Origin of the sequence: Anaerotignum propionicum (assembly GCF_024461735.1) — a bacterium.
Taxonomy (GTDB): Bacteria; Bacillota; Clostridia; order Lachnospirales; family Anaerotignaceae; genus Chakrabartyella.
The window spans coordinates 173,015-230,685 of record NZ_JANGAD010000005.1; the positions used below are offsets into that span (position 1 = coordinate 173,015).

Annotated in this window: 53 protein-coding genes (1 of these 53 cut by a window edge); 36 read left to right on the forward strand and 17 right to left on the reverse strand. The window is 36.2% G+C overall.

The genetic code is table 11. The features are described 5' to 3' along the window. The first annotated feature begins 71 nt into the window (after nt 1-71). From NE558_RS08580 to NE558_RS08615, 8 genes are all read left to right on the forward strand, one after another. The gene (locus tag NE558_RS08580) at nt 72-749 is read left to right on the forward strand and encodes a CPBP family intramembrane glutamic endopeptidase (protein ID WP_256149606.1); all 678 of its coding nucleotides are present in this window, start codon (nt 72-74) and stop codon (nt 747-749) included. Nucleotides 750-1,188: 439 nt separating this feature from the next. Continuing rightward, nucleotides 1,189-1,920 carry a LytR/AlgR family response regulator transcription factor gene (locus tag NE558_RS08585; protein WP_256149607.1) on the forward strand — a complete coding sequence of 244 codons (732 nt, stop codon included), beginning with the start codon at nt 1,189-1,191 and terminating at the stop codon, nt 1,918-1,920. A 357-nt stretch (nt 1,921-2,277) separates the two neighbouring features. Then, complete coding sequence (locus NE558_RS14610) at nt 2,278-3,333, forward strand: GHKL domain-containing protein (protein WP_256149608.1); 1,056 nt, start codon at nt 2,278-2,280, stop codon at nt 3,331-3,333. 438 nt (nt 3,334-3,771) lie between these two features. After that, nucleotides 3,772-6,591 (forward strand): MFS transporter, encoded by a 2,820-nt coding sequence (locus NE558_RS08595; protein WP_256149609.1) that lies wholly within the window; start codon nt 3,772-3,774, stop codon nt 6,589-6,591. Nucleotides 6,592-6,615: 24 nt separating this feature from the next. Next, a complete protein-coding gene (locus NE558_RS08600; protein ID WP_256149610.1) occupies nt 6,616-7,719 on the forward strand; it encodes a hypothetical protein in 1,104 nt (367 codons plus the stop codon). A gap of 26 nt (nt 7,720-7,745) precedes the next feature. Beyond that, complete coding sequence (locus NE558_RS08605) at nt 7,746-8,990, forward strand: condensation domain-containing protein (RefSeq protein ID WP_256149611.1); 1,245 nt, start codon at nt 7,746-7,748, stop codon at nt 8,988-8,990. Nucleotides 8,991-9,040: 50 nt separating this feature from the next. Further along, complete coding sequence (locus NE558_RS08610; RefSeq protein ID WP_256149612.1) at nt 9,041-10,534, forward strand: AMP-binding protein; 1,494 nt, start codon at nt 9,041-9,043, stop codon at nt 10,532-10,534. Nucleotide 10,535: 1 nt separating this feature from the next. Next, complete coding sequence (locus NE558_RS08615; RefSeq protein ID WP_256149613.1) at nt 10,536-10,775, forward strand: acyl carrier protein; 240 nt, start codon at nt 10,536-10,538, stop codon at nt 10,773-10,775. 689 nt (nt 10,776-11,464) lie between these two features. On the opposite strand, the gene NE558_RS14680 is transcribed toward NE558_RS08615, so the two are convergent. Continuing rightward, nucleotides 11,465-12,052: a methyltransferase family protein gene (locus NE558_RS14680; protein ID WP_334303604.1), complete on the reverse strand. Its 588-nt coding sequence runs from the start codon at nt 12,050-12,052 to the stop codon at nt 11,465-11,467. 133 nt (nt 12,053-12,185) lie between these two features. On the opposite strand from NE558_RS14680, the gene NE558_RS08625 reads away from it, so the two are divergent. Continuing rightward, nucleotides 12,186-13,007 (forward strand): hypothetical protein, encoded by an 822-nt coding sequence (locus NE558_RS08625; protein ID WP_256149615.1) that lies wholly within the window; start codon nt 12,186-12,188, stop codon nt 13,005-13,007. A gap of 70 nt (nt 13,008-13,077) precedes the next feature. Continuing rightward, complete coding sequence (locus NE558_RS08630) at nt 13,078-13,440, forward strand: VOC family protein (protein ID WP_256149616.1); 363 nt, start codon at nt 13,078-13,080, stop codon at nt 13,438-13,440. 258 nt (nt 13,441-13,698) lie between these two features. Here the strand turns inward: NE558_RS08630 and NE558_RS08635 are convergent, their stop codons facing one another. Next, a complete protein-coding gene (locus NE558_RS08635; RefSeq protein WP_256149617.1) occupies nt 13,699-15,474 on the reverse strand; it encodes an oleate hydratase in 1,776 nt (591 codons plus the stop codon). Between the two features lie 130 nt (nt 15,475-15,604). Next, a complete protein-coding gene (locus tag NE558_RS08640) occupies nt 15,605-16,189 on the reverse strand; it encodes a TetR/AcrR family transcriptional regulator (protein WP_256149618.1) in 585 nt (194 codons plus the stop codon). Nucleotides 16,190-16,629: 440 nt separating this feature from the next. Between NE558_RS08640 and dctP (NE558_RS08645) the strand changes: the two genes are divergently transcribed. The 13 genes from dctP (NE558_RS08645) to NE558_RS08705 all read left to right on the forward strand — a co-directional run bounded on the left by dctP (NE558_RS08645) (nt 16,630) and on the right by NE558_RS08705 (nt 27,893). After that, nucleotides 16,630-17,205 (forward strand): TRAP transporter substrate-binding protein DctP, encoded by a 576-nt coding sequence (dctP, locus tag NE558_RS08645; RefSeq protein ID WP_256149619.1) that lies wholly within the window; start codon nt 16,630-16,632, stop codon nt 17,203-17,205. A 35-nt stretch (nt 17,206-17,240) separates the two neighbouring features. After that, the gene (gene dctP, locus NE558_RS08650) at nt 17,241-17,654 is read left to right on the forward strand and encodes a TRAP transporter substrate-binding protein DctP (RefSeq protein WP_256149620.1); all 414 of its coding nucleotides are present in this window, start codon (nt 17,241-17,243) and stop codon (nt 17,652-17,654) included. Between the two features lie 55 nt (nt 17,655-17,709). Then, nucleotides 17,710-18,198 carry a TRAP transporter small permease gene (locus tag NE558_RS08655; RefSeq protein ID WP_256149621.1) on the forward strand — a complete coding sequence of 163 codons (489 nt, stop codon included), beginning with the start codon at nt 17,710-17,712 and terminating at the stop codon, nt 18,196-18,198. Beyond that, the gene (locus NE558_RS08660; protein WP_256149622.1) at nt 18,198-19,481 is read left to right on the forward strand and encodes a TRAP transporter large permease; all 1,284 of its coding nucleotides are present in this window, start codon (nt 18,198-18,200) and stop codon (nt 19,479-19,481) included. Before NE558_RS08655 ends, NE558_RS08660 begins: the two co-directional genes overlap by 1 nt. Before the next feature lie 42 nt (nt 19,482-19,523). Beyond that, nucleotides 19,524-20,357: a transketolase gene (locus NE558_RS08665; protein ID WP_256149623.1), complete on the forward strand. Its 834-nt coding sequence runs from the start codon at nt 19,524-19,526 to the stop codon at nt 20,355-20,357. Between the two features lie 25 nt (nt 20,358-20,382). Further along, nucleotides 20,383-21,318, forward strand: a complete 936-nt coding sequence (locus NE558_RS08670) for a transketolase family protein (RefSeq protein WP_256149624.1) — start codon at nt 20,383-20,385, stop codon at nt 21,316-21,318. Nucleotides 21,319-21,389: 71 nt separating this feature from the next. Then, nucleotides 21,390-22,148, forward strand: coding sequence for an SDR family NAD(P)-dependent oxidoreductase (locus tag NE558_RS08675; protein ID WP_256149625.1), 759 nt, complete (start codon nt 21,390-21,392; stop codon nt 22,146-22,148). A 72-nt stretch (nt 22,149-22,220) separates the two neighbouring features. After that, on the forward strand, nt 22,221-23,186 hold the full coding sequence (gene pfkA / locus NE558_RS08680; protein ID WP_256149626.1) for a 6-phosphofructokinase: 966 nt from the start codon (nt 22,221-22,223) through the stop codon (nt 23,184-23,186). Between the two features lie 114 nt (nt 23,187-23,300). Continuing rightward, nucleotides 23,301-24,014 (forward strand): FadR/GntR family transcriptional regulator, encoded by a 714-nt coding sequence (locus NE558_RS08685; RefSeq protein ID WP_256149627.1) that lies wholly within the window; start codon nt 23,301-23,303, stop codon nt 24,012-24,014. Nucleotides 24,015-24,035: 21 nt separating this feature from the next. Further along, a complete protein-coding gene (fba, locus tag NE558_RS08690; protein ID WP_256149628.1) occupies nt 24,036-24,974 on the forward strand; it encodes a class II fructose-1,6-bisphosphate aldolase in 939 nt (312 codons plus the stop codon). Between the two features lie 330 nt (nt 24,975-25,304). Then, nucleotides 25,305-25,862, forward strand: a complete 558-nt coding sequence (locus NE558_RS08695; RefSeq protein WP_256149629.1) for a class I SAM-dependent methyltransferase — start codon at nt 25,305-25,307, stop codon at nt 25,860-25,862. 259 nt (nt 25,863-26,121) lie between these two features. After that, on the forward strand, nt 26,122-26,805 hold the full coding sequence (locus tag NE558_RS08700) for a response regulator transcription factor (RefSeq protein WP_256149630.1): 684 nt from the start codon (nt 26,122-26,124) through the stop codon (nt 26,803-26,805). Continuing rightward, nucleotides 26,802-27,893, forward strand: a complete 1,092-nt coding sequence (locus tag NE558_RS08705) for a sensor histidine kinase (RefSeq protein ID WP_256149631.1) — start codon at nt 26,802-26,804, stop codon at nt 27,891-27,893. Before NE558_RS08700 ends, NE558_RS08705 begins: the two co-directional genes overlap by 4 nt. Nucleotides 27,894-28,077: 184 nt before the next feature. On the opposite strand, the gene NE558_RS14765 is transcribed toward NE558_RS08705, so the two are convergent. Together NE558_RS14765 and NE558_RS08710 are read right to left on the reverse strand one after the other, a co-directional pair. After that, nucleotides 28,078-28,371 carry a helix-turn-helix domain-containing protein gene (locus NE558_RS14765; RefSeq protein ID WP_420314589.1) on the reverse strand — a complete coding sequence of 98 codons (294 nt, stop codon included), beginning with the start codon at nt 28,369-28,371 and terminating at the stop codon, nt 28,078-28,080. A 116-nt stretch (nt 28,372-28,487) separates the two neighbouring features. Beyond that, on the reverse strand, nt 28,488-28,739 hold the full coding sequence (locus tag NE558_RS08710; protein ID WP_312060244.1) for a helix-turn-helix domain-containing protein: 252 nt from the start codon (nt 28,737-28,739) through the stop codon (nt 28,488-28,490). Nucleotides 28,740-28,868: 129 nt separating this feature from the next. On the opposite strand from NE558_RS08710, the gene NE558_RS08715 reads away from it, so the two are divergent. The 3 genes from NE558_RS08715 (at nt 28,869) to NE558_RS08725 (ending at nt 32,349) form a co-directional block, all read left to right on the forward strand. After that, on the forward strand, nt 28,869-29,372 hold the full coding sequence (locus NE558_RS08715; RefSeq protein ID WP_256149633.1) for an SLOG family protein: 504 nt from the start codon (nt 28,869-28,871) through the stop codon (nt 29,370-29,372). A gap of 442 nt (nt 29,373-29,814) precedes the next feature. Beyond that, complete coding sequence (locus NE558_RS08720) at nt 29,815-31,104, forward strand: aminotransferase class V-fold PLP-dependent enzyme (protein ID WP_256149634.1); 1,290 nt, start codon at nt 29,815-29,817, stop codon at nt 31,102-31,104. A 21-nt stretch (nt 31,105-31,125) separates the two neighbouring features. Further along, the gene (locus tag NE558_RS08725) at nt 31,126-32,349 is read left to right on the forward strand and encodes a dicarboxylate/amino acid:cation symporter (RefSeq protein ID WP_256149635.1); all 1,224 of its coding nucleotides are present in this window, start codon (nt 31,126-31,128) and stop codon (nt 32,347-32,349) included. A gap of 102 nt (nt 32,350-32,451) precedes the next feature. Here the strand turns inward: NE558_RS08725 and NE558_RS08730 are convergent, their stop codons facing one another. Beyond that, entirely contained in the window at nt 32,452-33,315 is an 864-nt protein-coding gene (locus NE558_RS08730) for a MurR/RpiR family transcriptional regulator (protein ID WP_256149636.1), read from the reverse strand. A 388-nt stretch (nt 33,316-33,703) separates the two neighbouring features. Between NE558_RS08730 and NE558_RS08735 the strand changes: the two genes are divergently transcribed. Then, a complete protein-coding gene (locus NE558_RS08735) occupies nt 33,704-35,053 on the forward strand; it encodes an FAD-binding oxidoreductase (protein WP_256149638.1) in 1,350 nt (449 codons plus the stop codon). A gap of 557 nt (nt 35,054-35,610) precedes the next feature. Here NE558_RS08735 and NE558_RS08740 read toward each other — a convergent pair. After that, the gene (locus NE558_RS08740) at nt 35,611-36,147 is read right to left on the reverse strand and encodes a PadR family transcriptional regulator (protein ID WP_256149639.1); all 537 of its coding nucleotides are present in this window, start codon (nt 36,145-36,147) and stop codon (nt 35,611-35,613) included. Nucleotides 36,148-36,338: 191 nt separating this feature from the next. Here NE558_RS08740 and NE558_RS08745 point away from each other — a divergent pair, with 191 nt between their 5' ends. After that, a complete protein-coding gene (locus tag NE558_RS08745) occupies nt 36,339-37,574 on the forward strand; it encodes an OFA family MFS transporter (protein ID WP_256149641.1) in 1,236 nt (411 codons plus the stop codon). 27 nt (nt 37,575-37,601) lie between these two features. After that, the gene (locus NE558_RS08750; protein WP_256149642.1) at nt 37,602-39,545 is read left to right on the forward strand and encodes an NAD(P)/FAD-dependent oxidoreductase; all 1,944 of its coding nucleotides are present in this window, start codon (nt 37,602-37,604) and stop codon (nt 39,543-39,545) included. A 347-nt stretch (nt 39,546-39,892) separates the two neighbouring features. Here the strand turns inward: NE558_RS08750 and NE558_RS08755 are convergent, their stop codons facing one another. The 9 genes from NE558_RS08755 to NE558_RS08795 form a co-directional block, all read right to left on the reverse strand. Further along, nucleotides 39,893-40,486, reverse strand: coding sequence for a hypothetical protein (locus NE558_RS08755; protein WP_256149643.1), 594 nt, complete (start codon nt 40,484-40,486; stop codon nt 39,893-39,895). Next, a complete protein-coding gene (locus NE558_RS08760; protein WP_256149644.1) occupies nt 40,476-40,958 on the reverse strand; it encodes an RNA polymerase sigma factor in 483 nt (160 codons plus the stop codon). Before NE558_RS08760 ends, NE558_RS08755 begins: the two co-directional genes overlap by 11 nt. A gap of 388 nt (nt 40,959-41,346) precedes the next feature. Continuing rightward, nucleotides 41,347-42,093 carry a GNAT family N-acetyltransferase gene (locus tag NE558_RS08765; protein WP_256149645.1) on the reverse strand — a complete coding sequence of 249 codons (747 nt, stop codon included), beginning with the start codon at nt 42,091-42,093 and terminating at the stop codon, nt 41,347-41,349. A gap of 301 nt (nt 42,094-42,394) precedes the next feature. Further along, on the reverse strand, nt 42,395-42,808 hold the full coding sequence (locus NE558_RS08770; protein ID WP_256149646.1) for a DUF3788 domain-containing protein: 414 nt from the start codon (nt 42,806-42,808) through the stop codon (nt 42,395-42,397). Nucleotides 42,809-42,861: 53 nt separating this feature from the next. Beyond that, nucleotides 42,862-43,122, reverse strand: coding sequence for a zinc ribbon domain-containing protein (locus NE558_RS08775; RefSeq protein WP_305145031.1), 261 nt, complete (start codon nt 43,120-43,122; stop codon nt 42,862-42,864). 62 nt (nt 43,123-43,184) lie between these two features. Next, entirely contained in the window at nt 43,185-44,090 is a 906-nt protein-coding gene (locus NE558_RS08780; protein WP_256149647.1) for a helix-turn-helix transcriptional regulator, read from the reverse strand. Between the two features lie 192 nt (nt 44,091-44,282). Continuing rightward, nucleotides 44,283-44,714 carry a hypothetical protein gene (locus NE558_RS08785; RefSeq protein ID WP_256149648.1) on the reverse strand — a complete coding sequence of 144 codons (432 nt, stop codon included), beginning with the start codon at nt 44,712-44,714 and terminating at the stop codon, nt 44,283-44,285. A 360-nt stretch (nt 44,715-45,074) separates the two neighbouring features. Further along, nucleotides 45,075-45,548, reverse strand: coding sequence for a YggL family protein (locus NE558_RS08790; RefSeq protein WP_256149649.1), 474 nt, complete (start codon nt 45,546-45,548; stop codon nt 45,075-45,077). Nucleotides 45,549-45,702: 154 nt separating this feature from the next. Further along, complete coding sequence (locus NE558_RS08795; RefSeq protein ID WP_330643426.1) at nt 45,703-46,152, reverse strand: GNAT family N-acetyltransferase; 450 nt, start codon at nt 46,150-46,152, stop codon at nt 45,703-45,705. A gap of 434 nt (nt 46,153-46,586) precedes the next feature. Between NE558_RS08795 and NE558_RS08800 the strand changes: the two genes are divergently transcribed. From NE558_RS08800 to NE558_RS08830, 7 genes are all read left to right on the forward strand, one after another. After that, nucleotides 46,587-47,387 carry an IclR family transcriptional regulator gene (locus tag NE558_RS08800; RefSeq protein ID WP_256149650.1) on the forward strand — a complete coding sequence of 267 codons (801 nt, stop codon included), beginning with the start codon at nt 46,587-46,589 and terminating at the stop codon, nt 47,385-47,387. Nucleotides 47,388-47,555: 168 nt separating this feature from the next. Continuing rightward, nucleotides 47,556-48,386 (forward strand): 3-methyl-2-oxobutanoate hydroxymethyltransferase, encoded by an 831-nt coding sequence (gene panB / locus NE558_RS08805; protein ID WP_256149651.1) that lies wholly within the window; start codon nt 47,556-47,558, stop codon nt 48,384-48,386. A 55-nt stretch (nt 48,387-48,441) separates the two neighbouring features. Continuing rightward, nucleotides 48,442-49,362: a ketopantoate reductase family protein gene (locus NE558_RS08810; protein ID WP_256149652.1), complete on the forward strand. Its 921-nt coding sequence runs from the start codon at nt 48,442-48,444 to the stop codon at nt 49,360-49,362. A 78-nt stretch (nt 49,363-49,440) separates the two neighbouring features. Beyond that, nucleotides 49,441-49,737: a YhdT family protein gene (locus NE558_RS08815; RefSeq protein ID WP_256149653.1), complete on the forward strand. Its 297-nt coding sequence runs from the start codon at nt 49,441-49,443 to the stop codon at nt 49,735-49,737. Then, a complete protein-coding gene (gene panF / locus NE558_RS08820) occupies nt 49,734-51,239 on the forward strand; it encodes a sodium/pantothenate symporter (RefSeq protein WP_256149654.1) in 1,506 nt (501 codons plus the stop codon). The genes NE558_RS08815 and panF overlap by 4 nt, the downstream gene beginning before the upstream one ends. 173 nt (nt 51,240-51,412) lie before the next feature. Then, nucleotides 51,413-53,059 (forward strand): amidohydrolase, encoded by a 1,647-nt coding sequence (locus NE558_RS08825; protein ID WP_256149655.1) that lies wholly within the window; start codon nt 51,413-51,415, stop codon nt 53,057-53,059. Between the two features lie 77 nt (nt 53,060-53,136). Further along, nucleotides 53,137-54,795, forward strand: coding sequence for an OPT/YSL family transporter (locus NE558_RS08830; RefSeq protein WP_256149656.1), 1,659 nt, complete (start codon nt 53,137-53,139; stop codon nt 54,793-54,795). 432 nt (nt 54,796-55,227) lie between these two features. On the opposite strand, the gene NE558_RS08835 is transcribed toward NE558_RS08830, so the two are convergent. Then, nucleotides 55,228-57,671: the 3' portion of a cation-translocating P-type ATPase gene (locus NE558_RS08835; RefSeq protein WP_256149658.1), read on the reverse strand. The gene runs 76 nt beyond the window's last position; 2,444 of the gene's 2,520 nt are visible here — the last part of the coding sequence; its start codon lies beyond the right edge, outside the window; the stop codon is at nt 55,228-55,230.

Consider the following 57,671-nt stretch of genomic DNA (forward strand, 5'->3'; position numbering starts at 1 on the left):
AAGTTAATTATTTAAGTAATGCGTTACTAAAGAATATTTATAATCTGAAGGAAGATACGGAGGAAAGGAAATTGAATGTATTGTCGTCTAAAAAACCGAGGCTATTGATTGAAATGATTGCTTGTTTCTTTCTTATGGCAATAGTGGGTGGTGTTTTTAATAAGATAGCAGATATTTTCAACGCAGATGGACTTTGGGTTGGTATTTTGACATATTTTAGTTCTTATGCAGTCATAATTCTGTATGTAGTGAAAATAGAAAAAAAGCCGATTGCTTATGTTGGGTTAAAGAAACTGGCTATCTCTGAAATTCCAAAAGGATTATTGTTAGGAGTTTGCATGTTTGCAGTACAGCAAATCCCTTTGCTTTTGATGAGGGTAGACTATTCTGTCTTTGCGACGGAGCCTGATTGGGGCAGCATTATGATCAGGTCACTATATTGTTTTTTTTGCGTGGGACTTACGGAAGAACTGATATTCAGAGGATTTATATTGCAAAAAAGCCATGAACTATCAAATCAAAAAGTAATCATAGTCGCGATGAACTGTCTGTTATTCTATGCATTCCACTGGCCACCTGTACGGTTTGTTTTCGGTGAATTTTTTAATATTACTGTAAATACACTTTTCCTGTGCATCTATTTTTACAAGTCTAAAAATAAAAGTATTGTTCCCCTTATGATTGCTCATGGATTTTATGACATCTTGACGGCGTATTTACTTCCTGCCTTTCTCTACATAGTAAGATGAGCATATGCCAGTAGTAAATATTTCAAACAAATTTTCAGTCTATCTGTTTAAATATGTTTTGTATTGGATTATTATTTTTTGAAACGTCAAAGTTTTGTTTTTTCAAAAGATAATCAGGTACAAGGAGTATTTGCAGAAAAAAAATAAATATCTCTTGTTACGACTATAATCACAAAACCATAAAAAATATTTAAGTCCGGTACTAGTTGAAACAAATATTGCAACTTTTGTTTTAACGATAAATCTGGAAAATGGTCATTTTCACTCTATATATTTTATTGTGATAGGGAAGTCGTAGTTTCATTTACTATAAGGTCAAACCAACGTTGTATTTAGTTAGAAAAGCTTGATAAAAATCTCTGATGATTTATACTATATTTATAATGCTTATAGTGATATTGTAGCTTTGCTTATGATTAAGATGAAAGGAGATATGTGAATGATTCATGTCGCAATCTGTGACGATGATCCACAAGAAATTGACCGTACCCATAGCTGCCTTGTAGCATACATGCAAAAGCACCCGCAATATGAAATAAATGTTCATTCCTTTTCTGCCCCATTAGAATTATTATCTTTTGTGGCTGAGCATGGAGGATTTGATATAATGCTTCTAGATATTTTTATGGCTGGTATGCTTGGTACTGATGCAGCAAGAGAATTACGCCAGCTAGGAGATAATAGTGAAATTATATTTATTACAACATCTCGAGACCATGCCATCGAAGCTTTTGAAGTAGAAGCTGCACAATATTTGGTTAAACCCTATGCTGAATCCGGTATTTTTGCCGCTTTGGATAAGATTATCCAACGTATTGATAAAGAAAGGCGAATGATTGTTACACTTAAGACATCAGAGGGTATTACCAGGCTTGCACTGAGGGATGTGGTATTTACAGAAACGGGACGAAATAATTATCAGATTGTACATACCATTCAAGGAAGTAAGCTGGAGGTACGCATGACCGCCTCGGAACTTTTTGAGTTGCTCTCCCAGAACAAATTTTTTGTTAGGTGTGGGGTTTCCTTAAACTTGAACCTTAAATATATCCGACAGATTTCTAAGAATACCATAACTTTTGATACTGGTGAATCTGTAACTTACCCTTACCGCTCCTATCAGAAACTCAAAGAGGAATTTTTACGTTTTCAAATGTTCACAGAGGAATAAAATGTGACAATTGCCCCTAAAATAATAGCAATTACCCCAAAAATATTTTTTGGGGTTAATTTATGTTAGGATAAATGAAGAAGGGAGGCGGTAAATCTGTTATACAACCTTTTACTATTTTTTTCTTTTTTGCAATCTGTCATTGTCTTTACGCTAATGTCATCAGCGGCAATGCGATTTCGAGAGCCTGCTAAAAAACGAATATTGATAGGATTATTTGTGATGCTTTGTGGAATAAGCATACTGTCTTATCACTTGTTTACACATGGCGTCTATTCGGTAAATGGATTTGCAATACTTATTATTTTAGTAATAGAACTTTCTTGGTTTTTGATTTGTTCAGAAGACTATTTTTTTGTGTCACTTTTTAGCTTTATAACCTTTGTTAATATTTATTTGGCTATTAACTATTTTGGTGATATCTTAGCAATACATGGTGGGGGTTCTGCTTTCGTCATTGAATTCATGATAATTCGTCTGGTCATATATGCAGGAATTCTTCCGCTACTTTATAAATTTGTGCGCCCACGTTTTCGACGACTGGTGGGTGCGTTGGACAAGGAATGGCGTGCAGCTGGGTTGGTACCGCTGATGTTTTTATTCATTCAAATAATGGTATTGTATTACCCATCCCCCTATTGGTCTTGGAATAATGAAAGTTGGAATAAAGTCATTATTATTACTGTGTATCTGTTGTTTCTGGCGGTATATTACCTGTTGTATATTCAAGCCAATGCCATTGTTGAAAAATATGCATTGGAAAAACGTCAGCTGCTTATGGCACAGCAAGAGAAGTTGTGGGAATCAGAGCTTGCCCGCCAAAAGGCAGCAGTGGCTTTGGCATTTCAGCAAAGGCACGATATGCGCCACCACAATGCGGTTATCATAGACATGCTGAAAAATGGCAACGTGAACGAGATTGAAGGCTATATGCTAAGTTATAACGCTGCTCTGGACATGAGCAAAAGTACAGCTTATTGTAGAAATCCAATTGTAAACAGTATCTGTAATGCCTATGCAGAAAAGGCGGAGAAAGCCAAAATCAAGATATATTTTCATATGACTGTACCTGAGCAAGCAGGGATTGATAATGTTGATTTAACTTGTATTTTTGGCAATGCACTGGAGAATTCCATTGAAGGTTGTCTGAGGTTGCCCAAGGATTATGAAAAGGAAATCATTGTGACTGCCAAATATATGGATGGAAGGCTGCGCATACAGGTGGAGAATAGCTGTAACGAAGAAATTGTTTTTGATGGGGAACTGCCTAAAACCCAAAAGCAAGGCGGTGGCACGGGTATACATAGCATAATCTATACTACCGAGAAATATGACGGTACATACCGATTTTCTGCCGGCAATGGTAAATTTACCACTCAAATCGTTCTCAATGCCCATAAAGCAATTCCATAAGGTAAGACAAAATAAGCGACTATCAGCCGATAGTCGCTTATTTTTAACAAAAAAATGCAATTACCCCTAAAATGATGGCAATTACCCCAGAAACGGTTTTTTCCCCTTAGATATGCTAAAATAAAAAACCAAAAAAGAGTATTTTTTATTTACTTTGACTGCTTTGATTGCTATTTTTTGTAAGAAGTTTAGAGCGGATTTTAATTATGAATAGATGATAAGAGGAAATATATGAAGATTAATTTATCTAAAAAAAAGTTTAATTTTTTAATATTCACTACAGTCTTATTGGCTTTCGTTTCTTTCGTCTACGTTTATTTTAATTGGTACTGTTTTATTTATAAACCATTTGAGACTAGCCCCCAAATATCTTCTCCTACTTTTTATAAAGTTTCAGATAATGGTGATCAGTACTATATCGACCAGGGAAATTATCGTTTGCTTGGAATAAACAAAGATGGAAAATGTAAGTGGACATATATTAATACCGATGCTTGTTATAAAGAACTTGCGCAAGCGCCAGATGGGAAAATATATGTAACAAACTATCAATATTTGAATGATGCAGCCATTTCAAGCATTTCAATTGATGAGTTTTCTGCAACGGGGAAATTTATAGGAAGTGTTTATTCTGCTTCCTACACCGCAGAACATCTTTTTGATAGAACAAGCCAGATAATGGATTTACAGTTTTCTGGCGATGAGCTTACTTTTGTGACGAGAACAGATGACGAACTTCTTCTATATTCTATCAATTTGAAAGAAAACAATAAACCACAGATCAAGGCAGTTGTTCCTTGGGACGATAAGAAAGAGCATGCCATAAAATATTGTTATGATCATGAAATAGGGATTTTCTATGTGATTACTGCGTTGGGCAATATTTATGAAATCAATTCAAATGGAAATGACACAAAATTACTATCCTATCAAAAAGAGGAAGGCTTTAATATACCGTATTCCATGGCTCTGGTGGATGGTGTTCTTGTCGTTTCTGATATTGGTTCACGTACTGTAAAATATTATAATGGTCAAAGCTTTCAGACGATGGCATCGATGAAGGAGAATGATGATTTTTTCACCGATCCTGCCCTTTACTATTCTATAGCCCGTGCTAGTCAAAATGATGTTACGGTTGTATCCAGTTATGCTACCTATCGTTTGAATGTTAATACAAAAGCCATATCACAGGTAAATACAGAGATTGCATTTTCAACAGGGGAATATGTGCGTATTATGTTCACTTGGTTATGCGGTTTATATTTGGTTCTTTTGGGACTTAGCGCGGTGATTTTCTTTGCTATATATTACTACAAAAAAGTGGGATTTACTGATTTTACATATAACTTTATAGTTATCATAATTGTTGTATCGATATCATCGCTGGTCATCGTCAAATATACTGATATTCTTTACAATGCTTATCAAGACAGCTCCATTGATAAAATTTCTTCCATTGGAAAATTGATCGCCAATAATATTTCTTATGAGGATGTAAAAAGCATTGATAATTTGGAGGATTTTAACTCACAAAATTATAGAAACATAATTAATTTCCTAAATAATAATGCAAGCAATTCCGAAGATGTTTTTTATATTGATGATACAGGACTCAATAAAAAAGATAACCTTTGGAATGCAGATATATATTTGGGAATTAATAGGTTTTTTGAAAATAGGATTTATTTTATTTTATCTATGCCAGAAGAAGCAGGAGCAATCTATCCTTTAGAGGTAGCGGAAAAGGATGCAATAAACCTAATATGTCAGAACAACACACTTATTTACCCGGATTATGTGGGCTACTTTGGTTCTTATTGTCTGGTTCAAGTGCCAATCGTATCAGACAACAATGAAGTAGTTGGTGCTGTTGAGGTCGGGTTCAATAAAAACAGTTTTATGAAAGAAATGAGAGCAAAGCAAATTGAAATCATTATTTCAACTGCTGTAGTTTTGCTGCTTTCATTACTGCTATTAAAAGAAATTTTCTTTGGAATAAAAATGTTTTTTGTTAAAAAGTCATCGGAAGCCGGTCAGCTTATAGACTCAAGATCGGTTAGAACTCCAATATTTTTAGGTCAAACTGCCTACCACTTGTCGGTTGTATGTGGTCCGTTGTTTGCGATGCAGTTATACAATGAAACCTTTGGCGTATCGAAGGAGATTGCAGTGGCGGTTGCCTATTCCGTGACGCTATTATTTGTTGGAATTTCTGCTTTTATATCGGGCGTGCTTATAAAAAAAATTCACCTTCATAAGCTGCTTGTGATAGGCACCATTCTTTCCATTGTTGGAGAGTTGATTGCAGCGACCTCTGGCGGTCTTACGCAATTTATTGTGGGTAGAAGTATGTTTGGAAGTGGTGCAGGTATGATACTCAACATTCTAGATACCATGGTGGCCATGCAACCGGATGAAGAGCGTGTCACACAAGGGTTTACAATGAGCAGTGCTGGCACCAATGCAGGTACCATTGTTGGAGTTGCCTTGGGAGCAACTGTCATTACTAGCTTGGGTTATCGCTGGGTATATGTTGTTTCTGCTTTCATTCTTTTGATTCTCTTAATTACAGCGATTCTTTTTTACAATAAAGACAACGTCCCTGATGCCATGAATTATGTGGAAGTGAATTCTGATATGAGTTTTTTACATTTTGTGGGGAATAAACGAGTAATTGGTTATATTTTCTTTTTAACGGTTCCATATTTTATCTGCATGGGATTTATTGATTTCTTTCTTCCCCTAGAAGGGAAAAATCAAGGTTTAAATGAGGAGACAATTTCCTATATTATCATTATTTTTGGACTGATTTCCATATATCTTGGTCCAGTCTTAACAAAGAAGCTTCTTTCCATATTGGATTCCTATATTGTACTGATTATATCAGCTGTTGTTATGTCTACTGCAATTATATACTATGGACTGATGCAATCAGTTTTTGCACTGGTTTTTGCCTGTGTCGCCATTGCTTTTGCGGATAGCTTTTTTCAATCAGTTCAGAATATTTATTTTACCCAGTTGCCTGAATCAATTCAATATGGGCAGAGCAGTACCCTTGCCCTCAGCAATGTTGTGATTGGTATGGCCCAGATGGGGCAGGCTTACTTATTTGCTTTTGCCATGTTCTTTGGGATCAAGAGGTCTTTTTTAATCATTGGCATTAGTTTTCTAGTTTTAACAGCAATATTCCTAATCCTTAATTTCGAGGATAAGAATCACAATAAAATTCAAAAAAATACAAATTATATGAATCATTAAAAATTAAAAGGAGCTTTGAAAGTTATGAATATTTTACTTGCAGGTTATGGGAACATAGGAAAGGCGTTTATGAAGCTTGTTGAGAAACATGGTTGCAACCACAATATTACGATTTGTGACCTTGAATATAATAATATGGACGCCATTCAATACATAAACGAACACCATTCAGAAATAGATCTCTTTATTAACCTTACAGGTCTACGGACGAAACTTTTTCTTGAACTTGTTTATAAGTATAATTTGGCGTATGTGGATGCAGGTATTGAAAATGACGATGCTGAGATGACAAGTTATGACTATTATAAAAATCTTCTTGAAACAAAAGCCAATAGTAAAATATTATTAGGTTTTGGTATGAATCCCGGACTGGTTGAACATATCTATTTTAAAAATTTACCAAGTAAAAGACACTATGCGATTGTTTTTGAAACAGACAAAGCAACAAAAGGCAATGAGATATTTAATACATGGTCTTGTGAATCCTATTATTTGGAGGCCTGCGTGAATGATAAGTTTATTTCTACACCACAAAATCCTTATATAGTTGTGGATTGTCCTCCAATTTCGTTTACTGTTGAAAACCAAAAGAGACAATACCTTCTCATACCCCATGAAGAGGTGTTTTCAATACAAAGATTAAGCCCCTTGTGCGATGGGAGTATGTTTATATATCAGGCACCTGTTAGTATTCAGGAATACTTATTGCATCATAAAATTAGCGAAAAGGAAGCAAAGCAGTTAAATAATCAAATGGACGTATCAGGAACTGAAAATGTCGGTATATTAATTTATGATGATAGTGATAACCTTGTTTATTATCATAACACGGTATCCCATGAGGAAATATTCAAGGAGTTTAATACAAATGCAACCTGCTGGCAAACCGCATGTGGTGTTTATCTTGGTATGGAAATGATTGAGATCGTTGAAGACGGAACAATCGCAACCGTAAGTGATTTGTCAATAAAATATAGTGATGAAATAGATAGGGTTTTGAAGAAAATTAATTTTAATATTGATACTACTGAACATTATGTTTTAAAAGATGAATTCAAACAATTTATTGCAATATTACAGGACAAACTTGAAAAGTCCGGACAGGGTAATTGCTTGGTTAGATATTAAGGCACGGTTTGAATAAGGAGAATTTTATGAATATTTTGCCAATTTGTGATGAGCAACAATATATTTTTGATGTAAATGAAGCAATTGATAGTATTCCTATGAAAATTTCGTATTCAATGGAATTTTCGAGAAGCTTTTCCCCAGAGGAGCTTTCCTTTGCCATTGATAAATGTATCCAAGGGGCTGATGTTTTTGGAGCACGATGTCTTGTTATGGATGGACGTCAGTATATGGAATTTCTACCTTATCAGAAACAAGATATTCTTACCTTCCATTTTTCAACGGAAGAAGAATATCATTTATTTTGTAAAAAGGTTTGGGCAACAAAGATAAATAATAGGGAGAAGCTTTATTACATATTTATTTATTCTATTGCAGGTTCTTATTATGGCATTCACTTTAGTTTTAATCACCTAATTTTTGATGGGATATCCGTATTATTGCTAACAGATAAAATTCAAAAGGTTCTGCTTTTGAAGGATGAAGAAGTGAAATGGCACCCATTTTCAAAATATCTGGATAACTTAAAAGAATATAATGAAAGCGAAAAATATTTTGTAGATAAAGAGTTCTGGGAAAATAAGTTTTTAGAAATTTTTAATAGTGATTATCTTTTTGATGATGTAATTGATACGGATGAATCAGTAATTAAGGAATTAACTTTCCAGACAAGCAAAGAGTTTAAGGATAATTTATTTGAGTATTGTTCCAAAAACAATATTTCAGTTCATATTTTGATTGCTTCTATTCTTGCACAGATTATAAATACAAGAACACGGTGCAAGCGTTTTTACTTCGAAATTCCTATTGGAAATCGCTTGGGAACCGATGAAAAAAACAGCTTAGGTGTTTACGAAATTGGGCCTCCTTTCATTTTTGACTTTACGAAATATAACAATATTTTTGAGCTATATCAGTCGGTTCAGAAACAGTCCATAGATTATTATAAGCATAGAAATTTTGACTGGAATACAAAAATACTTTCTAAGGAATACGAAGAAAAATATGGTAGGTATATTCCCCAGTTCTCCTTTTCGTATTTTTGTACCAATAAAAAGCCTTCTGTTTCTTTTGCGACTTTGAAGCATCACAATTGTGAAACTGACTTTCTGCCTATGACGTTACATATTACTGACTACATCGATTGGAAAACGATTGGATTTTCTTATATATATTGGGAAAATTACTTTACCGATGAGGAAGTTATTGAAATTCATAAGGAAATTGAAACCACAATAGCAAATATTCTTAAGATAAAAGGCTTTTCGTAAAGAAAAACAGAAAAACACAACGATTTTATTTGCCTAGGGGGAGTATATACATGTTTGAAAACATTTCAACAATCAGTGATCTACTTTTTTTAACTACAAATCATTATGGTGAAAGGGATGCATTTTCCTATTTAAAAGGTGGAAATATGTATTCCGTGACTTATTCTGAATTTTCACAACAGGTTACGGCAGCAGCAAAGTCTCTTATTCTAAGGGGTATTACAAATAGTAAAATAGCACTTGTTTCTGAAAATTCTTTTGACTGCTTAAAGTGGTGTTTTGCCGTGCCTCTCTCTGGAAATGTGCTCGTTATTTTGGATAATATGGCAACAATACAGGAAAAAGCCTATATGGTTGAGCACAGCGATACCTCTTGTTTAATTTATTCCCACCTCAATCAGCCGTTTTGTGATGATACAACAAAAAATAATAAAAGCGTTCAACATACAATCTGCATAGAGGAGGATGCTGAGAACCATCTTAATTGTGAATCAGCTGTGGAATTAGAAAAAACTGACGGTTCAGAATTATCATACATATTTTATACTTCGGGAACTACGGGTAAGCCAAAGGGTGTAATGCAGTCTCAAATTAATTTACTGCGGTCTAGTCTATATCTTTCTTATAGTCTTAAAGTCAAAGATTCTATCTTTTTAATATTACCGCTAAATCATATTCTACCTTTTGCGAATGTGGTATTTAGTTCTATGTATAGCGGTGGAAATTTATTTATTTCAACAGGATTGAAGAATCTTTTCATGGAAATGCAGGAAGTTAGACCATACTGTACTTTTTTGGTACCAGCATTGCTAACATATTTTGATAAAATGATTCATGTGACAGCACAAGAGCTTATGAAAATAAGCAGTTTAGACCAACTTACTGCAAGGAAACAGGCATGCGACCAATTGCTTGGGGGAAATTTAAGAATCATTGTCATTGGTGGTGCACCTCTTGATTTAGAAATTGCTAAACGTATGCAAGAGCTGGGCATTTTGGTACTTAATGGATATGGGCTGACGGAAACTTGCGGTTCCATCACCGTAAATCCAAATGATGATAATCGACTTGGAAGTATTGGTCGTATCAATTTTAATTCTGGAGCAAAAACGAAAGATGGAGAACTTTTGTTTAAAAATCCATACCTTTTTAAAGGATATTATAAGGATTCAAAGGCAACGGAAGAAGCATTCCTTGATGAATGGTTTTTAAGCGGAGACTTAGGTTATATTGAAGACAATTATGCATATATTGTGGGCAGAAAAAAGAATTTAATTGTATTGCCCAATGGAAAAAATATAAGCCCAGAAGAGCTTGAGCTTGAACTAATGAAGATTGAAGAGATTGGAGAGGTTGTAGTTTGCCAAGAAAATGGGAAACTTACAGCCAAAGTTTATTCGGAGCATGATAGACTGATAATCCGTAAAAAAATAAACGCAATGAATAAAATGCTAGCTTCTTATAAGCAAATTGAAAGTGTTGTTTTTTGCGAAGAAGAGTTTCCCAAAACAGGCAGCAAAAAAATTAGAAGAGGAGAAATTTAATATGCTTACCGAAATGATAAATATGATTAAAGATATCTTTTCACCAGCGATAGAGGTTACAGGGGATACAGCTTTAAAAACTGATTTGCAGCTGGATTCCTTTGAAATAATAAATCTCATTGGCATTTTGGAAGATAAATATAACGTTGATATTAATGTAAATGATATAGTTTCTTTAATTACAATTGAAGATATTTGTAATTATATTGCTAATAAAAAAAGCCCTGACCAGATTATATAAATATTCAAATTCTACTAATTTAAATGCGACTGCAGAAGATGAAAAGTTTAAAATGTATTGTCAAGAAGTGCCCTCTATTTAAGGGCATGCTGAATAAAAGGGATACTATATTTTTCTGCTCGTTTCATGCCGATTACAAACAGTGCAGGCTTGAGGGGATTTGCAGCGTATGAGGAAACCTACAAAAGCATCATTGAGAAAAATAAAATATAATAGTGAGCTTAATTGGAAATATTATTTTTCAAACTTTAAATCTATAGGCTTTGGTTCAGTGGGAATTCCTGCTTAAACCAAAGCCTATTCTTATGCTATAAAATATAAGAAAAGTAGGAAAATATTATGATTTCTATTTAATAAAGACAGGGAATGGAGATTGAAGTGCTTGTTTTTGAATATCAGACAAGACGAATTGATTTATGGGAAAACAAAAGAAATTTATAAGTTTCTTATAAATCTAAGTCATAACTGTTATTGAATGAATACTCCTAAAAATGAAAATATTTTTGGATATGATATAAAATCTACTTTGAGGAAAACAGAATATAAATGTAAATTGTGAACTCAAGCAGAAAACAGTATGATAAATCAATAAATGGTACACATTGTTGCTTGATTTTTTTGGGGCTGTCATTTGTTTTTACCATATTTCTCTAATTCGTTGATTTGAAGAATCAGATAAGCGACTTTACTTAAAAATAGCGTCTTACTTTTTGCATATAATTAAGATACGTGTCTCCGAATTTGGATATACACCATCTTTCTTCCGACAAAATAATCCAATGTGCTGATATTTGAAAAACAATTAATATGGCAAGCAATACCAACGACTTTGTAAGCAATACACAGCCTAAAAAATAAATAAAATATGCCACATACATAGGATTTCGAGATAATCCGTAGAGTCCCTTATCAGTGATACCATATTGGTTAGGTTCTGCGAAATTTAAAATGGACCCAATACACAATAAGATCCCTAATCCATATATCATCAAGCCGGCATAAAGAAAATATGTATTAGTGGTAATCTTGAGGAAACATAGATATACAAAAATCAGAATGTTTGAAATCTGATAAAGAGAGTAAGCTAACTTTTCTTTTCCTATCATGGGAGTGAAGAAAGCAGCTCGTTTTAACCCTTCCCTATTTAAAATACTTAAGAGCCCATATCTTATTAGTAATAGGGGTATCACTGTTAGAAATGCATTCATTGTAACCACCCTTTCATAAATATCCAAGGTATATTTAAGGATAAAAAAGTTCCTACTAAAAGGTATCATACCATATATTTGGGTAGCAAAGATGAAAATGGCATAAGAAAGTTGCTGACAACCACTTTATATAGTATAGTGTTCATAAGGAAAACGGTACTCTTGTTGCTCATAATAAAAACCTTTGAGAGGAAATATAGATATGAAAAAAAATAAATATGATGAAAAATTTCCTAGATTACTCAATTCTATTGTGTGTGCAATAGATATACTAGGGTTTTCAGAAATGATACTGGATTCTTGTAATAATGGATTAGGAGATAATTTACTAGGGGAGATAAATTACCTGATTGAAAAAAATAAAAAGTGTATTATTCCGGACAAATATAGTGAAGGAAAAATCAAAATATTTACGGACAATATGGTTGTTGCATACCCAATCGATTATGATGGGGAAGCAGAGCTAAATGAGATTTTGGATAATGTTGCAGAGTATCAATTCAATTTGGCATTAGAGGGTCTATTTGTTCGAGGCGGAATAAGCATTGGTGAGTTTTATATTAATGAAGATATTGTTTTTGGACCAGCTTTGTTAGATGCGCATTATCAAGAAAGCGAAATTGCCTGTTATCCAAGAATTGTTTTAGATGATAAAACCGTAAAACAGTTACAAATATATATACAGAACTACAATGATATGCCTGAAAACCAAAACATTTTAATTGATACCGATGGGAAATGGTTTATAGGGTACTTAAATACTATTTTTAAATACTATAAGGAATGCAGTAATGAATACGAATTTGAATTAGTTAAAATTAAGCTGTTGGAAAAACATAAAGAAAAACTTGAGGAAATGCTTATGAAGCATAAGGAAAATATATTTGTATGGGACAAGTACGTTTGGACTGCAAATTATCATAATTTCTTCTGTGATTTGTACTTCCCACAAGAAACAGATTTAAAAATCGCTAAGCACTTATTACTTTCATGGCCTAGACAAATCTCAACTGGTGATTTCTAAAATTCTTTTATTATAAAAGGAATATACCTATTAACGGATTGAACTACTATTAGAGAAAGAGGTGGATAAAATGCATATGAAACATGTGACATTACGTGTCAAAAACTTGGAGCAGTCGATTAAATTTTATGAAATGATAACGGGGTTAACTGTACATCGGCGGTTTAATGCAGATTTAGCAGAAATAGCATTTATGACCAATGGTGAAGGAGAAACAGAGATGGAACTTCTCCAAGTGCCACAAGGCCAAACCTTTGAAGGCAAAGGGATGTTTATCTGTTTTGAAACAGACAAATTGGATGAAATGCATCAACTTGCTAAAAATCGGGGTCTTAACCCTTCACCAATTCAATACCCAGGGGATGAAACCAATTATTTTTATGTATATGATCCCGATGGGGTATCGATACAACTACGTACATTTCCAAATTAATGTAGAATACTATGCCAATTCGTGAAGGCAAAGCAAAAGACAATTCATTTAAGCCTTTTCCGGATCAATTATAGAAAACGTCTAAATCTATTTAAGCAATATTAAGCCAATGAGATTTTGAGACTAGGCTAATCTTGCTGCAATTACTTAAATTTGATAGAAAAACGGGCGATAAAGTGTTAGGAAAATATAACGGTAACCTGAAAACACCCAGCAGCTTAAATGTCTGCCGGGTGTTTTTCTTTTTCTATTTTGCTGTTAAATCAATTGGTATTCTCTCAGCAGCTTTTCAATATCAGTACCGGAAATCTTTTTAAGCACTTCGCCAAGTACTGCTTTCTGTTTCGGATCAAGCTCCATTTGAGTAATTTTTTTACCATCACTCATTTTTGAAGCAGCGTTGAGCAGATCACGGACATCATAAGTGCTTCCCCAAACCTCGGGAACTCCCCTGTCAATGTCAAGCAGTGTATAGACGCTTTCCATAGAAGTTCTTAAGGAGTATTCAATGGTAAAGATGGTATCTCTGGTTGTTTCAGCAAATTGTCCTAGAAAAGCAAAGTTTACACTGCCTGCCGGAATCACATCAGGGCGGTCACCTGCCTCACGTGGCATAAAGAAGGCGGTTATATATGGCATCATGCAAGGCACTGTATTAGCGCTGTGTTCTGCCAATTCCTCGATTTGACTCTCGGGAACACCCATATGATACAGCCATTCCATACAGATTTCCTTGCCAGTGCAGTCACGCATGGCTTTTTTGACAAAGTTGCCCGGCTTATCGGTAAACAAGGCGTAAATCCAGCCAACCAGCTGATCCTTTGGTTGATTGCGGAAATGGGGCTGACGGTTAAAGGTCCAACTAAGCAGCCAATTGGAATCCTTGGCAGTGACGATGCCGCCAGTAACCACTTTGCCGCTGAAGGGATCACGCTTGCATATTTTCTGAATATAGGGGGGGATACGGTCATCCAGCGTTGTTACCGTAGCAGACATCCAATTGCTTTGCTCTGCATCACAGCAGAATTTATCCGGATGTCCAAAGGAGGGGTCTTGTGCTGCAATTTTGCGCCACAGATCCCAGCCGCCACCTTTTTTGATTTCATAGTTAAAAGGTGCCGGAGTATTTTGATTGCCAATAGAAGAATTTTCAACACAGCCGCCGTTGGTAATAAATACGAGGTCATTTTCTGTTAAATCAATGTGATCCTCCAAACCGTCTCGGATAATATCGATACGGGTTGCTGCTTTTTTATCCGTCTTGGTATCAAAAATAATATTCTCTACCTTCGTGCCGTAATGAAATTGAACATCGTGGGCCTCCAGATATTTGACCAGCGGCAGAATCATGGATTCGTACTGGTTAAGTTTTGTAAAGCGAACGGCTGTGAAATCAGGCATCCCGCCAATATGGTGGATGAACCGCTTGATATATAGCTTCATTTCCAATGCACTATGCCAATTCTCAAAAGCAAACATGGTACGCCAGTACAGCCAGAAGTTAGAATTTAGCACTTCATCACTGAATACCTGGGAAATGCGCTTGTTATAGAGTGCTTCGTCTGGGGTAAAAAACAGTGCCATAATCTCCTGCATACCCTTGGTTGACAAAGCGAACTTACCATCGGTGTGGGCATCCTCTCCGCAGTTAACCGTTGCACGAGTGAGAGAGCTATTAGGATCATGCTTGTTAAGCCAGTAAAATTCATCCAGAACACTAGCACCTTCCGTTTCCAGAGAGGGGATAGAATGGAATAGATCCCACAGACATTCGTAGCGGTTATCCACCTCACGTCCTCCGCGGATAACAAACCCAGTGTTGTCGTATTCGTAACCATCGCAGGCACCTCCTGCAAGGGAGTCTTTTTCTAAAATATGGACTCTCTTGCCATCCATCTGACCATCCCGAACAAGAAATGCAGCAGCTGCAAGAGAAGCAAGACCTGACCCGATTAGATAAGCAGATTTACGCTCCACACCCTGAGGTTTTTCAGGACGGGCAAGTGACTCATAATTTCCTTTTGAATAATACATAATGATTACCTCCATGTTCAGTTTGTTTTTTAATTTCTTATACAAGCATATTATTTGTTGCCCCTTAGTACAATAATCAAAAAATTAGCTTTGATAAGAAATTAATCATGTTGATAATACTGTTTATTTTTTAATCATTTTGAGTCATTTGATAAGTTTTCCCTTGCTGATACCTATTTAATGCTCTTGCGACATCTCCATGGATTAGTGTGCTGACCCGTTCAATTATTTTCTGAGGCTCCTCCCGCATATCCTTTTTGATCCAATCCAGCAAAAGACCTACAAAAGCGAAATTATAAAAATCAGCTATAAATTTTTTATCTGTTATGGAAACGCTCATGCCTACTGCCAATTCTTCCACCACCCCAATCAGCAAGTCGTAGGTCACCGCATAAAAGTAATCCTCAATCTTTTCACGGCTGATGGAATGATATACGTTGGAAATGAAGGGTTTGTTTTTAAGAACCATTTGAAATGTCTGCAAGAACCCCTGTTGCCATGTTTCGTAGGTCTTGTTTCCATTGACAGCTCTTGCGGTCTCCTCCACGCAGATCCACTCAATTAAATCGTAAATATCCTGAAAATGATAATAAAAGGTCATACGGTTTATTCCGCAATCCTTTGCAATATCTGAAATTGTAATCTTACTCAAGGGCTTTTGTAGTAAGAGATGTTTTAGTGAGTCCTCCAGGGCTCGTTTGGTTATCTGTGTCATCCTAAGAACCTCCCGGAAATAAACTGATTATAAATTTGAGGGTATCACTAGTAATTCTATATGTTGTTTCCAATGATTGCAACACAAGAGGAAATATTTAAGATACCCATTTTTTTACTTTTTATCAAAATTAGAGAAATTGTGATAATCCTTTTGTTAGTATTAAAAAAATTCTTTATACTGGCAAGGAACCTTAAAGTGTACAAAAGTAAATACGTAAAAAAGGAGACTGCAAAGTTTAACGATTTTGCTAGTGAGAGAAAAATCTCTTGCTTAAAATTACCATATTTGGTAGTAAGAGTTTGTGCAAATGATAGAAAAGGAAAAAACAAGGATAAAATACATTGACTTTGTGCTAAAATCCAATTAAATTGTAAACATATGAAACATCCAACATTGTACGTAGTATGTAGTGTGTGAAAACAGGAGGAGAGATTATTATGAAAAAGAAAATCAGTTCTATTTTATTAATCGGAGCACTTGTTATGGGGACATTAACAGGATGTGGTGGAAACAGTTCAAGCAGTTCAGCAGCAAAGGGTTCTTATGAAGATGTTGAGTTGACCATGACTGTGAATGGTACAGACATTCAAATTGATACTAGAGTTGCACAAAAATTTGCAGAACTCGTTGAAGAAGAATCGGGCGGTAATGTAAAAATTCATGTTTATCCAAACGATCAATTAGCAGGTGGTAATGCAACAAAAGGTGTTGAAATGATTTCCGAAGGCTCCGTTGATTTGGCGGCATATGCTAGTAGTGTTATGTCAGCACTTGATGAAAAACTTCTGGTTGGAACAATTCCTTGGTCCTTTGACAACTACACAGATGCAAGAGAAACAATTGACTCAACAGGTGGAAAATATTATGAATCAGTATTAAAGGAGCAAGGTATTACATTTTTAGGCTCTTTCCATAATGGATTTAGACAACTTACCAATAGCAAGAGAACTGTTAAAACACCGGAAGATTTAAAAGGTCTTAAAATTCGTGTGCCTGGGGGGAAGTTTTCTTAGGTGTATTCAGAGCTTTTGGCGCTGACCCTGTTGCAATGAGCTGGAGTGAAGTTTTCACTGCAATCCAACAAGGTACAATTGATGGTCAAGAAAATGGTGTAAACATTACTGATACAGCTAAAATGTATGAAGTTCAAAAGTATCTAACTCTTTGGAACTATACATACGAAAATGACTTATTTGTTGCAAATTCTGCCGTTTGGGATGCTTTAGATTCAGCAACACAAGACATGTTAAGAGAGAAAGCAGTTGAAGCTTGTAACTGGGGAAGAGATATTTTAGAACAAGAAGAAGAGGAAATTGTAACAAAATTTGAAGATTACGGAATGGAAGTTACAAGATTGTCAGAAGAAGAATTGGCTCCATTTAAAGCGGTTGTTTCAGATTTAAGAACTAGCTTGATGAAGAAATATGGAAAAGAAGCTTGTACTCAATTTGGAATTGAATAATACATATATTGGTTAATTTATCTAAAGTACCAAGTAGAAGGAAGGAGAGAATGAGATGTTGAAAAAATTTCTACATCATATAGAAGAAGTTTTATCTGCTATATGTTTAGCTGTTATGACGGTGCTTGCTTTTGTCAATGTAATTTCTCGATATGTATTTAGTGCATCACTATCATTCACAGATGAAATCACTACATATTTATTTGTATTATTAAGTTTACTTGGTGCAGCAATTGCCGCAAAAAGAGGTGCACATTTAGGATTTACAATTTTACAAGATATTGTTGGTGAAAAATTACGACGTATTATGGTACTTATCGGTTATGGTTTTGCTGTATTATTCAGTGGAGCTATTTGTTACTATGGTGTATTTATGGTTTTGAGTCAATACGCAAAGAAACAAATTACATCAGGAATGCAATGGCCAGAGTGGACTTTCGGGTCATTTGTACCGGTAGGAGCATTTTTCTTAACAATTCGTTTTTTAGAAATATTTATAAAAGAAATAAATCATAAAAAAGAGAGAGATGAGGCGGAGATCTAATGGTAGCAGCTGTTTTATTCGGTGCATTTGCAATTTTACTTTTAATGGGTACGCCGATAGCAATTTGTTTAGGCGTTTCCAGCGTAGCAGCAATGATTGTCCAAGGGGCCGGAAAGCCACTAGATATTATTTTAGGAACTTTGCCAAGGCTCGTTTCATCATCAACAAGTAAGTTTGTACTCTTAGCAATTCCGTTTTTCATCCTTGGTGGCAATATCATGGAAAAAACAGGTATATCCCAAAAGTTAATTGATTTCGCACAATCATGTGTAGGTCATTTAAAAGGTGGATTAGCAATGGTCTGTGTAATTGTTGCATGCTTTTTTGCAGCTATTTCTGGCTCGGGTCCAGCTACTGTTGCAGCACTTGGTTTGATTATCATTCCAGCTATGATTAGGGTTGGATATTCACCAGCGTTCTCGGCAGCTTTAATGGCAGCAGCTGGCGCCATTGGTGTTATTATTCCACCGTCAATTACTTTCGTTGTTTTTGGCTCAATTTCTGATACTTCAATTGGTACATTATTTATCGCAGGTATTTTACCGGGGCTATTAATGGGTCTTGCGTTAATCATTACAGCCATATTGATTGGAAGACGTTCTGATTTAATGATTTTGCCAAAAGCATCAGCAGCAGAAAGATGGAAAGCTTTTAAAGAAGCTTTTTGGGGTCTTTTAATGCCGGTAATTATTTTAGGCGGTATATATGGCGGTATTTTTACCCCAACAGAAGCAGCAGCTGTTTCTGCCGTTTATGGCTTGTTTGTTGGCGTGTTTATCTATAAAACAGTTAAGTTAAAGGAATTTTATAGAATACTTGTTGATTCAGCAACAACGACATCTACAGTTATGCTTATAACCGCTGGGGCAAGCTTATTTGCCTATGTATTAACTAGAGCTCGTATTGACGTTGCAATCAGCCAAGCGTTAACAACTTTCACAAACGGAAATACAGTTGTTTTCTTTATAATTGTAAATATCGTGTTGTTAATTGCAGGTTGCTTCCTTGATTCAACTTCAGCACTTTACATCTTTACACCACTTTTCGTACCAGTAGCCCATGCTTTAGGTATAGATTTAGTACACATGGGTGTTGTTATGGTTGTAAACTTAGCAATCGGTCTTGTTACACCTCCGGTTGGCGTGAACTTGTATGTGGCCTGTGGTGTTGCAAAATGCAACTTGAAGGAAATATCGTTTGCGGCACTTCCTTTAATTGCAGCAGCAATTGTAGTGTTATTGTTAGTTACATATATCCCTATAATATCTCTGGCGTTTGTATAAAAGCAAATCTTCCAAAAAACAATCTAATGAGGTGATTCAATTATGAAAGATGTTAGTATGAATGAATTAAAAAATATCGCAGCAGATTTAAGAAAAAAAACAGTATCAATGATTTATAAAGCGCAGTCTGGTCATCCAGGTGGTTCTTTATCAGTTGCAGATTTTGTTACAGCATTGTATTTTAAAGAAATGAATATTGATCCCAAAAATCCAAAATGGGAAGATCGTGACAGATTTGTTCTTTCAAAAGGTCATGTTTGCCCGATTCAATACGCAGCCCTTGCAACTTTAGGATTTTTCCCATTAGAAGTTCTTGATACCTTAAGAGAAGAAGGTTCGATCTTGCAAGGACATCCAGATATGAAAAAATGCCCGGGAATCGATATTTCAACAGGTTCTTTAGGTCAGGGCCTTGCCTGCGGTGTTGGTATGGCAATTTGTGCAAAGCTCGACAACAAAGCATATAGAACTTTTGTTGTTGTTGGGGACGGTGAAGCTCAAGAAGGGGAAATTTGGGAAGCTGCTCAGTGTGCCAACAAATATAAATTAGATAATTTAGTAGTTTTTGTTGACAATAATAATTTACAACTTGATGGTACGTGCGACGAGGTAATGCCAAACCTTGATTTGGGTAAGAAATTTGAAGCATTTGGATTTGAAGTTTACAACATTGATGGTAATAGCATGGAAGAAATCGTTGAAACATTAGATAAAATCAACGCATCTATAAATGGTAAACCAAAATGTATTTATGCCCAAACTGTAAAAGGTAAGGGCGTATCTTATATGGAAAACGTATGTGGATGGCACGGTGTTGCACCAAATGCAGAAGAATATAAACAAGCAATGGATGAGCTTAATTCTCAAATTATATAATAAATTGTTATAAGGAGTGAATATCATGTACGATAAAAAAATTGCAACTAGAGATGGTTTTGGAGAAATGATCGTTGAACTTGGTAGAAAAAATAAAAGTATTTGTGTAGTTGACGTTGATATTGGTAAGTCATGTAAAACAACTATTTTTGCAAAAGAATTACCAGCGCAACATATTAACGTTGGTATAGCAGAACAATGTGGTGCTGGCGTTGCGGCCGGCATGGCTACCTGTGGTAAAATTCCATTTGTTGTTACATACGCAGTATTTGGTTCGCTTCGAATGTGTGAAATGATTAGACAAGAAATCTGCTATCCAAACTTGAATGTTAAGATCGCTTGCTCTCATGGTGGTGTTACACCTGCAAATGATGGTGCTAGCCATCAAAGTATTGAAGATATGGGAGTTCTTCGTACAATTCCTAACATGACTGTTGTTATGCCGGCTGATTATGTTGCAGCTAAAAAATTGGTTGAAAAATCAGCAGAAATGTATGGTCCTTGCTACCTTCGTTTTACCAGAGATGCTCTTTCTGTAATTTATGATGAAAATGCTACATTTGAAATTGGTAAAGCAAACTTATTAAAAGATGGTAAAGACGTTGCAATCATTGCAAATGGAGATACGGTAATTATCGGTTTAAAAGCTGCTGAGGAGCTTGCTAAAATTGGTATTAACGCAAGAGTAGTTGATATGCATACAATTAAACCACTAGACGTTGATATTGTTAATAATTGTATTAATGAAATTGGTAAAATTATTACCATTGAAGACCATAATATTTTAAACGGTTTGGGTAGCGCTGTAAGTGAGGTTGTTGCAGAAAGAGGAAAAGGCATGGTAAAAAGAGTTGGTATAAAAGATCAATTTGGTGAATCAGCGCCTTATGAAAGACTTTTAGCAATGAATGGTATCACAGTAGAAGATTTAGTAGAAATTGCCACTCAAATGAACAAATAATTTTTTTCTTATATAATGTCCTACGTTATACGTATGATGAATAACTTTGAATAATAAAAGGAGTGTTTTAGATGTTTCGTTTTGATGATCAAGTAGTTATTGTAACGGGGAGTGGTTCTGAAAAGGGGATCGGTCGTATCATTGCAAGTGACTTTGCTAAGCAAGGTGCTACAGTTGTAATTGCTGACATAAATCAGGAAGGCATAAATAATACAGTTCAGTTTATTGAAGGAGAAGGGGGAAAAGCCTTTGGTATCACTCTTGATGTTACAAATAAAGAGTCTGTAGATAGCATGGTGAAAACTATATTGAATAAATATGGCAGAATTGATGTCTTAGTAAATAATGCTGGTATTTCTCAAAAAGTAACAGTTGCAGACATGACATTAGAAGATATTACAAGAATTTTTAATGTTAATATGTTTGGTTTATTCCTTTGCACACAAGCTTGCATGAAACCTATGATAGAAGCTGGTTATGGTAGAATTGTTAATTTATCTTCAGTTTCTGGTAAAAGAGGCGGCGGCATATTTGGTGGTGCTCATTATTCAGCATCAAAAGCGGCAGTTCTTGGTTTCTCTAAAAACTTATCAAGAGAAATTTCTGATAAAGGCATTACAATTAATAGCGTATGCCCGGGCTTAATCAACACTGAGATATGGAAATCACTTCCCAAAGAAGATGCAGATAAAGTAATCGCAGGTATCCCTATGGGTCGTCCTGGTGAAACAAGTGAAGTTTCATCTGCCATTTTATTTTTAGCATCAAAGGAAGCTGGTTATATAACAGGCGAAGAAATTGATATTAATGGTGGTTCCCACATGGATTAAAAAATATCCTCCCAATATTCTTTTAATATTGGGAGATATCTCCTTTTTAGAATTATATACAGGAGGGACAAAATGAAAAGAATTGGAGTTTTAACAAGTGGTGGAGATGCACCAGGAATGAATGCTGCAATTCGCGCAGTTGTGAGAACAGCGTTATCAATGGGAATTGAAGTTCTTGGAATTAAAAGAGGCTATAATGGGCTCCTTGAAAAAGATGTTATAAAGCTAGATAGTCATAGCGTTTCATGCATTATTCAAACAGGTGGAACAATACTTCGGACAGCAAGATGTAAGAGATTTTACGACGATAAAAATATTGAAATTGCTGTAAAAAAAGCAGAAGAATTGGGCATTCAGGGACTAATTGTAATTGGTGGAGATGGTACGTTTGCAGGAGCAAAAAAGTTATCTTCATTAGGATTGCTGACAATAGGTATTCCAGGAACTATTGATAATGATATAGAATGCACAGACTACACAATAGGCTTTGATACAGCTTGTAATATTGCATTAGAAGCAATAGACCGTTTAAGAGATACCGCGGTAAGCCATGAAAAATGTACGATTATCGAAGTTATGGGTAGAGCGGCAGGTTTTTTGGCACTAGATGTTTCCCTTGCGGCAGGTGCCACAGATGTTTTATTGCCGGAACATAAATCTGATATCGAAAACGAAGTTTGCAAAAATATCCTGCAAAGAAAAATGCAAGGTAAAAGACATAATATAATTGTTGTTTCAGAAGGTTTTGGAATAAATATTCATGAACTAGCTGCAATGATAAAAGAAAAAACAGGAATGGAAGCTCGTACAACTGTTTTGGGACATATTCAAAGAGGTGGTCCACCTACGGTTATGGATAGAATAAATGCAACAAGAATGGGTAATTATGCAGTTAAACTTTTAGCAGATAATAGAGGCAATAGAGTTGTGGCAAATCAAAGAGGTAAAATTATTGACTATGACATTGAAGAAGCTCTTTCAATGAAAAAAACAATTGATTTTAATGACTTGGTAATTTGCAAGGAGATTTCAGGATAAGAAATTTGGCTAAATATGAATGGAATAAAAAATGTATATTTATTGTGCGCCTGTGTTGATTGAATAAGTTTATTTGTGTATAATCTTAATATAATGATTAACGGAGATGATATTATGGGAGAAAAGGACAAACTTTCAGTTCCAATTGATAATCAATCAGTCGTGCAACAAGTAATTGATAGAATAACAGAGGCTATGATATCAGGGGAACTAAGACCTGGAGATAAAATACCAACTGAAAACGAGTTTGCTGAAACGCTAGGTGTTAGCAGAAACTCTATTAGAGAAGCAATCAAAATTCTCGTTTATCTTGGAGTTTTAGAAATACGTAGAGCAGAAGGGACATTTGTGCGCAAAGGTTTTTCTGAATGCATGATTGATCCTATGATTTATGGGATTATACTTGATGAAGATGATTCATATAACGAGCTCAAAGAATTGCGTGAATTAATGGAAAAAGGCGTTATGCAATTGGCAATTAAAAGTAGTACAGCTAAAGATATGGAACTTTTAGAAGATAAATATAAAGCTTTACAATTGGCTATTGAAAGTGGAAATATTAAAGATGCTTTTGAAGCCGATAATAAGTTCCATGAAGCGGTTTCTGAAATTGGACATAATGCTCTCGTAAATAAAATTAATTCCGTTGTTCGTACGCTGACACATGACATGAGATTGAAAACAGTAACTTTCATGATTAATAATAAAGAAGGAGAAGAATTATTAAAGGTTCATAAAGACATTTACGATATTATAAAAAATAAAGATATAGACAATATTGAAGAGGTTGTCCCTAAGAGTTATTTTTATGATAAACAGGGGAAATGAGTTTAAAAGGAGGCAAATGAAATGCCGTTAGTAACAACAACAGATATGTTCAAAAAGGCTTATGCAGGTGGATATGCAATTGGTGCATTTAATGTTAATAACATGGAAATCGTACAAGGTATTGCAGAAGCAGCAACAGAACTTAGATCTCCAGTAATTTTGCAAGTATCAGCTGGTGCTAGAAAATATGCAAAACATAATTATTTAATAAAACTGGTTGAAGCAACATTGTTAGAAAGTGATATCCAAATAGCACTTCACCTTGATCATGGCGATGGTTTTGAAATTTGCAAAAGCTGTATCGATGGCGGTTTCACATCAGTAATGATTGATGGTTCTAAACATTCATTTGAAGATAATATTAAACTTACAAAACAAGTGGTTGAATATGCCCATGCTCATGGTGTTGTTGTTGAGGGCGAACTTGGTAAGCTTGCTGGAATTGAAGATGATGTTAATGTTGCAGCTGAAGATGCTAAATTTACAAAACCTGATGAAGTTGAAGAATTCATAAAAAGAACAGGCGTTGACTCTTTAGCAATCGCTATTGGAACAAGCCATGGTGCTTTTAAATTCCATCCAGGGCAAGAACCCAAATTAAGATTTGATATCTTAGAAGAAATCGAAAGAAGAATTCCTGGTTTCCCAATTGTATTACATGGTGCATCATCTGTATCCCAAGAATACGTTAAAATTATTCAAGCAAATGGTGGTCAGCTGAAAGATGCTATCGGTATCCCAGAAGAAATGTTAAGGCAAGCAGCTAAATCAGCTGTTTGTAAAATCAACATCGACTCAGACTTAAGACTGGCTATGACAGCAGGTATTAGACAATTTATGGCTGAAAAAAAAGATGAATTCGACCCAAGACAATATTTAACAGTAGGTAGACAGTACGTTAAAGACGTTGTGCAGCACAAAATTAGATATGTTTTAGGTAGTGAAGGTAAAGATCAATAAATAAAACTTATATAAATATTTAAGAGATGGGTCGAAAGTGACCTATCTCTTTTTTAATGCAATGTCGTTTTGTTATTCATTAATGATATTTGCATTTACCCTTGATAATTCTTGTAACAGAAATTTTACCACAATTGATTATTCCTTCGCCTATAATTAATAGTAAGTGACTTATTGACCTGAGAATATGAATGGTGTTTCTAAGTATTTTAAAAATAGCCTTTTAATTGATTTCAAAAGAAAAAAATAAATCTTAATAGTTTTCTTTGTATAATCTTAACATTTGTATTTTATACTACTTTTATATTAAAGTAGGGGGGAAATAAGAATATGGATGTTAAATATTTCATAAAACAATACGTTAAAAATCCAAGAACAGTAGGTGCTATTGCGCCAAGCTCGGAGAAATTAGCTTGCAAGATGGTTGAGGATATTAATTTTATTAATGCTACCTGTATTATTGAATATGGTCCAGGAACAGGAGTTTTTACAGAAAAGATATTGAATAAGAAGAAAGATAGTACTATATTTATAGCTATTGAGTACAATTCAGTTTTTTATAGATTATTAAAAGAAAAATTTAAACATGAGAAAAACTTTATCCTTATAAATGATTCGGCGGAGAATTTAAAAAAATATTTGAATAAGTATAATATTGATAAGGTTGATTACGTTGTTTCAGGTCTTCCATTTGCAAGCTTACCTGATGCTATGAGTAAAAAAATATTAGACATTACGAAAGATATATTAAAATCAAATGGTGAGTTTATAACTTTTCAGTATAGCTTATTTAAAATGAGGCTTTTTCGAATGTATTTTGAAAGAATTAAAAAGAAAAAGGTGTTTCTAAACTTGCCGCCAGCATATGTTCTAAAATGTAAAAGCTAATTATTAGTACAAGCTATTAGAATATAAAAAATGTGAGAACTCTTGTAATCAGCATTATGGCATGTATTTTGATTTCATTGTTTTTCAACAAGTTGATTTTATCTACAGTTATGTTTCAGAATTGTGTCATTTTTTATAGCACAATAGTTTTGTCAAGAATAAGCCTTTGGCTTAATATGAGGTTTCATAAGTCTGATTCCATTTTACCAAATTACAGGTTTGGGAATGGCTAGGCTTTTTCTCAGAAAGGAAGTATATTTTGGAAGCGAATATATTAGTTGTGGACGATGATAAGAGTATTAGGAATTTAATCAAAGTTTATCTTGAAAATGAGGGATATAATGCTTTTGAAGCTTCCAATGGGGCAGAAGCTTTAATCATGCTTAATGAGAATAAGTTTGATTTAGTTATTTTAGATGTAATGATGCCAATTTTAGATGGCATAAGTACTTGTGTGAAAATCAGAGAAAACTATATTATGCCTATAATTTTTTTATCGGCAAAAGATGAGGAAATCCATAAAATTGAGGGGCTAACGGTAGGTGCTGATGATTATATTACTAAACCTTTTGGTTCTTTGGAAGTTATAGCTAGAGTAAAGGCTCAACTTAGAAGATATAAAAAGTTTAATTTAGATTCTCAAAACACCAATAGTATTACAATTGACGATTTAACTATAAATTTTGATTCTCACGAAGTTATAGTCAGAGGTGATAAAATAAAGCTTACGCCAAAGGAGTTTGATATTTTAGAGTGTCTAGCTAAAAACAGAGGAGTGGTTTTTTCAGTTCAGAGATTATATGAGACTATTTGGAATGAGAATTTTGCAGTATCAGATACTTCTATTGTGGTTCATATTACTAATCTTAGACAAAAAATCGAATTAGATCCTAAGAATCCTAAGTTTGTGAAAACCGTTTGGGGAGTCGGATATAAGATATGAGGAAAAGGATAATCAACAAAGTCGCAATAAAATTACTGATACTAATTCCTATTGATATTATTATAAGTCTTATTTTTTTTGCTTCAGTTATTAGTATGATTAATCAGATCGTTGGTGACAATGTTGAGTTTTACCAGAAATATGGAGCTTTAATAGCGATTGGGAGTTTCGTTTTAGAATTGGTGGTTTTTGCAGCGATTTTTTTGATTGCAATTAATAGTAGGATTAAATACTTAAAGTACATTAGTAATAGTGTCACAAATATAAACACACAGCAATATTTAAACCCTATAGAGGTAAAAGGCAATGACGAAATTTCTCAGTTAGCTTATGATATAAATACAATGTCAGAGAGACTAAAAGAAAATTATGAAAAAGAGAGAAAGCAAGAAGAAGCAAAAAATGAGTTAATTGTTGCTATTTCACATGATTTAAAAACACCTCTAACATCTATCATTGGATATTTGGAACTTCTTAATAATGGAAAAGATAGCTTTGAAAAAAACCAACAGGAGTTTTTGGAAATCGCTTATGAAAAAAGTAAAAATCTAAGTAAGTTAATTGAAGAACTTTTTGAATATACTAAGCTTTCAAACAACTATATGAAATTAAACAAAGTTTCATTTAATGTGGCCATTTTAGTAAATCAAATAGTCGGGGAGTATGTCTTGTTTTTTTCTGAAAAGGATATAAAAGTTGAAATAGAATGTGATAAGAATGAACTGATATGTGAAATTGATGTACAAAAATTTATTAGAGTTATTGAGAATCTTTTGAAAAATGCTGAAAAATATAGTTATAGAAACTCAACTTTTAAAATTATAATGGGGGAAGATGATGAAAATATTAAGCTTTCTTTCATGAATGAGGGTCATAATATTAGTAAAGATGATTTGTTGAAGATATTTGATGAAATGTATAGAATCGATAAATCAAGAAATGCTGAACAAGAGGGTTCTGGACTAGGTCTTCCTATTTCTAAGAAAATTATTGAACTTCATGGGGGAAAGATATGGGCGGAATGCAATGGAAATAAAATATGTTTTAACATTGAATTACCTAAGGTAAGGGACAAGCTCACCTTATGAAATCTTATGAATTCCTAAGGATTCTCTTTGATTCAGAGGTATTCAATAGCAACTTTTCAAAATAAAATGCCAACACATTAAAAAGAATAAATATTACAGGGAATACTAAAAAATAAGAGTTTTTAGTATTCCTTTTTAATATCTAAGGGTAGTATTCCTTATTTTTTGCTTTCCTTGATTGATTTTATGGATATCTCATTTCTATTCTGCTAGACCGTTGATAAAGCCAATTACCCGTTCCTTTTTGGTTTCTGTTAGTTTTTCTAAATTCAAAAAAAAGTTCCAGTTCAGCTTGGCTTAAGTCGGATTTGCTTAAAAGTTTGAAATCTTTAATGTCGGTTCTACCAAGAAGATAATCAACAGAAGTGTTAAGACAATCAGCAAGTTTTACTAGCATATCAGCAGGAGGTACAGCTTTATCAATTTCATATCCGCTAATTGTTTCTTGTGATACTCCAACTTCTATGCCAAGGGGCAAGGCGAACTTGAGTCATATTCTTAGCCTCTCGCAGTTGTTTTAATCTTTGCATATTCACCATCTTTCCCTTCGTTATTGATACAATGCCTAAAAAGAAATTTTTGTGAGAGTATAACTTATTTAACAACAGGTTCGGAATTTTTAAATTCAACAGTATCAAAAAATTCACTAAGGGTTATTCCCAGACCATCACACAATTTTTTAATTGTAAATACACCAGGGTTTTTAGTTACACCATTCATTATATCATTTATAGTAGAACCCGTAGCACCAGACATGGTACAAAGTCTACCAACAGTAATACCTCGTTCATAGCATAAAGCATTTATTCTATCTATTATTAACTTTGATTCTTCCAAAATAATCACCTCGATAATCGGTATTCCGATAATATTATCCCATATACAATAGTAGGAGTAATTCGGAATACCGTTGACTTTATTATTACAAATAGCGTATACTTATATTCGGAATACCGAATAATAGGAGGCGTAATTATGGTTTTTAAAAAAAATTCGTTAAGTTTTAGCGGTAATAGCAAACAAAGTCTTCCAAAAAACAAAGATAAAATGCAAAAATTAAAATTTAGAATAAGGGAGCAAATTGATAAAGCAATTAAAGAAGGAGCAGACACGTTTTACTTTGGAGCGTGTTATGGATTCGATTTACTGTGTGCAGAAATTGTGCTTATGCGAAAACGAGTGATACATATATTAGAGCCAAGGGTAATAAAGCTCATTGCAGTAGTTCCCTACGAAGAACAGCCAAAAAATTGGAACGAAGTGAACCGAGAACTATATTTTGCTACTCTTGCTCAGTGCGATGAGGTGATTATCTTAAATGCGAAATATCATCAAGGCTGTTTTCACAGGAGAGACCGATATATGGTGGACAATAGCAGTAAAATGATTTGTTATTTTGATGGTAGTAAAGGCACCCCCTACACTGTAAAATATGCAGAGAAAAACAAAGTACAAATAATAAATCTATATGAAACCTAATAAATTGGAGTCACAAAGGTGACTCTTTTTTATTTACAAAAGAAAGAGGGAAAAGAAGAGTAACAATCATGAATCCTACAAACGAAAAAGGTGAAGTCTTTGATATCCTTGGAAGGGGAGGATTTTGAAAATTTGCCATAAAACAAATTGCACCATTCTAAAAGTTAAATGAAATAATAAAAATAGAAAAATTTAAAATAATGTAAAAATGAATAAAAATATTTATATACAAATTAAAATAAATATTTTTGTTCGTTTTGTATATTGTCTTTGAATTCTTGTTGTGATATAAATAATTAAGAATATTTTTTCTGTTAACTGAATAATTAAGAACAAAATATTTAATAGTTGATTTCCATTAATTTTTCAATTTTAAGAAAAGGATGGTGAAGATGGGATTCGTAGGGCTTTAGATCATTTGTTCAATAAAAGGAGATAAAAAATGAATCAAGAAAAAGGAATTTTATTTGAAAAATCATACCAAGAAAATTTAAAAGAGATGTTTTTTTATGCCGATGCTGATCCAGAGCATGGGAAAAGAATTTTTTTGGATAATTCAGGCGGATCATTAAGATTAAAAAAAGCAGTAGATGTAAAGTGTTCCTTAGAGATGTTTCCTGATTGTCCAGAGAGAATTCACGAACGTTCTTTATACTTAAAAGGTTTGGTTGAGCAAGGGACAAAAGACATATTGGAAATTGTATTTGGGGCGAAAAGCGGTGCCTTAATAACAGAGTTAACTGCTTCTCAAACTATGTTTCAAGCCGTAGGAACGATAATGGAAAATGTGAAATGGGGCTCTAATGCTGTTACTTCTTCTATAGAGCATCCTTCTGCATATGACGCTATGCAATACTATTGCGAAAAAACAGGGCGAGAGTTCAGGGTAGTACCTGCCAATAAAAAATCAGGTGGCATTGATCCAGATGAAGTAATGAAATATGTAGACAAGGATACATGTGTATTAAGTATTATGTCTGCTTCTAATATTTCTGGGAATATTATGGACATTGCTGAAATTGTAAGAAGGGCTAGAGAAGTGAATCCAGATATTTATATTATCAGCGATGCAGTACAACATGCACCACATGCGGTAATGGACGTAGAGGCTCTGGGTGTGGATGCTATGAATTTTGCGCCATATAAGTTTTTTGGTGTAAGAGGATGTGGATTTGCTTATGTATCTGATCGAGTTGCGACAATGAGACATCACAAGCTCCTCGCGAAAGATGAAAACGTATGGGAGCTTGGCACCTCTGCCCCAGGTAACTTTGCGGCAATGATGGAAGTTATAAAATATGTTTGTGAGATAGGTAAAGAGGACTGCAATTCTTCAGACAAAAGAGAAGTTTTTAAAGCGGGAATGCATCGTATTCATTTACAGGAAAGAGCGTTGTTAAGCCGCATGCTGGATGGTACAAAAGAAGTTCCCGGTTTGAGGGAAATTGAAGGTGTACATGTTTATGTGGATACTCAGGATATCAGCAACCGAGACTTAATTGCTGCAATTGGAATTGATGGTATTGGCTTTACAGAATGTGTAGCTGAATATCAAAAGAGGGGGATTACTGTATACGAGCGAATTAACACCAGTGTATACTCTAAGCGAATTGTTGAAGCATTAGGTTTGGAGGGTGCGATTCGTGTATCACCCATGCATTGTCAAGGTATTGATGATATTGACCAATTTTTAAAGATAACCAAAGAAATTGCTGACGAATATAAGTGCTAAGATAGAACTGGGGGATTACTGATGGATTTTTTTAAAAAAATGTCGTTAGGAAAAAAGATATTAATAGGTATTGCAATTGGTTTGGCAATCGGATTTATTTCTCCAAGAGCTGCTGAGATTATTTCTCCATTAGGAACTGTATTTTTGCGTTTACTAAAAATGTTGATTGTACCATTGGTGTTTTTTAGTATTACCAGCGGCGTATGTAAAATGGGAGATGTAAAACAGCTTCGTACCGTTGGATTACGATTTGTATTATATATTTTAATCACATCAGGTTTATCAGCCTCTGTTGGTGTAATCGCGGGCTTGATTGTGAAACCTGGAACTGGAACAACTGAGTTTCTAAATACTGAAGCACAAGTTGAAAGTGTTTCTTATAATTTTATCGACAACGTAGTATCTTGGGTACCGGATAATGTTGTTAACGCAATGGCTACTGCAAATATGCTGCAAATTATTGTATTTGCTATTTTCTTAGGAGTTGCGTTACTTTCATTAGGAGATAAAGTAAAGGGTTTTGTTTCCGGTATTGATCAGGGAAGTGAAGCAATGCTTAAAATCACTGCCTATGTAATGGAAGTTTCTCCTATCGGCATTGCATCTTTGATGGCAACAATGGTAAATACGGTTAGTGGTGCCACAATGAAGGAAGTCATTACATTCTTAATAACAGATAATGTTTGTGCATTATTAATTTTGTTTGTACTCTATCCCTTTATTATTAAGGTGTTGGCAGGTTTAAACCCTTTCAAGTTTATGAAGAAAATTACAGAGCCCATGTTGGTTGCTGTTACAACAACATCATCAGCGGCAACACTTCCTGTATCCATTAAAGTTGCCGAAGAAAAACTGGGTGTACCTGAAAATATTTATGGTTTTACACTTCCGTTGGGAAATACCTGCGGCATGAATGGTTTTGCCTTATTTGTTGGACTTTGCTGTATATTCGCTTCTAATCTTTATGGTTTTGATGTTACATTTTCCAGGATTATTCAATTTGTTTTCTTAGGAATTATTTTATCTGTAGGCGCTGCAGGCGTAAAGGGTGCGGGTATTGTTATGTCCACAGTTTTATTGGAATCTCTTGGTATGCCACTAAGCTTAATACCGATTCTTGCTGCTATATGGCCAACCATTGACCCTGCACATACGGTTCTTAACAATGTGAGTGACTTGGCAGGTACTACCTTGGTAGCAAACTCTCTTGGCAAGTTAGATAAAGAGGTATTTGAAAATAGTTAATCAATTAATCAATTAAGTATAAGTATGGAATTAAAATAGAAAGCTTGTATTCTAAAAACTGCACTTTGCAAACAAAGTGCAGTTTTTAATATTGAAAAATAATTAGTAAAGTTTCAATTTGGATGTATACTCATCAATTAGTTGAAGTTTTTCTGTATTTTGTTTGCCTATTTTTTTGCAGATATAGGTAGCAAGGACTTCTGCGGTATACAATGAAGGTATCATAGAATTAAAAAAGCTAATAGAATTTACAGTGTGTGTAAAAAGGAATGTGGCGTATTGCGCAAGGGGAGCAGTAGGTGTATCTGTAAGAACGATAACGGCTGCTCCTTTTTTATAGGCCAATTCTGCCGCAAGACGTGTCAACTCCGAATACCTTGGGTAGCTTATGACTATTAAACAATCATTTTTACCAATATCACTTAAAAAATCAAAGGTGTTACAACTTCCCGATGGTTCTGCAAAAACGTAAGGCAAAGTATCCTTTAAAATAACAGAAAGAAAAGACGCTACACAATGGTTTCCTCTATTTCCAACAATATATTTCGTTCTGGACTGAATAATTTTTTCGCTTGCCTTGGCAAAGAGCTCATCTGAATTATTGAGTATGGCAGATTTAATATTATCTTGTGTAATGATAGATATGTCATCCCGAATGGATCTTTGAGGCAGCAAATCAGCAGTTTTTGCCAATTTGAAAGTAGGAATATTCGCAGAATCACCAAGGGAGGAAATATAGTTATTGTAATATTTTCGGATCGTTTGTTGGTATTCTGAATAGCCGGAAAAACCTAGGGCACGGCTAAAGCGAATAATAGATGAGTGACTAATTTCAAGGGTTTTTGCCAGTGATGTTGAAGTTATAAAGCAAGCATCTTTGAAATTTGCCAATACATAATCAGCAACTAATCGTTCTTTTTTAGTTAGTTTTGCATTTTTCACTAATTCCTGAAATTCAGGTATCATAACAGTCACTCCTATAAAATAATTCTAATTATATCAAAAAAAAAGGTTTGCGTCAAAATTCTGAAGTGATTTATAAAATAGATGCAGTTTTTATTCTGATTTAGATTAGTTTCGTTGATTAAAAGATTAAATAAATTCTTGTGAGAATTTAAGCTTCAAGGTGCATTAGCCTATAGGCATGGGTCGCCAATTGCTAAATTATAACAAGCGTTCACAGTCGTGTCCACTTTAATTATATAAATACTAATAGTAAAGGGATATGGCAGCATTGGTGGGTGAGAGAATTGTAGAATTATTGTATATTGCTACATAATATGAAGTAAGCATATTGCAAGTCTTACTAGTAAATCGCCTATATAATCTGAATTTCAAACGAGGAGTTGTTTGCATGAATTATGATAAAGAGCCGGAATTAACTGGACGTATTGTTTTTCCTAACGATCCACAATATAATCAGGCTCGCAGTGAATTTAATACTTTTTTTAATAGATTTCCATTGGTTATTGTATTTGCAAGAGAAACGCAGGATGTAACGAATGCCATACGCTGGGCACGATTGAGAGATGTGCCAATCCGTGTACGATCTGGTCGTCATAACTACGAAGGGCTATCAGTGCTTGACGCCGGTATCGTTATTGATGTCAGTGAGATGAAGCAAGTTGATCTTGATAGCGAGTCTGGCATTGTCACAGTGCAGACAGGACTGCGTGATTTTGAACTGGCAGAAGTATTAGGAAAGGAAGGTCTGGTGGTACCGCCCGGACTATGTCCTACCACTGGAATTGCAGGATTCACGCTAGGTGGTGGACAAAGCAGTCTGTCTCGGCAATGGGGATTAGCCATTGACAGCTTGGTTGAGGTGGAGATGGTCGATGCAAATGGCTATGTACTTTATGCAAATGATAGACAGAATTGTGATTTATTCTGGGCATTGCGTGGAGGCGGTGGAGGCAACTTTGGTGTTTGTACTTCTTTCCGTTTCCGAACGCACCATATTGATACGGTGGCTTATGCACGGATTGATTGGGAGATTCAAGATCTAAAATCGGTTCTGCGGGAATGGCAGCAATATACACTACCATGTGCCGACCAGAGAATTACGCCATTGCTTTCCATTGTTTCGGGTCAGCAGCCACAATTGTTTATGCAAGGAGTTTTTCTTGGTTCAGAGAATGAGCTGAGATATTTGCTACAACCACTGCTTATGTCCAGTCCACCAAAAGAGGTTACCATCGAAGAAATGCCATGGCTTGAAGCGGCGGCTCGAATAGGAGCTACCCAGCCGGATACACCGGAGTCCTTCAAGAGCGTGGGGCCTTTTATTGAGCAGTTATTACCTGATAAAGCAATAGATATTATCGCGTATTTCATTCGTGAAGCTCCATCAAGCTTTACAGCCTCTGTACTATTTCATGGGTTGGGTGGGGCAGTAGCAGAAATAGGGAATACGGAGACAGCGTATTTTTATCGCAAAGCGCTTTCAAATATGTCTCCATGGGCTACATGGGATGCTCCAGAGGGAGCGGCACAGGGTATTCGATGGGTGGAGGATTTCCGTAAAGCTATGCATCCTTACACATGGGGCGTGTATGTTAATACCCCTGATTTGCAGATTGAAAATTGGCCAGAGGAATACTATGGCTGCAATTTTGAACGATTGACCCACATTAAGGCCAAATATGACCCTATGAACGTTTTTCATTATCCCCAAAGCATACCACCTGAATTTTGTGACTAAAAGTGATATATAAGTTGTATAAAACCTTTTCGTGAACAGAATTTTGGTTAAAAGTATTTTAAGAAACTGCTGTTTGAAGGTAGATGTAGAATTGAAAAAACTAAAAATTTACTACAACGTCTTCTTAAAGCCAGATTTCTGCAGAAAGTTGAAATTTGACAGAGAATTAAGATAGACATGAGGTTAACTACTACCACGAAAATTATAGGAACCTAAATTGGAAGTGCGCAGACAAATTGTCTGACATATTTCATACAAAAACAGACCTAATCCTGATTTTGGGGATTAGGTCTTATTACATTGTTCTCAATATCAGGGTCTCAACTAATTTTGTAATCTTTTCTTTCATTCGTGGGTTAGCAGAAACTTGTATTTCAGATCCATGGAAAAGATATTTTTACATTTAATGGTTGTCTTTTTGTGATTGGCTGATAGGCCCTCATTTATTTAGGATTCAGAGTAATAGTCTGAAGTAGAATGTTTGTGAATTATGAAAAATAACAATTAATAACAAACTATCTATAATAAGTCTTATAAATTGTCATCACATTTAATTATTATAGTTTGCATAAATCTATACATTTTTTTATCCATTCACAAGTCATTTCCTCACGCATGATAGCCCCCATTAAAACCAAGTAATCACCAAATTCATTTGTAGATTTATCAGGGATACAATCAAATTTCTTTTGATTGTTTTTAAGATGATTTAATCTTGCTTGATGCCTTACTAAATGATTTTCCAAGAGTTCCAGTCTTTCGTGTTCAGGCAGACTACTGGAATAAAAAACCCGTAATCGAAAGACATCTTTAGGGGTATCACCGATTGGAGCATCACAAGAAAGCCATTCTAAAAAGCTTTCTCGGCCTGCTTTTGTTATTGTATAAAGTTTTTTTTCCAAGACAGTTCCTGAAATTTCTATTTCATATTCAATCATTCCTTCTTCGGTCAATCTCTTTAATTCAGGATAAATCTGACTATGATTAGCTGACCAGAATTCACGAAGGGTTGTTTCAAAATGTTTCATGAGCTGGTATCCAGTCATGCTTTGTTGATTTAAAAGCCCTAATAGAGCATATTTTAAGGTTCTCATATTTATCATTCTCTTTCTTTTCAATTATAGTTATTCAAAATTCTATCACAAAAAGCCGGATATTCCAATAGCTCTTGTTACTAGTTAACAATTTTTAAACGTTTATTTTATAACATGTATACATTGACATGTTTATAATTACATGTTACTATTTTGTCAAATAATAATCAAATTAAAAGGGAGGTTTTAAAATGAATTTAACAAAAAGAAGATGGGTTATTTTGTTAGCATGCTGTTTAATCAATCTTTGCTTAGGTTCTATCTATTCATGGAGTGTTTTTGCTTCATCAATGGCAGATTTTTTAAGCAATACAACTGGTGTAAAGCTAACAACAGGTGATCTAGCAATCGTTTATACCATTGCTAACTCCGTTGGGCCTATCACAATGATTACAGGTGGCTGGTTTAATGACAAATTTGGCCCCAAAAACGTTATACTCGTTGGTGGACTTATGTTTGGTGGCGGTATGGTAATTTCAGGGTTCGCAACAAGTGTAAATTTCTTAATTGTATCTTATGGATTGATCTCAGGCTTAGGCTTAGGTATGGCTTATGGTTCCACAATCAGCAGCTGTATTAAGTTTTTCCCTGATAAGAGAGGCTTGATTGGTGGTATTACTACTGCAGTTTATGGATTTAGTTCTGTAATACTTCCTCCAATTATTACACTCATTGTGAATGCTTCTGATGCAACGGTTGCTTTTAAGGCTGTTGGTGGTGTGTTCCTCGTTGTTGTTTGTGTAAGTGCATTAACAATCATTCCATGTCCACAAGGATTTGTTCCTGAAGGCTGGACACCTCCAGCAACAAATGCTGGTTTGGGCGGTGTCAATAAGGATTGGAAGGAAATGCTGAAAAGCCCAATCTTTTATATCATGTTACTACTTTTAACATGTGGAGCATTCTCAGGCATGATGATTATATCTCAAACATCTGCAGTTGCTAAAAACTTAGTTGGTATGTCAGCATTGGCTGCAAGTACAGCAGTATCTGTCTTAGCATTATTTAACGTAGCAGGTCGTATTTCTGCAGGATATATTTCCGATAAAATCGGTAGAATTAACACTTTAGCTGTTGCTTGTGTACTTTCTGTTATTGGATTAATTCTTTTATACTTAACATCAGAAGGAAACATTATGTACTTTTATGCAGGGATTTCTGTTGTTGGCATTAGCTTTGGCTCTTTTATGGGCGTTTTCCCAGGCTTTACTGCTGATCAATTTGGACCTAGAAACAATAGTGTGAATTTCGGGATTATGTTTATCGGTTTTGCACTTGCGGGTTATTTTGGCCCAACAGTAATGAGAAACGTGTATGCAACAGACGGTGCTTACCAGCGTGCTTTCCTTATTTCGTGTGCGTTATGCGTGGCAGGCCTTATGTTAACTTTTGTATATAGATTTGTTAAGAAGAAGCAAGTAAACTAAAATAATTTGATAAAGGAGCATAAAAAAATGAAAAAATATCCTAATCTCTCTAAACCTATAAAACTTGGAAATGTTACATTTCGCAATCGTATGTTTGCTTCACCTATAGGAGCAACAGATATCAATGCTGATTGTGTGCCCGGTGAAAGAACTCGTGCTTTTTATGAATTACGTGGAAAAGGTGGAGCTGCCGCTGTCACTATGAGTGAGCTTGTTGTTCATCCTGAGACAGATGGCTCTCATATGTTACATTTAGATCTACAAACAGTCGGTGCTCTTGCAAGCTTTACATTTTGTGCAGACTCTATTCGTAGACATGGTGCAGTTGCTAGTATTGAGCTTTCTCACTCTGGTCAATATGCAGGAACCTATATGGCTGATAAAAACAAGAAGCAGGGCTTAACACAGTTTGGCCCAAGCGATGGTGTACGTCCTGATGGAATGAAGGTTAGTGCACTTACAAAAGAGCAAATTGCTGATATTGTTAAAAGTTATGCAGAAGCAGCTACTTTGGCTAAGCGGGTTGGCTTCCAAATGGTGATGATTCACGCTGGTCATACTTGGTTGTTGAATCAATTTATTTCACCTTTCTTTAATAAAAGAACAGATGAATATGGCGGTAGCTTTGATAATAGAATTCGTTTTACGCTTGAAGTTCTGGCGGCTGTTCGTGAAGCTGTTGGGCCTATGTTCCCCATTGAAATTCGTATGAGTGGTTCTGAATTATTTGAGGGTGGGTATGACTTACAAGAGGGTATCAAAATTGCCAAAGCTGTTGAGCCATATGTTGATTTAATTCATGTTTCAGCAGGGTCATATCAATTTGGATTTTTCACAACGCACCCTTCAATGTTTGGGGCACATGGTATGAATGTATATCTTGCTGAGGAAATCAAAAAACATGTTTCAAAACCTGTAGCAACCATTGGAGCGTTAAATGATCCCGAAATGATGGAAGAAATTATTGCTTCTGGTAAGGCTGATGTTGTTTATATGGGACGTGCATTATTGGCTGATCCATACTTGCCACAAAAAGTTGTTGCAGGCGAAGACGACAAAATTGTAAAATGTTTACGTTGCTTTGCTTGTATGGCTGAACGCCCTATATCTCAAACACGTCGCTGTGCAGTAAATCCTTTGATTGGGCGTGAAATAGAAGGTACAGAAGTTCCTGTTTCAAGAAAATCTAAAAAAATACTTGTTGTTGGTGGTGGGGTTGCAGGATTAAAAGCTGCTGTAACATCTGCACAAAGAGGCCACGAAGTTATTCTTTGTGAAAAAGATAGTGAGCTTGGCGGCATCTTAAAATGTGAACAGGCCATTGACTTTAAACTGGAAATGTATCAATTAGGCCTTGCGTTGGAAGCACAAGCAAGGGAAGAGGGTGTTGAAATTCGTTGCAACACTACAGTTGATAAAGCATATATTGAAAATATTAAGCCGGATGCAGTGATTCTGGCAGTAGGATCTTCTCCTATTGTTCCTCCATTACCTGGAATTGATGGTGATAATGTAGTTGTTGTTAATGACTATTATAAAAATAAAGAAAAGGTAACAGATTCTGTTATTGTTTTAGGTGGCGGTTTAGCAGGCTGCGAATGTGCAATTCACTTAGCTCAAGAAGGGAAAACTGTACATTTGGTTGAAATGAGAGATGAATTGGCTGTGGATGCAAATATTAGACATCGTCCTATTTTGATGAAAATGATTGATGAATTAGTGAATGTACACACAGGATTGCAAGGCCTTTCTATTTCAGATGAAGGTTTATTATGTAAAGATAAAGATGGAAAGAATATCCTTATTCCTGGTACAACTGTAATCTGTGCTGTTGGACAAAGAGCAAATAGACATATTGTTGAGGAATTATATGATGTAGCGCCAATTGTACGGGAAATTGGTGATTGTATCAGACCAAGTAATATCACAAATGCAATGTATGAAGGTTATCACGCAGGTTTAGATATTTAAACTATATGGGATAAAACCAGTATAAGGTCTGTATTAAGTTGCTAGTGTTTTCCATTCAGATGGATAAATTATCAGCTTATAGAATTTAGAATATAAAAAGGCTAAGTCGGGTGAGTTATATCCCAACTTAGTCTTTTTATATTTTATAAACTAATCTTATAATATTGAGTGGGGCTCTTTATTTTTCCAAACTAGGGATGTATGGTAAATAGAAAAAGAACAACCAAGCCGATAAGGGCGAGGTTGCTCAATTTTTCGAAGTAGACCAGTTATGTTTGGTAAAGCAAATTAGGCCAACTTACGCTTTTGCTCATAATTGTGCCACTAATATGATGTTTAACTTAGTATTAGTTAAACGAAGAAGGCGATTGGTATCTATCGGGAGCAGTGGCGTAACCATTTTGATACTTTACAGTCATATACAAAGTTTCTTCACCCTTTACCAGCTTAATATAGCATACATTATTCTCGAATTTATCAGTAATATCAATTTTTTGGTCGAACCAATAAACCCATACAGAGCCATTGTCTTCATATTGAACATCAGGGGCTGTTATCTCTTCTATTAATTCATCGTCTGTTAATGGTCTTTCTGTACCATCGTCTTCTATGAAGACTCCACTACCACCTCTATTTTTACTGTCTCCCTCAGCATCAATATAGTTCATGTTGTAGTTGCCATTTCCGTCAAATTGAATGGTTACATCAGTTTGATCACCATTTATCCAAAGCTGTAAAGTACGCTGGATTCCACAAAAATCAGTGGCATATGCAACCGTAGCACAGCCAACAATCAGTACACAGGCGGCGATACTGGCAACCAAGCGATTTAATTTTGGCTTATTATTACTGGTAGTTGTCATTTTTTTTACCTCCAAAGAAAATTCATCAGAGATATGCATTGTAGAAAATGCCTGTTTGTACTTCTCCTTATTCGTCATCTTCCCATACCTCCTTTAGTGTGTTTTTAAGCAACATTCTTCCTCGTGATAGTTTGACCTTTACATTGCTTTCAGATATGTTTAGAATATTTGAAATTTCTTTTATAGAATAGTCTTCATAATAAAACAAATGAATGATAACACGATATTTTTCGGGTAGTTTCATTACGGTTTCAAACAATTCAGAGGATTCAGGAGATTCAAAAGTTAATGTTTCCATGTAATCCTCCAAAGGCAGAGTGTTCCGTCTGAAAAAAGTCATATTCTTATTTTTAGCTTTATTAATCGCTACTCGAATCAGCCATGCACGTATGTGTTGCTCCGATTCAAAATCTTTTTTTATCGATATGTACTGAATATAAGTATCTTGAACAACATCTTCTGCATCTTGAATATTTTTGCAAACATTAAAAGCAATAACAAAAAGATTGTTCTTGTACTTGTCAATCAGCACATCTATTGGTTCCCTCATGAGTTCCTCCTTTGTGCTTGAAAAGCCTTTCACTAATAGTACAAATGAGAGTGGCAAAAGGTTACACACAAAATAAAAATATTTTGAAATTAGCTGTTTGCAAATGCAAACAGCTGAAAAAAGGGAATATAAAGTCCCTCACCAAACGTCAAATTTTATAAATAGTATTTCTAGATGGTTTTACTGGGTAGGTAAAATTTACAAAGATTAAACTGAATGGAAAAGTATAATAAATGTAAGATTATGTACTGCTCTAAAAATATTCTGAATTATTTTTAAGAGCAAAAAGCCAATGCACTGATGAAAGTGTATTGGCTAAATCCCATAATTCGTTGATTTTATTATTATGTGAACAAATCAATATGCAACGAGAGAGTGCTGTCATATACTAACGCTCTAAAAGCTTTTTTAGATAGCCCTCATTAAGCAAGTGAATCGTTTCAAACTTGCCATTATAAAATACTGCCCAATTATTAAAGATACAAGGCAAACTTTTTGCTTTTTCAAGGCTATCTACTGCAATTAAGTTTGCTTCTATATCATTATTTTTACAGTAGTTTTCTATCTGTTCAATACAGTTTGGAATATAAGGGCATTGCATGCCGTAGTAAATTGTAAGGACATTGCTATCGATAGAATGTGACTTAACACTTTCGGCAAAAGTAGGCTTACTACCGTCAAAGGAGAGTGCAAGAATCTCATACTCATCAATACTATCGGCTACTTCAAATCCGAATTTAATTAAAAATTTCTTATCGGACAAATAAGGTTTTTTCTTTTTAGAAGTTAAGATGCATACACCTGATTTACCTAGCTTTTTTGCATCATCAATGCAATATTCAAGTAGTGCTTTTGCATAGCCTTTGCCCTTAAATGAACCCGCCACCCAAAGACAGTAAATATAGATGTAGTTATCACCAATTATCGGTGTCCAAGCACTTTCTAGGGGAGCATATTCAATAAATACCTTGCCTTTTTCATCAAGTTTTCTAAATGTATGTCCTTCTGGCATGCGGTTTTTTAACCATTTCTTTTTTACATCAACGCCGTTTTTGTGCTTTTTGTCCGAAATAGCACAGCAAAGATGTTCATTATCTATGTTTTCAATTGTTAGGTTTTTGAATTGGTTGCTCATTTTTTCACTCCTTGTTATATACATTCCCTTTTCGGCCGTTACATTTGACTACTACCATTTCAAAAATATTTCGCTGGGTATTATATATAGAAAAGTATATCCCAGTATGGCAAAATCCTCAACTCATAAATCAAAAATATAAACAAAGGGCAGATAAGATGATATTAAGATTCATTATCGTTTTAACGCAAGGATGCTCTGGACGATTGATTTATAATGCACGATGGGTAAGCCCCTCTGTTTCTCAAGGGGCTGAATAGTTGTGGTGCCTTTCAACAACTTAAAGCCATACAGACAGTGGTTAACTGTCCTCATGTTGCCGCTTCTTCTTTTTTACACGTAGGTCAATGAGTTTTTTCACATCTTCCAGAATTTCAGCAGAAGTAACAGATACCATCAGCCAACGCCCACCGTTAAAGGGTTTTGTATTCCAATAAAGGTTACGGATATATTCGGTGCAAGGGGATAACAGAAGCTCCGCTTCCATAGCCTCACGGCTTCTCACCGAAACAAGACAGGTAAAAAAACCGTTAGCAGGATAGAGTGTGCAAAGGGATTGTCCGCTTTTTTTATACTTTATATTCCAACCAGGCGCACCGGAACAACTGCTATGCTCTATTTTTGGTAAAACACCATAGCATGACTCTAAATGGGAACAGAGTTCATCCCATAAAGGGTTTGCTACAAAGCCTGATACCTCTTGTAAATGGGGCATGGCATTTTTGGGATATTGCTCGTTCTAGTTCATCCTTTACACACTCCTTGTTTTTACTGCCAGCGCTTAAGTTGTGGAAAAAATGCAGCCATTTGTGCCTTTGCATCATCTGGGGTCATACCAGTTGCATCTGCCATAGGCTGTGCACAAAAATCTATCATCTGATCCATGGTTATATCTGCACAGAATTTTCCGCCATCATAACAATAATTACAATAGTCTGCACTTTTGCTGCCATCGGATTCTGTTCCATACGTAGCACCTTCCATTGGCATGGCACAGCTTTGGCAAAATTTTTGATTTTCAATTGACATAATCTCGTCCTCCTTTTGTTTTGATATCTCTATTATATCTATAAAAAGCTGACAACTGTGTGTCAGGGTTTAAAATGAGCTGCGATTTCTTCTGCATACTCCCAAAGCTGATGCCGAAGATTTGGCGGATGAAGTATCTCGACATTTGTGCCAAAAGAAAAAATATAGCCTATCACCCATGAATCTATAGGGAAACATGCCTCCACCAGCATACTACCGTCGGGCAATACGGTAATATTCTCACGGTCAAACTCGTCATACACTCGAAAGGCAAGCCGTGCCGAGATTTTTAACTTAATATTTGTTTCAGTGCAGGGTATATTGGCCATTTCAATGGGTGGTATTTCCCCTTCATAATTTTGGGTGAAATGTTGGTCGATTGGTGTAATTTCTACAATTCTGCTCACTTTAAAAAGGCGAAAATCCTCTGATTTTAGGCAATAACTCTGCAAATACCAGTGTTTATCTTTATAGATAAGACGTAGGGGGTGAATGTTGCGGTTAGTCATTTTTCCGGATGAACCGCAATAGGCAATTTGTAAAACCTGTTTTGCAAGAATTGCGTTTTTTATAGTCTCAAAGCGAATGCTATCTACTTTTTTTAAACCCCATCGGGAAAAATCTACGGTAATCCAATCCTGTGACGGTTTTTGAAAGGCTCCGCCCAGTTTAGATAGCAGACTGTCTACCTGTTGGTCAGCAGCTTTCAAACTTTGTACCGCAAAAAGCAGTTGATTTTGCTCGTAATCGTTCAATAAGGTTTTATCAAAGCGGTAACCTTCCATTAATGAAATACCACCGTTTTTGCCGATGGTGGTGTAAATGGGAACACCTGCCATAGACAGGGTATCCACATCACGATATACCGTTCGCACCGACACTTCAAGCTCTTTTGCCAGTGCGGGGGCACTCATGCTGCCTTTTTCCAGCAGTAAATATACAAGCTGAAATAATCGGTCGTTCTTCATGGCACACCTCACAAGTTAGAATAAATATTATTATACCACAAAACCATGACAATATGATGTCATGGTTTTAGTTAAATATCTCCCAGAAGTCAAGATATCCTTTTGCCAGAAAACCCTTGACTATTTGGGTATAAAACGAACAAAAGCCGCTTTCCCTCAAATAAAGTTAGCGGCTCTAGAATGTTTGAAATTTTATTCTAAGAAAGGTTTCAATTGCTCAATATTATTTTGCTCCGTTTTAAGCAATTTATCAGCCAATTGGAGTATTTGCTTATCAGCATCATTATATTTTTGTATATTTTTTGTTGCATCAATAATGCCCATGGTGCTGCCTTGAATCAACATTTCAGAAATGTGACAAGGGGATTTATCCATCAAAGTTTTAATGCTAATTGACATATAGGCAGATATCTTTGCCATGTTTCCAATACCTTTTTCTTCATGTCCTAATTCGTTTAGTTTTTGCAGAGCTGTTCTATTTATGCTTTTGTACTCATTGAGCTGAGATTGTAACTGTTTCTTAAAATCGTTGTCTTCAACAATTTCTATTAATTGATTAAGCGTTTTTATTCCCATTTGAGAATTTTGATAAATATAGTTAAGAAGTTCGGTATTTCCATCCATAAAACAATCACCTCAAGCATAGAGTATCCAAGTTTAATCAAATTATTTAATGCTAAAGAAAATGCGTGTTTCTTTTCAAAGATACCCTTAAAAACCCTATTAAAATTCATTGATTATATATAATAAAGAATCCGTTTTTATTTTTTATCAGCAAAGTTTGTATAAGGGAAAAGAAATGATTGGGTAACCGCTTACTATCGATTCCCTTTCCAAATGTAGAGGTTTGCCACTGCAAAGCCAATGGAAGGGGGATGTATTATGTGACAGAAATATCCCACATCCCTTGTATCTATATGAACTGGTTATATTGGGCATATTTGCAAACGCACAGAGAAATTACGAATGGTATTTCTTTTATTTTCAATAAAGAGTATCTAATGTAGTGTCATTGAATATATGAACAAGTGGCTGATTGCAGACCATAGCATTCGTAATTAGATCTTCTATGTTATCAAAAGCCTGCTCATTTTTTGATATCCATAGGGAAACCGTCTTGGTAGAGCCGCTTTTTGAGATAAAGCATTTTTCATCCCGAAAGGAAAATTCAAGTTCCCGTCCTGCATTTATCAAATATACTAATGCGCCAAAGGAATGATACTGAAACAACTCAATTGTTAGTTTATCATGCAGGCTATTAGGGGACATGTCCTCAAGAACAAATTTTCCCTTGCTACCATCAGCGTTAATATAAAATCCATCAATTATTTCATGGATTCCTCCACCAAATGCCCAGTTATTCAACTCAATAAAACCAATAAATTCATTGAAAAATTCATCTTCAGATAGACTCATGGGTACCTCTATGCAGCCTTGTATTTCAAACTCTTTACCCAAAATAATCACCACCATTTACGTGTTTTTTATTATAAAATAGTCTTCCTAAAAAACCGTGCCAGTAATTTGTACCATTTTTTTATATGTCATAAGCATTAATATTCAATATATTGATATAGCTACCAGACTTCAAGGGATCCTTTTTCCATATAGATTAGGATAATTTCATGTACAAAATAGGATATGGCATTCCTTGCTCATCTATTTCAGTTCTTTTATAAACTTCAAATCCCATATGTTCGTAAAACCCTTTTGCTTGTGGGTTTTGTTCATTAACTCCCAGTTCATTAATAGAATACTCTTTAATGCCAAACTCAACTAATTTTCTGCCCAAACCATGTCCACGTTCTTTGGGATCAATAAACAACATTTCGAGTTTTTGATCATCTATTCCCATAAATGCAATTGGAACACCACTGTGATTTTCTGCAATAATCAAATGAGGAATCCCTACTAAAGCTTGTGGAATATATTTTTCGATATTGTCAATTTCCAAATCCGACAAAAATAAATGAGTTTCTTTTACTGATGCTTTCCACAGCTTTACAAGGGGTTCTATTAGGATGGAATTTCGGTCTTTACTATTAATAATTCTCATTTTCATTCTCTTTCTTCCTATATAATTAGTCTTACGTTCATCTTGATCTTACTAAGTAATTTTAAATAACTAAATTATACCTTAATTTACCTATTGGTTACAAGGAAACATTTTACCCTCCTTAAAGATACGTTAATCTATACTCGGATTAAAATAAAACATGTGACGCTACACAAGAACAACCAATCTATTTTTGTACTTTTTTCATATCATAATACGAAATAACATTTCGTATTATGATATGAGGGCGAAAATATAACTAGGTAATGAAAACACAACGAGATTAGTTTTTATGCTAAAATGACTATGGAAAAAACGAAGGAAATGTCTTGCCCTTTTCATTGAAAAGATAATGACTTCATCAAACATTTTATTGATTGTTACTTGGGAAAATAATATCATCTTGTATGGGGTTATGCACTAAGGGAGGTTAGAATAAATTGAATGCAGATGTAAAACGGGAGAATAGTGTTAAGTCCATATTAAAGGCATTTCAGATTATTGAGGCACTAGATCGATTTGGAGAGCTTTCCATTGCCCAGTTAAGCCAGGCGCTATCTATGGATAAAACCACTGTACATCGTTTGATTCGTACCATAAAAGAGGCCGGATATATTGTACAGAATCCATATACCAGAAAATATTCAAACAGTATTAAGCTTTTCACCATTGGCAGTAGCATTATCGAAAGAACTGGCTTGAAAGAAATTGCTAGACCATACTTAGAAACCCTTGCAAGTGAAACAAAGGAGACAATTAATTTAAGTATGCATAGCGGCAATACCATCGTTTATGTTGACAAGATTGAGAGCAATTCTGCCATAAAGGTGGGCATTAAAACAGGAACAGCCCTTCCTATGTATTGTACTGGAATGGGGAAGGCAATTCTTGCGTTTCTTCCCGAAGATATTCAAAATGAAATTTTGGATAACACAGGTTTTCAAAAGCGTACAGAAAAGACGATCGCTAGCAGGGAAGCCCTCATTGATCAGCTGAATGTTGTTAGGAAAAATGGGTATGCCAAAGATGGAGAAGAATATGTTGATGGACTCATATCTTTTGCTGCACCGATTTTCGATTACAGGAATAACCCGGTTGCCGCCCTCAGCATTTCCATGCCCAAGCTTCGATACAACGAAGCGGAAAACAGGGAGTATTACGTAAATCTTGTAAAGAATACGGCAACGGTACTTTCAAAAGAGCTAGGGAATGCTAATCCATTACATGAACACATCCTCTGATGCATTTTTTCTTGGATGTATGAAGGAAATTATATAGCTGTTATTGTTGGGTCTTTTCCTAGCCAATAGCTTCCTTAACTATCCGCCCACACTCTTCACATTAGCGTTCCATAGAAAATAAAGGACACAATATATTAGCTACTAAACAATCAAAGGAGGGGTAAAAAGATGGCAAAAGTTAAAATGACGGTAGGGGATTTCAAAAAATTTAAAAAGGAGGGGAAGAAATTTAGCTTTGTAACCGCTTATGACTATACAACAGCTACTATTGTTGATGAAAGCGATTGCAACATTATCCTAGTGGGAGATTCTTTAGGGATGATTATGTTGGGTTACAAAGGGACAGAATCTGTAACGATGGATGATATGGTTCATCACATTCGCCCAGTGGTAAAGGGTGCTCCGAATACATGGATTATTGGAGATATGCCCTTTGGGTCATACATTACCCCGGAAATTGCAGTTGCCAACGCTGTTCGCCTCATCAAGGAGACAAATTGTGATTGCGTGAAACTAGAGGGTGGCGTAGAAATGCTTCCCCAGATTAAGGCAATTGTAGGAGTTGGCATCAATGTTATGGGACACATCGGGCTAACACCACAAACAGCCTCTTCCCTAGGGGGATTTAAGGTGCAAGGCGGCACTCCTGATAGTGCTGCAAAGCTGATCAAGGATGCAATAGAATTAGAAAAAGCTGGATGCTTTTCTATAGTATTGGAATGTGTTCCTTCTGGGGTTGGCAAAGCAGTAGCGGAAGCTGTGGAAATCCCAATTCTGGGAATTGGAGCAGGGCCCCATGTTGATTGCCAAGTTCTTGTAACCCAAGACCTTCTTGGAATGTACGGCGATTTTAAACCAAAATTTGTGAAGCAATTTGCCCAGGTTAGGCAGGTTATGATTGAAGGACTCAACGAATTCCATAGGGAGACATTGGATGGAACTTTCCCGTCTCCTGAGTTTTCTTTTAATAAACAAGTAGATATACCAAAATTGTATTAATGGAAACAAGGTGCATTAGAACTTATCATAATTAAGTAGAAAGGAAAGCGGTTAAATGAAAATTGCGATTATTGGGGCAGGAGCAATGGGGTGCCTTTATGGGGCTAAATTATCTACAGTGCCTGACAACCAAGTTTTTCTCCTTGACATTTGGAAAGAGCATGTAGACGCCATTAACAATGGCGGTATCTATATGGAAGAGAATGGTGAATTGCTGCGTTATAATCATTTGACAGCTGCCACAGATGCAACTGGGGTTGGCGTTGTTGACTTGGCAATTATATTCGTAAAATCCACATTGACGGAGCAGGCCGTAGAAGCTAATAAAGCTGTGTTTGGTAATGATACAATCGCAATTACCTTGCAAAATGGGATAGGTAACATTGAAAGTATAGGTTCTTTGATTGGAACAGACAATGTGATGGCAGGAACCACCGCTCACGGTGCTACCATGTTGGGACCTGGAAAAATGCGTCATGCGGGTGTGGGAAAAACAATAATAGGCGAGCTCTCCGGAGTAAGGACCAAAAGAATAAATAAAATTGCAGAACTTTTTTCTACAGCAGGATTGGAGGTTGAAGTTTCGGAAAACGTATTGGGCCTTGTGTGGGATAAACTTCTCGTCAATGTGGGTATTAATGCATTAACGGGAATTACAAAACTGACAAATGGTGAGCTTCTTCAATACCCTGAAATCGAAGAAATATTGGAAGAGGCTGTGAAGGAAGGGATTGCAGTTGCAAAAGCTAAGGGAATTGTGTTAGGCTTTACAGATCCTGTGGAACACACCAAGGAGGTTTGCAAAGCGACGGCAGCCAATAAATCATCGATGCTTCAGGATGTGCTGAAGCATAAGCCCACAGAAATTGAAATGATTAATGGTGCAGTTGTGAGAGAAGGCAAAAGGGCAGGCCTTGCTACTCCGGTAAACCAAGTGCTTTGTGCTCTAATTCATTATTTTGAGAAGGTGAAATAGGTATACCGACTTTGCAACTCGCTGCAAGGAAGAATGTAGGGATGTTTATAACTTGATTAGATTAAAGGAGGGAAAGATATGGTGCCGAAACTGACGGAAAAGGAGAGAAATCTTCAGATTAAAAAGGAAGCTCTTATTTCCATTGGTCTTTATTTTGGTTTCTTTTTATGGTGGTATTTTACTGGCTATGGTTTGGCTGAAGCTTCCAAAGAGTATATTTATATAATGGGGTTACCCCTTTGGTTCTTCCTAAGCTGCGTTGTCGGCTATGTATTATTCTGTATTGCTGTAATTGTTGTTGTAAAGCTGTTTTTCAAAGATTTTAGTCTTGATGAAATAGCGGATGAGGACAGTGAAGAGGAGGATCAAGGATGAGTTCATATACAATAATTTTGATGACTGTTTTAGTGATCTATCTCCTTGCAAACTTGGGCATTGGTCTTTATATTAGTAAAAAACAAGCTAAAATTGATGCTGAAGCTGGTAACGGGTTTATTAATAATTACTTTATTGGTGGAAGGTCTATGGGTGGTCTTGTTCTAGCGATGACGTTGATTGCTACTTTCACAAGTGCCAGCAGTTTTATCGGTGGACCCGGTGTTGCATATTCCAAAGGGCTTGTTTGGGTATACTTATCAATCATTCAGGTTCCTACAGCTTTCATTATTTTAGGCATTTTAGGTAAGAAGTTTGCCATTATTTCAAGAAAAACCAATGCTGTAACGGTAACTGACTACTTAAAAGCAAGATATAAATCACCTGCAGTGGTTATCATTTCTTCTGTAGCTCTAGTTTTATTCTTTATTGCACAAATGATGTCTCAGTTTATTGGTGGGGCTGTTTTATTCCAAACAATTACAGGGCTTCCTTATGTATATGGTTTGCTTCTTTTTGGAGCTATTGTTATCCTTTATACTACCATTGGTGGATTTAAAGCGGTGGTAACTACGGATACTATACAGGGCTTGGTTATGGTAATGGGTGGTTTCATTATTTTGTTTACCATTATAAAGGTAGGCGGAGGATTTGAAGCGATTGTTGAGAAACTTAATGTTGTGAATCCCACATGGAATGACCCTACCGTAGGTGGTACAACACCAAAGGCATATGTAATGTCTTTCTGGGTACTTGTTGGTGTTGGCGTATTGGGGCTACCTCAAACTGCCGTAAGAGGTATGGGTTTCAAGGATACAAAATCCCTCCACAGTGCTATGATTTACGGCACCATCGTAGTAGGATTTTTGATGCTGGTTATGCATATCTCAGGGGCATTTGCACCTGCGATTTTAGATCCATCAGAGATACAATCTTCTGACTATGTTGTGCCTACGTTAGTATTAAAATATATGAATCCTGTAGTGGCAGGGTTGTTTATTGCGGCACCTCTATCTGCAGTTATGTCTACCGTATCTTCCCTATTAATTTTGGCTTCTGCGGCAATTGTAAAGGATATTTATCTAAACTACATTGCGCCGGAAAAAGGTAATATGGATAAGGAAGAAACAAAATTTGAAAAGAAAATTGGAAGGATGAGTATGATTACCACATTGGTGGTAGGTGTTATTGTATTTATATTTACAATTTATCCACCGGATTTAATTGTCTGGATTAATCTTTTTGCTATGGGTGGCCTTGAGTGTGCATTCTTATGTCCAATTTTATTGGGATTATATTGGAAGAAAGCCAACGCTACAGGCGCAATTTTATCCAGTGTGATTGGTGTTGTTTGTTTCTTGCTTATGTCAAATTTTAAAGTGAGTATTTTGGGTACCACTCCAATTGTACCATCCATTGTGATTTCAATTGTAGTATTTATTGTTGGTAGTTGCTTTGGTAAGAAACCAGATGAAGATGTAATGAAATTATTTTTTTCATAAGGGAAAATGAAATTATTCTTACGTGCCAATGGGATTATGCTATTTAACGGAAGGGAGCCCCACCTTTTTCGTGGGACGTTAACGTTAACTTTTACATGGGATGATGCATGGGACTTTCACTGCATAAAGTGTTGTTAATACCTTCTGCTATGAGGATTTGGGGGGAGGAGACAATGAAGTTTGACTTTTCATATATAGACACGGCTTTTATAGGTGGAAAGGTGATTACTGTTAATGAAAGAGACGAAATTGCAGAGGCTGTTGGGATAAAGAGAAATAAAATCGTTTTTGTTGGTTCAAATGAAGAAATTTTGAAGATTGTATCTGATAAAACGAAAATAATTGATTTAAAGGGCAGAACTTTAATGCCGGGCTTGATAGACTCTCATTATCACCCTATTCTTTCTGGTCTTTTAGGCACGGATTTGGATGCACCAATGATTGATACCTTTTATGGGAACTGTAAATCTCTTTCTGACATGTTAAATTTGGTTCGGGGAGCTGTGAAATTAAAAAAACCGGGACAATGGATTTCCATGATGGGATATGAGCCTAGCCTTTTTCCGGAACAGCGTCATCCGACCATTGATGAATTGGACACTGCAGCACCAAACAATCCTGTGCACTGTATGCATGGGGGAGGACATATCTGCATGTATAACTCTAAAGCATTGGAATATTTAGATGTGTATTCTCCAGGGGATGCAAAGAAATATCCAGAAGATGAAGTGGAAGTTGTGGATGGAAAATTGACGGGAATGGTTAGGGGAAGTACCCATTTCTGGCTCTGGGGCAAAGTTGAATATACACAAGAGGCTCAGGCAAAGGCGGCAATGAAAGCACATCAGCATTGTTTAGAGAACGGGATTACATCAATTCACGATTGTGGAGAATGCGACAAACCGTCCTATCATATTATGCAGAAGCTCTGCAGAGAGGGAACGTTTAAAGTTCGTTCCTACATGATGTTGCATAGCATTTTTGGCAAAAGATATTCTTTGATGGATAATGAGCATTTTCTGGAATTAGGTTTAACCAGTGGTCTTGGAGATGAACATTTTAAGATTGGCAGTTCGAAATTTATGATTGATGGTGGCTCAGGGGGACCATCTTGTGCAACAAGAGAGCCTTACTCCCACAATCACAATCTGCCAAGGGAAAGGGCTTGGGAGAGGGAGGAAGTTGCCGAATATATTAAAAAAATCAACGATGCCGAGTGTCAGGCAACTGCCCATGCCATTGGAGATTTAGCAATTGAATTTATGGTAGAGGGATATGAAAAAGCCTTTGAAACAAATCCCAGACCAGATCTTCGTCATCGTATTGAGCATTGTACCATTGTGGATCAAAACTTAATAAACCGCATGGCAAAAATGAATATTTGCCCTAGTGTAAATGTATCTTCTATTCAGAAGATGGGAGCAAAATTCATTGAATTCTATGGCGAGAATCGAAATAAATATATCTGTGCCATTCGAAGCATGCTGGATGCCGGTATAAAATGCTCTTTACATAGTGATACGCCATCGTATCCTGCAGGGCTTGCTCTTTTAGATGCGGCTGTAAACCGCTACGACAGGTCTGTAGGGTTTCAGTGTGATAAAACCCAGGCTGTATCCGTTCTTGAAGCAATTCGTTGTGCTACATTAAATGGAGCTTATAGTTCTTTTGAAGAAGAGATAAAAGGCAGCGTGGAGGTTGGGAAACTGGCAGATTTGATTGTTCTCTCAGGTGATATACTTTCTATCCCCACCATGAGCATTATGGACTTGAAAGTAGAAATGACTATGATTGATGGTGTTATTGAGTATCAAAAGTAAAGTCTTGTTTATATAAGCATATCAGATAAAATTAGAATGCGTTGTTTATCATGATATAGAAAAAGGGGGCTCTGGATATGGCTCAAGAATCGAAGAGCATTAAATATGCCACATCATATAGGGAACAGCTCACTGTCCGTGGTATGATAATTGGTATCATCGGCGTAGTCATTGTTACATGTTCATCTATGTTTATTGCATTGAAAGCATCATCGTTACCCTTCCCCATTATGTTTGTTGCACTGGTATCTATGTTTGCATTAAAGGCATTGGGAAGAACTAATATTAATGAAATCAACGTAACACACACCGCCATGTCAGCAGGTTCCATGGTGGCTGGTGGTGTAGCCTTTACCATTCCCACGATTTATATGCTGTATCCGAATTCAGAATTAGGTTTGGTCAAATTGCTTGTTATCACAATAAGTGGTACTATGCTGGGGCTTATATTTACATCTCTTATGAGAAAACAGTTTATAGAAACATCAAAACTTCCCTATGCCATGGGTCAAGCAGCAGCAGAGGCTCTGATTGTTGGGGACGAAGGCGGGAAAAAGGCACATACACTCTTTGGGGCATTGGGCTTTGCTGCTATTTGGACTGCGCTTCGCGACTGGTTCATGAAGATTCCCGCTGTCCTTTGGTTTGGCGGGGGCAGCTGGTTGAACTATGGTTCCTACGGTGGTGTTTGGCTTTCACCAATGCTTATGTCTGTTGGCTATCTTGTCGGCCCCATATTTGTAGGTGTATGGTTCCTTGGTGCACTTATCGGTGACGTGGGTATTTTAATTGGTGGCCAACAATTTGGTTTTGTTGATGCGTCCACAGCAGCAAATATCAAAAGTGGTCTGGGACTTGGGATGATGGTGGGAACGGGCGTGGGCGTGTTTATAAAAAACATCCTTCCTAATTTTAAAGCTATCTTTGGGTCTATGGTGTCTAAGGATTCCATTGGAGATTCTATTGTCCCCTTGAGATGGGCACCAATCTTGATGGCACTTTTTGCAGCACTTTTTGTGATTATTGTTGATATACCTGTTGTTGCTGCGGTTATTACAATTATAGGGGTTTGGCTTGCAACTGCCATGTCATGTCAAACGGTGGGTATGTCTGCCATTAACCCTATGGAAGTGTTTGGTATTTTTGTACTGATTCTTGCGAAGCTTTGTTCTCCCGGAATTACAGAAGTTGCAGCCATTTGCATTGCGGCCGTTGTTGCCGTTGCTTGTGGTCTTGTAGGCGACGTTATGAACGATTTTAAAGCTGGGAGTATCTTGAAGTCTAGTCCTAAGGCTCAATGGACAGGAGAATTAATCGGTGGGCTTGTTGGAGCAGTTGTATCCGTTTTTGTAATCATGGCTATTATTCAGGCCTATGGTCCTTCTGCTTTTGGTAATCCGGAACTTTTTCCTGCAGCCCAGGCATCTGCTGTAGCAGCTATGGCTGGTGGAATTTCTCATGTTCCAGCTTTTTTAACTGGACTTGTGATAGCTGCCATTCTTTATATTGTTGGATTTTATCCTGTTATGACCCTTGGACTTGGCGTTTATCTGCCGTTCTATCTATCCTTTACAGCGTTTATTGGGGCGGCAATCCGCTTCATTCTTGACAAAGTTTATCCTCAGTTTGAAAGAGAAGGAAAAGGTACTATTATTGGTGCAGGCCTTTTGGGTGGCGAAGCAGTGGTTGGTGTTATCATTGCAATGATTATGGCGGTTCAATTTATTGCCAAATAAAAGTCTCAAGATGCTCTTGCAAGAGAAATTAAGCCAGAAGCAATCTATCGACGGGTAAAGTCGACTGAACTGGCTTATGGACTGAAAGCTTAAAGTTTTAAAAACGTTTATTAATCATTCTGCAATGGTAAACTAAAAAACAACCCAACAATAAGACCTGAAATCAAGGTTTTATTGTTGGGTTAAGTAGCTATCATCGTTTTTACTTAGTAAGGACTCGCTTCAATTCAGATATATCAAAATATATTCTTCTTATTTAAGTGTGCCTTTCCATTTCTATTCTAAATGATTCATCAAATATTATTGAACTTCTATTTATCGTTATTACCATTTATCCTAGGATATTCTGGATATCGTTGTCAATGATATTGTAGGTGTATTGGCTTTTATTTGCATTCCTTTTCATAAGTTCTGGGAGACCATATTGCAAAATCAATCTTTTTGCAGCTTTTTCATAAGCTTTACCAACTCATACCACAGGACAGATATGGCTGCTAACCCCAATACCATAAGAGATTGTGTGACTGAAAGTGGTGCAAGCTTGAGATAGCCAGAAAGAGGCGTGTTCAGGATGACGCCCAATAGCACAAGTGTTCCAAGGTTTACTGCCCACATAACCTTGTCTTTTGAAAGACGTATCATAGAGCGAAAGACAAAATCATGGTCAGAGCTATTGACCTGGACTAAGAATAAGTTTGCCAGCATGATGATGGAAAGACCCATGGAGCGGGCGATTTCCGCATTACCAGGCTCATTTGAAAACGTTATGAAATAAGCACCAAATGACACCGCAAAAATGACCAAACCTTGTAGGATGCTTTTTATCAGAAGTTTTTTAGTGAGCAACTTTTCCTTTGGGTTGCGAGGATTACGGTCCATGATGTCTGCTTCGGCAGGCTGACGCTCAAGCACAATGGAACAGGTGGGATCAATGATTACTTCTAAAAGTACTACATGAAGTGGCAACAGCAGTAATGCCATGGGTGGGATGCCCAAAAATGGTGCTAGTAGTGAAGCAAACGCAATGGGAATATGGATAGTAAACACATAACCCACAGCCTTACGAATATTGTCATAGATTCGACGGCCGTCCTTTACTGTTTCAACAATGGTGGTGAAATTATCGTCCATTAAAATGAGGTCTGCTGCCTCTCTGGACACTTCACTGCCTCGCTTACCCATAGCAATACCAATGTCAGCATATTTCAAAGCTGGGGCATCGTTTACACCATCGCCGGTCATTGCAACAATCTCACCATTTTCCTTGAATGCCTTAACAATACGCATTTTGTGTTCAGGGATAACCCGGGAAAATATGGACACTTTCTTCACAGCTTGGCGCAGTTCCTCATCTGACATAGCTTCCAGAGCCTCTCCGGTGATAATGCGGTCACTGCTGGGAATGCCGATTTTTTTGGCAATGGCTGAGGCAGTGATACCATTGTCACCGGTAATCATAACAACACGGATACCTGCGCGGTTGCATACAGTAATGTCGTTCTTAACACTTTCGCGGGGAGGGTCGGCAAGCCCAACCAGCCCAAGAAGGGTAAGGTGGCAGTCGGTGATAGAAGCTGGGATGACTCCATCATTTTCAGGATAAGCAGTTGCGATGGCAATGACGCGCAAACCCTCGGAGGAAAGATAATTAATTTGCTTCTCCGTTGCAGTGCGTTCTTCATCCGTAAGGCTACAGATGGTGAGAATTCGCTCTGGACTGCCCTTGGCAGCAATGACAAGTTGACCATCTTTACGCCAAACGTGCCCCATCATTTTCAGATTGTTTGTAAAGGCATATTCAGTTACAAACTCATTTGCAAACAGACTTTCTTTTGTAAAGCCGTGCTCCTCGCAATAACGGAGCATGGCTTTTTCCATGGGGTCATAAGCTTCGGTTTCGCAACCAAGACCCATGGTTTCAATGAGTGCCTCCTCTGTGCCGCTGGCTATCCAGATTTCTTGCATTGTCATTTGATTCATAGTGATGGTACCGGTTTTATCAACGCATAAAACGGAAACAGCACCAAGGGTTTCTACGCTGGGCAGCTTACGTACTAGGGAATTTTTCTTTGCCAAGCGCCAAGCGCCCATTGAGAGGAATACGGTAAGAATAACTGGGAATTCTTCTGGGATCATTGCCATAGCCAGGGTGACACCAGAGAGAATACTCTCAACGATACGTTCATGAAATGCGTGGTCGGCTATGTTAAACCAAGTAAAGATGCCCACAAGTAAAAAAAGAGCAGCTGCAATTATGGCACAAGTTTTTACTAGTTTTCCTGTCTGTTTTTGCAGGGGCGTATCCTCCTGGGGTGCAGTAGCAACGCCAATGCCAATTTTGCCGTATTCTGTTTGAGCACCAATTTTATCAACCACCACTGCCGCAGTGCCCTGTGTCACTAATGTACCGGCGTAGCAGTAATCTTTGCGCCAATAGTCCCCTGTAGGCTCTGCATGTTCAGTGGAAATTTTCCAAACCCCTTCAGCTTCACCAGTAAGGGATGATTCATCCACACACAGATCTGCACAGCGAATAACGGAACCATCTGCTGGTATTTTTACACCTTCGTAAAGCATCATCAGGTCACCCGGAACCAAGTCGGCGCTGGGAATCTGTTGCTCCGTTCCATCCCGCAAAACGGTGACATGGGGTGCTGAAAGGTCTTTGAGAGCATTTAAAGTTTTATCGGTTTTCCATTCCTGAACAACATCAATACTGATAATACCGATTACGAAAATCAGCATGATTGCGCCATCCCGTGGTTCGCCCAGAATAAAATAAATTACAGCAGCAACGATGAGCAAAAGGAACATGGGCTCGCAAAGAATATGGAGAATCTTTTTCAAAAAGTTCTCCTTTTTTGGGGGCGCCAGCT

Bases quoted from the DNA above. Each gene is read 5' to 3' on its own strand.
- NE558_RS08585 (WP_256149607.1), top strand. From the start codon at position 1,189: ATGATTCATGTCGCAATCTGTGACGATGATCCACAAGAAATTGACCGT.
- NE558_RS08600 (WP_256149610.1), top strand. From the start codon at position 6,616: ATGAATATTTTACTTGCAGGTTATGGGAACATAGGAAAGGCGTTTATG.
- NE558_RS08605 (WP_256149611.1), top strand. From the start codon at position 7,746: ATGAATATTTTGCCAATTTGTGATGAGCAACAATATATTTTTGATGTA.
- NE558_RS08610 (WP_256149612.1), top strand. From the start codon at position 9,041: ATGTTTGAAAACATTTCAACAATCAGTGATCTACTTTTTTTAACTACA.
- NE558_RS08615 (WP_256149613.1), top strand. From the start codon at position 10,536: ATGCTTACCGAAATGATAAATATGATTAAAGATATCTTTTCACCAGCG.
- NE558_RS14680 (WP_334303604.1), bottom strand. From the start codon at position 12,052: ATGATACCTTTTAGTAGGAACTTTTTTATCCTTAAATATACCTTGGAT.
- NE558_RS08625 (WP_256149615.1), top strand. From the start codon at position 12,186: ATGAAAAAAAATAAATATGATGAAAAATTTCCTAGATTACTCAATTCT.
- NE558_RS08630 (WP_256149616.1), top strand. From the start codon at position 13,078: ATGCATATGAAACATGTGACATTACGTGTCAAAAACTTGGAGCAGTCG.
- NE558_RS08635 (WP_256149617.1), bottom strand. From the start codon at position 15,474: ATGTATTATTCAAAAGGAAATTATGAGTCACTTGCCCGTCCTGAAAAA.
- NE558_RS08640 (WP_256149618.1), bottom strand. From the start codon at position 16,189: ATGACACAGATAACCAAACGAGCCCTGGAGGACTCACTAAAACATCTC.
- dctP (WP_256149619.1), top strand. From the start codon at position 16,630: ATGAAAAAGAAAATCAGTTCTATTTTATTAATCGGAGCACTTGTTATG.
- dctP (WP_256149620.1), top strand. From the start codon at position 17,241: ATGAGCTGGAGTGAAGTTTTCACTGCAATCCAACAAGGTACAATTGAT.
- NE558_RS08655 (WP_256149621.1), top strand. From the start codon at position 17,710: ATGTTGAAAAAATTTCTACATCATATAGAAGAAGTTTTATCTGCTATA.
- NE558_RS08660 (WP_256149622.1), top strand. From the start codon at position 18,198: ATGGTAGCAGCTGTTTTATTCGGTGCATTTGCAATTTTACTTTTAATG.
- NE558_RS08665 (WP_256149623.1), top strand. From the start codon at position 19,524: ATGAAAGATGTTAGTATGAATGAATTAAAAAATATCGCAGCAGATTTA.
- NE558_RS08670 (WP_256149624.1), top strand. From the start codon at position 20,383: ATGTACGATAAAAAAATTGCAACTAGAGATGGTTTTGGAGAAATGATC.
- NE558_RS08675 (WP_256149625.1), top strand. From the start codon at position 21,390: ATGTTTCGTTTTGATGATCAAGTAGTTATTGTAACGGGGAGTGGTTCT.
- pfkA (WP_256149626.1), top strand. From the start codon at position 22,221: ATGAAAAGAATTGGAGTTTTAACAAGTGGTGGAGATGCACCAGGAATG.
- NE558_RS08685 (WP_256149627.1), top strand. From the start codon at position 23,301: ATGGGAGAAAAGGACAAACTTTCAGTTCCAATTGATAATCAATCAGTC.
- fba (WP_256149628.1), top strand. From the start codon at position 24,036: ATGCCGTTAGTAACAACAACAGATATGTTCAAAAAGGCTTATGCAGGT.
- NE558_RS08695 (WP_256149629.1), top strand. From the start codon at position 25,305: ATGGATGTTAAATATTTCATAAAACAATACGTTAAAAATCCAAGAACA.
- NE558_RS08705 (WP_256149631.1), top strand. From the start codon at position 26,802: ATGAGGAAAAGGATAATCAACAAAGTCGCAATAAAATTACTGATACTA.
- NE558_RS08715 (WP_256149633.1), top strand. From the start codon at position 28,869: ATGGTTTTTAAAAAAAATTCGTTAAGTTTTAGCGGTAATAGCAAACAA.
- NE558_RS08720 (WP_256149634.1), top strand. From the start codon at position 29,815: ATGAATCAAGAAAAAGGAATTTTATTTGAAAAATCATACCAAGAAAAT.
- NE558_RS08725 (WP_256149635.1), top strand. From the start codon at position 31,126: ATGGATTTTTTTAAAAAAATGTCGTTAGGAAAAAAGATATTAATAGGT.
- NE558_RS08730 (WP_256149636.1), bottom strand. From the start codon at position 33,315: ATGATACCTGAATTTCAGGAATTAGTGAAAAATGCAAAACTAACTAAA.
- NE558_RS08735 (WP_256149638.1), top strand. From the start codon at position 33,704: ATGAATTATGATAAAGAGCCGGAATTAACTGGACGTATTGTTTTTCCT.
- NE558_RS08740 (WP_256149639.1), bottom strand. From the start codon at position 36,147: ATGAGAACCTTAAAATATGCTCTATTAGGGCTTTTAAATCAACAAAGC.
- NE558_RS08745 (WP_256149641.1), top strand. From the start codon at position 36,339: ATGAATTTAACAAAAAGAAGATGGGTTATTTTGTTAGCATGCTGTTTA.
- NE558_RS08750 (WP_256149642.1), top strand. From the start codon at position 37,602: ATGAAAAAATATCCTAATCTCTCTAAACCTATAAAACTTGGAAATGTT.
- NE558_RS08755 (WP_256149643.1), bottom strand. From the start codon at position 40,486: ATGACGAATAAGGAGAAGTACAAACAGGCATTTTCTACAATGCATATC.
- NE558_RS08760 (WP_256149644.1), bottom strand. From the start codon at position 40,958: ATGAGGGAACCAATAGATGTGCTGATTGACAAGTACAAGAACAATCTT.
- NE558_RS08765 (WP_256149645.1), bottom strand. From the start codon at position 42,093: ATGAGCAACCAATTCAAAAACCTAACAATTGAAAACATAGATAATGAA.
- NE558_RS08770 (WP_256149646.1), bottom strand. From the start codon at position 42,808: ATGCCCCATTTACAAGAGGTATCAGGCTTTGTAGCAAACCCTTTATGG.
- NE558_RS08775 (WP_305145031.1), bottom strand. From the start codon at position 43,122: ATGTCAATTGAAAATCAAAAATTTTGCCAAAGCTGTGCCATGCCAATG.
- NE558_RS08780 (WP_256149647.1), bottom strand. From the start codon at position 44,090: ATGAAGAACGACCGATTATTTCAGCTTGTATATTTACTGCTGGAAAAA.
- NE558_RS08785 (WP_256149648.1), bottom strand. From the start codon at position 44,714: ATGGATGGAAATACCGAACTTCTTAACTATATTTATCAAAATTCTCAA.
- NE558_RS08795 (WP_330643426.1), bottom strand. From the start codon at position 46,152: ATGAAAATGAGAATTATTAATAGTAAAGACCGAAATTCCATCCTAATA.
- panB (WP_256149651.1), top strand. From the start codon at position 47,556: ATGGCAAAAGTTAAAATGACGGTAGGGGATTTCAAAAAATTTAAAAAG.
- NE558_RS08810 (WP_256149652.1), top strand. From the start codon at position 48,442: ATGAAAATTGCGATTATTGGGGCAGGAGCAATGGGGTGCCTTTATGGG.
- NE558_RS08815 (WP_256149653.1), top strand. From the start codon at position 49,441: ATGGTGCCGAAACTGACGGAAAAGGAGAGAAATCTTCAGATTAAAAAG.
- panF (WP_256149654.1), top strand. From the start codon at position 49,734: ATGAGTTCATATACAATAATTTTGATGACTGTTTTAGTGATCTATCTC.
- NE558_RS08825 (WP_256149655.1), top strand. From the start codon at position 51,413: ATGAAGTTTGACTTTTCATATATAGACACGGCTTTTATAGGTGGAAAG.
- NE558_RS08830 (WP_256149656.1), top strand. From the start codon at position 53,137: ATGGCTCAAGAATCGAAGAGCATTAAATATGCCACATCATATAGGGAA.